Here is a 55,374-nt window from a genome sequence, read left to right on the forward strand (position 1 = left end):
GGTGGCGAGACCCAGGATCGAACTGGGGACACACGGATTTTCAATCCGTTGCTCTACCTACTGAGCTATCACGCCGATGGCCTGTATTAAGCCGTATCTCAGAACAATAGTCAACAATTATCCTGAGTTTCTGATTTAAATGAGTATTTTTTATACTTAAAAAAAATCCCTGATGGGATCAGGGATTGAAAACACAAATAATGGTGGCGAGACCCAGGATCGAACTGGGGACACACGGATTTTCAATCCGTTGCTCTACCTACTGAGCTATCACGCCGAAGTGGGCGTATTAAACAATGTTTATAAGAAGACGTCAAGCAACTTCCGTGTTTTTTGTAACAAGTGATTATTTTTAAATCACAACCACAAAATAATAGAAGCTTTTAGTGATGTAATTTACCAATGTGAGCCAAACAGCGATGAATCGCGCCACAGCCTGGTTCAAAAGTTTTAACACCTTTTGACTCTTCTATGCGGCAAGCTTCTTCAACTAAGCGCTCAGCTACCCCACGACCACGATTCGCAGGGTGCACAACAATATATTCAAGAACCTTGCTTTCGCCTTGTCCTGAAGACCAAATTGCACCTATAATTTTGGTGTTAAATTCGGCAGTGTATAGCGTGGTATACTGTTGTAAATCTTGTTCAAGTTGTTCAATCGCATCGTGCCCGTCACCAAACTCCGGACTTGTATCATACAGTCGCTCAAGCTGATCGCGGATCTCTGAATTATCTAGAGAACTATAAGCATGTACGGTAATAGGCATTGATTAACCCTCCTGAGCAAACTATGATGCTGTCACGAATTCGTCACAGCGAAATTGTCGTTAACATCCAATCATTTTTGACGTTTTTTGAGGAACGTGTCCATGACGCAACGTATCAGTGAAGTGGTTAGAAATACCAATGAAACCAAAATTCGAGTTCGTTTAAATCTCGACGGTACTGGTCAAGGCACACTAAACACTGGAGTTCCATTTTTAGACCATATGATTGATCAAATCAAGCGACATGGCTTATTTGATATCGATATTCATTGTGACGGAGACCTCGAGATTGATGATCACCACACCGTAGAAGACTGTGGTATCACGCTTGGACAAGCTTTTGCACAAGCTTTGGGTGATAAAAAAGGTTTAAAACGCTATGGTCATTTTTATGCACCATTAGATGAAGCTTTATCTCGCGTTGTTGTCGATTTATCTGGTCGTCCGGGTTTATTCATGGATATTCCATTTACCCGTGCACGCATTGGTACATTTGATGTCGATTTATTTTCTGAGTTTTTCCAAGGTTTCGTAAACCATGCGCTTATGACCTTACACATCGATAACTTAAAAGGTAAAAATAGCCACCATCAAATCGAAAGTGTGTTCAAAGCACTTGCTCGTGCTTTACGTATGGCATGTGAAGTTGATCCACGTGCAGAAAACACGATTGCATCGACAAAAGGTAGCCTCTAATGACACGTATCGCGTTACTTGATTATGGCATGGGCAATCTACACTCAGCGGCTAAAGCACTTGAGCATGTGGGCGCTACAGTCGATGTGACCAATGATCCAAAGTTAATTGCACGAGCCGACAAAATTGTTTTTCCAGGTGTGGGTGCAATGCGTGACTGTATGCAAGGTATGCGTGAAGCAGGTATTGATGAAGTTGTACGTAAAGCTGCTTTTAATAAACCTGTTCTTGCGATTTGCGTAGGCATGCAAGCATTACTACAAAGTTCTGAAGAAAATGGCGGTGTAGACGCATTAGGTATTTTTGACGGCGTAGTAAAACATTTCCCTCAAATGGAAGGTTTAAAAGTACCGCACATGGGTTGGAACCAAGTTCACCAAATGGACCCAAACCATCCAATGTGGAACAACATCGAACAAGATGCTCGCTTCTACTTTGTACATAGTTACTATGTCGAACCAAAAGATGAAAGCGTTGTGGCTGCGACTTGTGAGTATGGTGTGAACTTCTGCACAGCCATTCACAAAGATAATTTATTCGCGACTCAATTCCACCCAGAGAAAAGTCATACTGCTGGTTTGCAGTTACTTAAAAACTTTGTGGAATGGAATATTTAATCTGATTTAAAACTGAAAAGATCAGGTCGAGATGGCCTGATCTTTTTTTTATTTACAATAATAACTAATCATTTATAGAATGATGTTTTATTCAACAAAATATTGAATATTTATACTTCTAAATAAAACCAAATGATCAGGAAAACAAAATGAATTCACCTTTTGAAAATCAGCCACTTCAACAAGATTCACCCTTTAAAGCTAGTGGTCGTTTTGGGCGACTCTCTTATGCTGCTTGGACATTCTTATTTTCATTCGTCATCGGTATCGCCGTTGTCATCATCGCTTTTACTTTTGGGTTTACATCTAGTCAGGAACTAACCGGTCTTTCTACGGCAGGCATGATTGTTATCGCCATTCTCTATATTGTTTGCCTCTATGTAAGCTTTGTATTTACCATCCGCCGTTTGCATGACCGCAATAATACAGGATGGCTATCATTACTGATGCTGATCCCTGCCGTAAACCTCATTTTTATGATCTATCTCTTTGCGGCAAAAGGTACAGAAGGCAATAATGATTACGGCCCACAGCGCCCTACCCCTGGTTGGGAACGCGTTTTAGGCGGGATTTATATTGTCCTAATTCCACTTGCTTTGGTTTTTGCTGTCGTTGCCACAGTCATGTCTCCGACCTATGAAGGCTATGTCGAGAAAAGTGAAAGTGTGGTCATTGGTACACCTTCTCAGTCTCAGTAATTTTTAAAGACATTCATAAAGCCTAGTTCTCTAGGCTTTATTCATATATAAAGTGAATAGCCCAATTCATTTGTACGCTGTTAAATATGTCCGAAGCCGTTGCCCTCCTTGATAAAGCCTCTATTCAGCAGCTTCCTCCTTTTAAAAATCTTAACCATCATAATATTGTGGTGATTGAAAATATTGAGCAATGCAAAAGTATTGAAGAAGAATTAAAAAACGCTGCAATTTTGGGATTTGATTCTGAATCTAAACCTACATTTAAAGTGGGTGAAATCTCAACTGGTCCACACTTGATTCAACTTGCTACAGCACAAAAAGCCTATTTATTTCATGTCAATTCATCGACTTTAAAATTCTTGCAGCCCATTTTATCTAACCAGAAGCAAATTAAAGTCGGTTTTGGCCTTAAAAATGATAAGCATATTTTTCATAAAAAAGGCATAGAGCTAGAAAGTTGTGTCGACCTTGCCAAAGGGTTTAGTCACTTTGGTTTTAAACAGCAAATGGGCTTACAAAAAGCGGTGGCACTGTTATTTGGACAATATCTCGCAAAGTCGAAAAAAGTCGGAACTTCAAACTGGGCACGAAAGCCACTTACACCACAACAAATAAATTATGCCGCCGCCGATGCTTATGCTGCATTACTCGTATTTGAAGAGCTCAGAAACCAAAAACTATTACCTGCTCACATTTCACAAACTATTCAAACCGCACTTCAAGCGTAAAGTAATAAAAGTCTTTTCTAAGGCTTAGCGATTGATCAATACTTTGCTAAGATGTGCACAATTTCATAAACATGATGAAGCAAGGAGCGGAAGCATGCTAATCATTCCAGCAATTGACCTGAAAGATGGTAAATGTGTGCGTTTAAAACAAGGGCGTATGGAAGACGATACTGTTTTCTCTGACGATCCGGTTGCAACTGCCCAGCATTGGGTAAATGAAGGTGCGCGCCGTTTGCATTTGGTTGATTTGAATGGCGCTTTCGCAGGTACTCCAATTCATAAACCTGTTGTTGAAGCGATTGCTAAAGCTCAGCCAGAATTACCAATTCAAATTGGTGGTGGTATTCGCTCATTAGAAACCATTGAACACTATTTAGAAGCTGGCGTGACGTTTGTCATTATCGGTACTAAAGCCGTTCAAGAGCCTGAATTTGTAGAAGAAGCTTGTAAACGTTTCGCAGGCCACATCATTGTTGGTATTGATGCCATGAATGGTATGGTTGCAACTGACGGCTGGGCAAACGTTACTGATGTGAAAGCAACTGATTTAGCGAAACGCTTTGCTGATGCAGGCGTGTCTAGCATTGTTTATACAGACATTGCTCGTGACGGTATGATGCAAGGTGTAAACGTTGAGCAAACTGTAAACTTGGCTCAATACTCAGGTTTACCAGTAATCGCTTCTGGTGGTGTTACCAACCTTGATGACGTTCGTAACTTAAAAGGCCAACCGGGCATTTTAGGTGCGATTACAGGCCGCGCAATTTATGAAGGTACTTTAAATCTTCGTGAAGCTCAGCTTTTGTTGGATGAAAACCGTCTTTAATTCTTAAGATGTAAAAAAGAGCCGCTTTAGGCTCTTTTTTATTGCTGACATGAAAATATATTCCAAATCAATACACCACATTACGAGTAAATTTAAGCACTTGGTTACCACTATTGATATAGGTATAAGTAACAGAACTTTCAAAAATAAAAGATGAACCAGCAGGAATTATTTTTTTGCTGTCTGTAAATTGTATGGTCAACTCACCTTCTAGTACGTAAATAATTTCTTGCCATCCGTCTGCATCTGCTTCCGCAACGTAAGACTCTCCCACTGCCAAAGACCACATCCAAAGCTCAACTTGGGAACGAGATGGAACTGAAGCGAGCAAGGTTGCTTTACTTTCTTCATCTTCACCCTGCCAAGCGAGTGCATTTACTACAGCATGTTCTTTATGCTCAGGTGCACTCACAATCGTTTTAAAATCCACACCCAACACTGCTGCAATCGAATCGAGTTTGGCCAAACTAATATTGACCTGCCCTGTTTCCAAAGCAGCAATGGTTCGTCTACTCACACCTGCCTGATCTGCCAAATCTTGTTGACTCAAATCTCGCTCATCTCTTAATGAACGAATATTTGTGCCTACGTGCTGTAAAACGGTACTCGACTGGCTCATAGAATGGATTAGTAAGAAAATTTGAGCAATATATTGCACAAAATACAAGAATAGCGCAATATGTGCAGTATATTGCACAATTTAATTTAACTTGAGTATGTCACCAATTTCTCTGAGTTCAAGCAAAGCCCCACAGTTAGCCCTCATTTTGATTACGATCATTTGGGGAGGAACATTCCTTACTGTGCAGTATGCGCTGAATTTTGCATCACCTATGTTTTTTGTAGGCTGTCGTTTTGCTGTAGCAGCTCTTACTTTGCTTCTTATCTCATTAAAAAGTATGAAAGGTGTTACTTTAAAAGATTTAGGCGCTGGTAGCGCGATTGGTCTTGTGATTGCGGCAGGCTACGGCACCCAGACCATTGGCCTACAAACCATTCCGAGTAGTGAATCCGCTTTTTTAACGGCGCTATATGTTCCGCTTGTTCCTATTTTAATGTGGCTCATCTTTAGAAAAATTCCACACATTATGACTTGGGTGGGAGCCGCTCTTGCTTTTGCTGGCCTTGTTTTATTAACGGGCAATGGTTTTGAACAAATTTCCTTAAGTTTTGGGCAACTTTTAACAGTCCTAGGTGCCTTTGCGATTGCTTTAGAAATTATTTTTATTAGCTACTTTGCTGGAAAGGTAAATTTACGCCGCGTCACAATCATTCAACTTGGTGTCGCTTCTCTACTTTCTTTCGCCATCATGCCTATGGTAGGTGAACATACGATTCCAGCATTTTCATGGCCCCTAGTACTGATTGCTGTTGCATTAGGTTTAGCGAGTGCGCTCATTCAATTTGTTATGAACTGGGCTCAACGTGTGGTTGATCCTTCACGTGCTGCAATTATCTATGCAGGCGAACCTGTTTGGGCAGGAATTATTGGTCGAATTGCAGGTGAGCGTTTGCCATTGATTGCCCTTTTGGGAGGTGCTTTAGTGGTCTTAGGCGTTTTAGTCAGTGAGTTAAAAATTAAGTTACCTATTAAAAAAACTAAAAGAATTCGAGAATAAAAAAAGAGAGCGTTAAGCTCTCTTTTTTACTATCTATTATTTTTTCTTCAATAACGTACACGGTTGGTAGTACTCAACCGTCGGCATTGGGTCATAAAATGGATGGAGCAAAGTTTTCCATTCTTGATAAGCCTCAGACTTCCTGAACCCTTCTGTATGGTTTTCAATTTCATCCCAGAAAATCATTAAAATATAATGATGGGGATCGGTTGCATGCTTAATCAGTTGAACAGCATTAAAGCCTTTCATTGGATAAACAATATGTTTAGCCTGCTCGAATGCCTCAAGAAATGCTTCACTTTGCCCAGACTTTATACTCAAATGTACATGTTCAATAATCATAATTTATTGATACATCGGGCGGTTATCATTTAACGCAATCAATCCACGAATTGCACGATATACAATCCAGATCCACGCAGCACCAATTACACCCACACAGAATACGGTCGATGAAATAGCAACCCCTGCAAACAGGTCAGTATTTTCACCTGTAAAGAACAAGAAAATAAACGGCAGAAAGGCAATAATATTCCAAGCCAGATACCACCAGAATGTTCTGATTTGCCATGTAAAGTGGCTCGCGAAAATCGAGCCTTGTACATCAGAACGTTTTACGTAGTTAATAATTAAAGCAATAACCGCAAGTAAGCCGCCTGTAAAAATGGCAACAATATAAAGTACATATAAAATAAGTGTTAAAGTACGATTTGGATCTTGGTCGATAGAACTATTCATTTTTATACCTCTCAAGTTTATTAAAACGATTTACTTTTATGAGCCCCGCAATACGTTTAAGGGAGAAATTAACCACAAAATCAAAAGTAAATGAAAGAATATGGTACAAAAATAAATCTTACGAAAGGGTTGTTTTTGTGTTTTATGTCTCAGTTTTTGTTGTGCCCACCATGCAGCTGGCCAACCTCCTAAAAAGCTAACAATGTGCAATGTTTGTTCAGGTACACGGCGATTACCCAATTGTGCGGCTTCTTTATCTTGAGAATAAAGCCAATAACTTAAGGCATTCATCATTAAAACAAATAACAACGTATAAGCTGGCAAAATATGAATAAAACTCATAATTCCCATTAAAACGAAATAAAACACGATCCCCATTTGCATTGCAGACCAAGGGTTAGCTTGAAAGGAAGATTCTGCTTTTGCAGGCTTGGACGCTTTTCGAGTTTGAGATGCTTTTAAATAGGTGACCTGCTGAGCACGAAAACGGCCTCGTTCATCGAGAATCACCCGATATTCCAGTGCACAGCCAATAATTGGCCGAGGTCCGGGGCGTGCAAAATCTTTGATATGCAAAAAGACTCGCTCTTTTTCAGCATCATCCGGCTGAATAAAGCCATAACCTTTTTCGTCGAACCATTCGACTAAACGCCCCTGATCTCGCATCTTTATTCCCTTTTATGCTTTTACATGACTTAAACGGTCTTGCATCATTGCTCGCATTTCTTGCGGGTCTTTTTGCAAAATGTCATCGCCGGTACGTCCTTCTTCTTTATTTTTTTGAGCAACTTGCAAACGCATTGACCAAAAACGGCACGCTGCCATTGCCAAGAATACATCTAAACATGCAAGCTCATCTGATGTAAGCGTACGAACTTTTTGGTATGCCGCTAAGTAAGCTGCGACTTTGTCTGAGTTTAAATGCGCTGCTGGATATTCGGTACAAAAATCATTGATAGTAATCGCAATATCAAACAGTAATTCATCTTGATTTAACTCATAAAAATCTAGAATACCTTGTAATTGCTCACCTTCAAACAAAGTATTGTCGCGGAATAAATCAGAGTGAATAAAACCTGTTGGTCGGTTTGAATACTGCGCTGTTTTCGCATTAAAAGCTTGATAGACCTGCTCAAGTAACGTTTGATCATCTTGAGTCATGCTTGGTTTCAGCTGCTCTGCAACGCCTGTCCAGTATTGATGATCACGTCGATATTCACGCTCAAGTGGAAAGTCTTGTAAAGCCACATGCAGTTTCGCCTGTGCATCGGCAATCGCTGCAACTTGCGCTACTGTGGTTTGCATGGGATGGTGACCCATTAAACGTGGTGCAATTTGTGCAGGCTTGTCTGCAATCACATGAACCGCTTGTCCGCTGTGTTTTAGTGGCACTGCAACGGGTACATCATGAGCCCCTAATTGCTCAAGTACAGGAATAAGTTCGCCCGCCCCTTGTGCATCTAACTCTTCAAACACGGTGAGTACATATTGTTTGCGGTTTACATCAACCAGAAAATAATTGGTGTTTTGAATACCTCCCTGAATTGGGTTCAGCTCCAACACCTCTAATCCATAAGGTGCAGCAAAGGTGCGAACTTCATCTAAACTCAACGGGGTATAAACCGACATGGAAAACCTGCAAAAAACATCTGTGAAGTTTGATAGAATACCTCTTCCCTCCATGAAGGTGTAGCGCCTGTGTAGGAACTTTCACCAACGGCGATTATTTTTGGAAAAAGCTATGCTTGCTAAACGTATTATTCCTTGCCTAGACGTTGATAACGGACGCGTAGTTAAAGGCGTTCAATTCCTCGATATTCGTGATGCTGGCGACCCTGTTGAAGTGGCACGTCGCTATAACGAACAAGGTGCAGACGAAATTACTTTCTTAGACATTACCGCTACACATCATGGACGCGATACCACTTACCGTACTGTTGAACGTATGGCCGAGACTGTATTTGTGCCATTAACTGTCGGTGGTGGTGTACGTAAGGTTGAAGATATTCGTGCGTTATTAAATGCAGGTGCAGATAAAGTGAGTATTAACTCAGCTGCCGTATTTAACCCTGAATTTGTTCAAGAAGCTTCTCAGCACTTTGGCGCACAATGTATTGTGGTTGCGATTGATGCCAAAAAAACTGGCGACAACAAATGGGAAATCTTTACTCACGGTGGCCGTAAACCAACTGGTATTGATGCCATTGAATGGGCTGTAAAAATGGCTGACTACGGTGCGGGTGAATTGCTGATTACCAGTATGGACGCTGACGGTACTAAAGCAGGTTACGATATTGCTTTAATGCGCGCTATTAATGACCGCGTTACCATTCCAACCATTGCCTCAGGCGGTGTAGGTAACTTACAACACCTTGCAGATGGTATTTTACAAGGTGGTGCCGATGCAGTATTGGCAGCAAGTATTTTCCACTTTGGTCAATATACGATTCCGGAAGCTAAACAATATTTGGCTGAACAAGGCATCGAAATGCGCTTGTAAGCTTAATCATAATTAAAGGGGCGATATGCCCCTTTATTTTTTATGCCGCACCATCTATTTCTTTCACTTCACTAGGAAGTTCTAGTTTTTCTTTTTTCTCGACCCATTTTGCTGGAAAGATTTTTTCTACAGCTTGAGTTAACGGTTTAGCAAATAAAGTAGGCAACCGAATACCCAAAGGATTTTGTTCTTTTAAATCTACCGAAGACACCACTCGTGTTCCCATTACATAGTCAAACCAAGGTTTGGTCACACACCAATTGGCGTCTTGATTAGAGTTCATGTGATGGTCGTAATGCCATGGAATTTTACGCTTTGCCCAGTCAGGCTCTAAATGTGCACGGCGATGAATATAATAATAATTCCCTGCACTGTACCAAGCTGCGAGTGCCATACCTTTTGAAAACGGGTAAAAAATTGCACTTGAAACGGTTGCTACGACTGCCAGTGAAATTAACTCATTTTTAGTTCGCCAGTTTCTCACGCCTTCCACATAGCAACCATCATGAAATTGTTGTTTACGGACTTCACGATGGTGTGCCCAATGCGACTCCATGCTTTTTGGTACTGGGCTATAACGTGGTTTTCCAGCACGGTGTACACCATGCAAAATATATTTGTGTGCTACCCATTCAAATGCATTGGCAACTGCAATTCCGGCAATAAACCCTTTTAACATCACCTAACTCCTTTTTCTTTTTATTGAGCATATAAAATTCGTTATGCTAGGTATTGACCAGAATTTATGGTTTCATTGACAAATCACGACAAGAAAGAGGTGGTTAGGGATGCCACAACTAAAGAATTATACAGGCTCAGTATATGGAGGACTGGGACATCTATTAAAAGCTTATTGCGAAGCCAATCATTTAGCTATTCCTGAACAATTAGAGCAAATTCAAAATCTGGAACGCTTTGACTACGTCGTTTGGCGTGATCTATTAGAAGTGATTTATAAACTAGACCCAAAGCCGGGATTAGGTCTGGAAATTGCCAAATATGTGCAACCCAAACACTTAGGGATTATTGCCTACCTTGCTCTCTCTTGCGACAACTTAGGTGAAGCCTTAATTCGCTATCATGATTTTCACCGTCTGATTTATGACGGGAGCCCATTAGTGGTTGAGCTACAAGGGAGATATGGTTCTATTCGCTGGGAAGCGACTGAGCTATACCCTACCCAGCTTACCGATGAAATCGCGATTGCGTTGGTGATTCAGTTCTTACGTCTTTTTATGTCTCATGAAGACGTGCATTTACATGAAGTACGTTTCTTAAATGCTGCTCCTAAAAATATTAGAGTCTACGAACAATACTTTCAATGTCCCGTTCGTTTTAGCCAACCACGTACAGAGTTACTCATTCCAATTACGGAAATTCATAAGCCCCTCAGCAGTGCCGACCATACCTTACAGCAGCTATTAGTTCAGCAAGCACAAGCGCTGTTAGAGCAATTACCAAATTCAACCCAACTTGATCAGCGTTTACAGCATTCAATTTTGACTGGGCTACAAAGGAATCAATATCAAATTGAACATATTGCCGCTCAATTAGGCCTATCAGTTCGACAACTCCAACGACACTTACAACAACAAGACACCACCTTTCAGGAACGCGTTCAGCAAGTGCGCTTTATGCTCGCAACCGAGTATTTAAAAGATCCGCATTTAAGCTTACAAGAGATCGCACTTTTACTTTCTTATTCAGAACAAAGTGCCTTTCAAAGAGCATTTAAACATTGGACCAATCAAACACCCCAGCAATGGAGGGATCAATTTTTAGACAAAGAATAACCAACCAAAACTTACAAATCTTTTCTTGATTAAAACAACACTGAAAACAAAAATTTCATATAGTCACATGCTTAATTTTTTGTGACATATTTCACACTAATTAAAAAATACATCAATAGATGAGTAATCACAATGAATAAATATTTTGCTGAATTCCTAGGTACGTTTTGGCTAGTCTTTGGTGGTTGTGGTAGCGCAGTTTTAGCCGCAGCTTTCCCTGAACTTGGTATTGGCTTTGCAGGTGTAGCTCTTGCCTTTGGTTTAACCGTACTCACAGGTGCCTATGCTCTAGGGCATATCTCAGGTGGACATTTTAATCCCGCGGTAAGTGTTGGCCTTTGGGTCGGTGGCCGCTTCGATGTTAAAGATTTAATTCCCTATATCGTTGCTCAAGTGGTCGGTGCGACTGCTGCTGCATTTGTTCTCTATATTATTGCTCAAGGCCAAGCAGGCTTTAGCGGTGTTGGTGGTTTTGCTTCAAATGGTTTCGGAGATTTATCACCAAACAAGTTTGGCTTAGGTTCTGCTTTCATTATTGAAGTCGTTCTTACTGCTTTCTTCTTAATCATTATTTTAGGTGCAACTGATCGCCGCGCACCTGCTGGCTTCGCTCCTATTGCAATTGGTTTGGGCTTAACACTCATTCACTTAATCAGTATTCCGGTGACGAACACTTCGGTAAACCCTGCACGTAGTACAGGTGTTGCGTTCTTTGCTGAAACGGCTGCTTTAAGCCAGTTGTGGTTGTTCTGGGTGGCACCGATTTTAGGGGCTGTGATTGGTGCGATTATTTATAAGGTAGTTGCTGGGGATAAGGATTAACTCTTCTTAGACACAATCTACTATCGCGGAAGGTGACATGGATGTCACCTGTTGAACAGGGGTACATGGATGTGCCCTCTGATCAACAAAGCCTTTTGTTTACTTTTGGGCTTTCAAAAGTAAAAAATGTCTATACACATTTAATAAAGTTTAACGTGGTATTAAAGACTGTATGGCAGCATGACCATACTAAATATCACGCATAGCATGCATAAATTACAAAAACGGATTATTAATTTCTTGTTCAGCTGGACGTTCAATTTTCTCAGGCAATTCTTCTTTTTCCAAAGCCGCAACAACATCATTTAAAAAGCTCTGCAATACCTTTGCCTGTTCTAACCCGACTTTGTCTTTGGTAATTTGCAAGTTGCCATAAATACTGACGCAATCGATATCATTTTCTAATGTTAAATCTTCAATTGAGGAAGACTCTGTACCCTTTTCAAATGGCTTAAACATAGGTGTTGTCTCGTTGTTATATCTTCACAGTGTAATACGATCAATTTAAAAAAAATCGATCAAAATTAAAAGAGCCGATAAAATTAAAAAAGCGCCCATCAAGATATTAAAATATTTCAAACGGTTGCCCTGATTGAGCACCACTGAAAATTTATCACCACAGAACCCCCAAAAGAACAAACACGCGTAGCAAGTGAAAAAATAAATAACGATAAAGATCGGCAACGACTGCGGGTTTTCAATGCTAGTAAACATGGTAATGCCTGACACACAAGCCAACCACGCTTTGGGATTCAGCCATTGTAATAAGAACCCATCTTTAAAATTAGGAATAATCATTTGCTCTACAGGAACACTTGAAATAGAAATATTTGCAGCAGAAAGAATAATTTTAATCCCGATATAACAAACAAATAGCGTTCCACAAACTGCAAGAATTTTTAGCACAACAGGAAATTGAGTTAATAAACTCTGAAGACCAAATGCCATAAAAATTAAAAGCAGAGTAAAACCAATTGTGGCGCCTGAAATATAGGGAAGTGATCTTTTTAAACCGTGATTTAAACTGGTCGATAAAATGACAGTATTGACGGGACCAGGTGTAATAGACATTGCAAATGAAAAAAGAAACATCGAGGCAAACATTGTTATTGTCCTTATTAAAATAAGATACATAGACAGATCTGTCTATGGATTCTATTTTAATCAATTACGGTGTTGCAATAACAATCAAAAAAAGCTGCTTATTTCATGATTTGCAAGAAATAGTTCACTAAGGCTTCTACCAGTTGTTTCACAATCGCCTTTCTCGTTTCTTCATCAATTGTTGGAACTTTTGCTTCCATTGGCTCCGAAGAACCAGTTTTTTGCTTTTTAAATTGGTCTTGTAGCGCTTGAATTTGGTCAGCGTTTAAGTCTTGCTCACACTGACTTTCGCCATCCCAGTGTAAATAGTCTAGCTTTTGATTTGGCTTAACTTGGCTCGCTGTTAAAGGTAGACGATAGACATTGCGTTTTTGTTGCTCGGTTAACTGCGGGAACAGGTTAACGCCTAAACGCTCCTCAAGGTAGCAAACACTCACAACCTTCACTTGTAGAGAGTTATTGTTAGGTGCGTAGTAAGCGCCGATCGCGCCAGTTTTTGGCATATACACCGCTTTATAAACTGCGGTTGGAACAATGACACCCTGCCCAATCGTCTTAAGACGTTTGCCTTCAAAAACAGGACCTGTCACCACGTAAACATCTTGTTTTTGTTTAGTGGCAATAGCACGGGTCGCTTCTTCGAGCTTACGCCAGACTTCTTGGTTATTTTTAGGGGCTTGCGGCACCATGTTGCTGAGCGAGAAACTATCAGATTGGGATTCTTTATTTGGCATATCACCGTTAGGCGCCATATGTCCGCGGTCATAACCTGAACCGCGATAGTCACTTAACAGTGCCCGATGTTTCTGATCAACACGGGTTTCTTCATGGAAGTTATCTTCACGCTTAATTTTGGTACTCAAACGTTCTGCATTTAAATGCTCCGCAGACCATAACGGCGTTTTAGAAATGCCTGAATACAAAACGTTAAAGCCATTAAAGCACAGCGGATAACTGTCTTTTTTTAGGCTGTCTTTATTTAAAGCAGGCGGAACTTCACGATAGAACTGATTAAGGCAAGTCGAGTTAGTCGTTAAAGGTGAAAACCACTGCGAAATCTTTTCACTACCAAAAGCAATCGCAAAACTTCCCGCAGCAATACAAGCAAGAATAATCTTGCCAAAATGCTCACTTAGAGAGAAAGAATTTGTACCTTTACTACGTTTTTTACTTGCCATGTTTCTATCAATACCACTGTCCACACGCAGCTTAACAATCCTGCTTTTTTAAGTATATCTCTTATCTTTCAAATGGTTAAAACATGGTCATCTTTTTTGTAACTCTATTACCCATTACGTAACAATCTGTTGGAATTATGAGAGCCTTTGGCTATTGAATTGCGCCAATTGCGTATCTTTCGTTGAAAAAGACTGATCGCTTATGACATGGTTAGCTCCACAAATTTGGATAAAAATATAATCGGAGTCCACTTAATGATCCATTCAAAGATTATTGGTATTGGCGTAATCACGGGATTATGTAGTATGGCCGCTTTGGCTGAGCCAGCAGTCCAGCCAGGAGATACTTTAGAAAGTTTGTCTAAAGTAAAAGTAACCACAACCGTAAATGGCCAACCAGGCTCTATTAGCGATTTAGTCAATAGCGGACAAGTACAGCAAGTTTCTGCTGCACCAACAAATGCAGCGCCTACAGGTGCTCCTATTCCTGCGGACGTTCCACCAGCGCCTCCAGCAGGCGGTGAAATGGCACCTCCAGCAGCACCAACTGATGCAGTGCCACCTGCACCGAACCAAGCGCCTCCAGCGCCACAAGATCCGAACACTCCACCGCCTCCGGCAGATTCAAGTCAGTCGGCAGACCCGATGGCAAAAGACGGTGCTTTACCAGCAGATGCACCTATGCAACAAGCTCAATAATCAGAGCCATAAAAAAAACCAAGACTTATGTCTTGGTTTTTTTATTACATCAATTTTTATATTTCGATTTGACTACCTAACTCAACCACACGGTTGGTTGGAATCTGGTAGAAGTCACTCACCGGACTGGTATTACGCTGCATAGAGATAAACAGTTTTTCTCTCCATGGAGACATACCATCGCCCACCGAATGAACAATACGGTCGCGGGAAATAAAGAAGCTAATGTGCATCAAGTCATATTCAAGACCGAGCTGTTCATAGGCTTGCATCAATGCTTTTGGTACATTCATTTCATCTTTAAAACCGTAGAAGATTTTAATACGGAAGAAATGTTCAGCTAAAGTTTCTGTCGTAATACGCTCTTCTGGCGCAACGAACGGTACATCTTCAATCACCACAGTGACCAAGATATTACGCTGATGCAGTACCTTGTTGTGCTTGATGTTATGCAGCATGGCATGTGGCACAACGTTCGGTGTACCTGTCATAAAGACAGCATCACCCGGCACCCAGTGCACGCTATTACCAATACTTTTTACAAACAAATCTAGAGCCAAAGTGTCATGTTCAAGCTTAGCAAAAGTCAGCTCACGACCACGTTTCCATGTCATTAAAATGGTCACGGCAATCGCACCAATCAGTAATGGTACCCAACCGCCAGACAAGATTTTAAGTGAAGTGGCACCGACCAATACCGACTCTAAAACAAAGAACGGAATAATCAGGAGCAGCACTTTTGGCAAGCTCCACTTCCAAGCCGAGTAAATAAATACCGCAACCAAAATCGTGTCACAGAGCATGGTCAAGGTCACAGCTAAGCCATACGCACTTGCCAAGTTTGAACTGCTTTTGAAGATCAAGATTAGGATAATAATTGCGATTAAAAGTAACCAGTTTAAGAAAGGAATATAAATCTGGCCTTCTTCAGACTCAGAAGTATGTTTAATACTTAAACGTGGTAAATAACCCAATTGAATCGCTTGGCGTGCAAGAGAAAACACCCCAGAAATTACAGCTTGAGAAGCAATTACCGTTGCCATGGTCGCCATAATAATCATTGGGTAAAGTGCCCATTGCGGAACCAATAAATAGAACGGGTTTTCAATTGCCGCTGGATCTCTGAGTAATAATGCGCCCTGTCCTGCGTAGTTTAAAACCAAGCATGGCAACACCACAAAGAACCAAGCTAAACGAATCGGCACTGGTCCGAAATGTCCCATATCGGCATAAAGTGCTTCACCACCTGTTACTGTTAACACTACAGCACCCATCACAAAGAATGTCATGATTGGATGGTGATAGATAAACTGAATAGCCCAGTGCGGACTGAACATGCCTAACACAACAGGGGTCTGAATGACGCTGTGAAGGCCTAATAATCCTAAAGATAAGAACCATACCATCGTGATCGGGCCAAAAAACTTACCGACAAAGGCCGTACCGTGTTTTTGCACCAAAAACAAAGAGATGATAATGGTAATCGCAATCGGCATGATGAATGGGTCAAACACATCGGTGGCAATAGACAGGCCTTCAACGGCTGACAATACCGAAATGGCTGGGGTAATAATACCATCACCAAAAAACAGCGATGCACCGATAAAACCAATGGCAATCATGTAGATTTTTTTGTTGTCGGCAATTTTGGCTTTACGTAAGTTCAATGCGAGTAAGGCCATGATCCCGCCTTCGCCGTTGTTGTCTGCACGCATGACAATCGCGACATACTTGATGCTGATGATCAGCATTAAGCACCAAAAAATAATAGATAAAATTCCTAATACGTTTTCAGGCTGAATTCCCAACCCATGCGCTGCATGGAAGGATTCTTTCAAGGCATAGAGCGGACTTGTTCCGATGTCTCCAAAGACCACTCCAAGAGCTGCCAAAGCCGTGGCAGGCAAGGTCGCTTTTTTGGCCGTATTTTGCATTGTGTAATTAAACCAATATGATTTTTAGCGCAATCTTATCACCTCTATTATTTTTTTTCTGTAATGCTCGTCTTAAATCTTGGCAGGACTCGTTTTTTTAGTTACTATCGCACGCCTTGGTGAGGTGTCCGAGTGGCTTAAGGAGCACGCCTGGAAAGTGTGTATACGTTTGCGCGTATCGAGGGTTCGAATCCCTCTCTCACCGCCAGAATTCAAAAAAGACCTAAATCGTTTAGATTTGGGTCTTTTTTATTGGCTAAATATTTTATTATCCCAATTAAGCCCCACTACCTAACTCAGTAACGAGCCAATTAGATTTCGGATCCTTTTGTGCAACAGTTACAAATACAATATAGGTTCCCGCTGGGTTACCAGCAAGATCTGCATGTACGGTTTTTATCTTTATGGCGAGTGAAATCATTTTATAAAATTGTTGATAATAATCAGGTCTATTCTTTGGTGAGTCGTAACGAATTTCTAGGACTTTTAGAACTTTTGAATCTTTATAGTACTGAGCTGTTTCAGCACTTCGAATATTTAAATTCTCGCCAGACCAAACATATTTATATGCTGTGGCTGCGTCTCCATTTGAAAGTGAATCAAAAAAGGAAATAGCAACTCGACTCGCTTGTTCTTTTTCAGCGTTAGCCTTTTTCTCGTATGATTTAAAGGCTGCAAATAAACATAGTCCAGCAAGAAGCAGTCCGATAGTTATAAAGATTCTAGACTTTAGCATTTGGCTTTCTTTGGAGAATACGTTTTCACCTCACATGCTACCCGTTTCCATACCGCCCCATCCTTTAAATCCGCTTTTTGAAATGCATATAGGCCCATAAAACGGTACATAGCTCGACTACTCAAATTATCTTTAACTCTTGCAAAGACAATTCTTTTCTGTGGACCATTTTTCCACTCTTCTAATTTTTTAAGTGTAATAGCTTCATCTGTCGACTTTTCAGTAATCGTTAAGCCATCAGGCGATATAGTATTAATCCAATCTTTATTTTCATAAAGTCTAGGAAACCAGATTAAGGTATCTTTTTCATATGGATGAATAGCCCCTCCTCTCTGATAATTTTTATAGTTATAACCAAAGCAATTACAGACATCTTTTGTAGTTTTTAAGACCACATTATCAGCGAGGCTAATGCTTCCTAAATCAATATAAGTTTGAGGGTTATATTCTGTTTCTATATTCCATTCTTTAAAAGTAGAAGCCTTTATTTGCTTATTCTTTGCAACCTTTATTTCTTCTATGATTTTATCGATTTGTTGATGAATACTCTCTAAATTTTGAGGCTCACCTTCCTGATTTTTATAAACATTCACCCGAAAAATTTTATGGCCAGTAATACTAATAATGTCTTCTTCTCTCATAGCGTCACTTTCTGTTTGAGAGATACTATAAAGAGGCTCTTCTATTTGATTGAGTGAATACTCCATTTTACTATTTCTTAAAAAGTGATGCCCTTCATCAACTTCAATATGAATATCAAGTTGAGGAAAATATAAATCAGTTAAAGCAATTTTCTTATTTGATAATCTAACAAACTGTTGAGTGACAAATTTTAGAGTAAAGTCATTAAGTAAGTGAATAATTCGACTAACTACATATGCTTCATAACGTTTATTTTTAGTACGCCCTAATTGTCGAATGACATAATCCGTTAAATCTGAACTGAACATGACTGAATTTTAATAATTTATAAGTGATGCTGTAATTTTACTCCTCTAAATTTTCCTTGTCGCTTAATTGGAAAATTAATATTTATTTAAATCATAAAGATATCTCACACTGAAACTATCTATTTGTAAGGAAAGGCCCAAACCTCACATTCAGGCCTTCCTACCTTAAAATTTACTCAGACAACGCTAATAACTTCTGAACATACTGAACCGCATTATTCGCTATGTCTTGTTGAGTCGGAACATCGTCGTCTTCTGAAGGGTTTGTGTCTAAACCATAAAATGCATGAAGCGGTTGATAATCCGCGCCAACATATAAAGCTGTTAGCTTAAATGGAGTAAAAATCTGCTCTAAAGAAAGCTTGTATTCACCATACTCTGAATAGACCTTTTCTTTCACACCAGCAGACACAGCCAACATAAATTTTTTATTTTTAAGCTTGTCACCTGTTGAGCCGTAAGCCCAACCATAAGTCACAACTTCATCAATCCATTGTTTCAAAAGCGGTGGACAGTTAAACCAATACACTGGAAATTGAAATACTAAATTTTCGTGTTCTTCTACCAGTGCTTGTTCTTTAGCAACATCAATTACGCCATCTGGATAGGCTTGATAAATTTGATGAACCGTAAATTGGTCTGGGTGTTTTTCTAATTCTTCTACCCATCTTTTATTTACAACAGACTGGTCTATGTGAGGATGCGTAACAATGACTAATGTCTTTTTCATTATGAAAACACTCTTATCGGAAAGTAGATAAATCGATTATAGAAGTGTGCTTTCCTAAATATAAGTACGGTAATTTGTGTTATATACTATCCTAAAAGATAGTGTAGGTTTTAAAAATGACTGAATGCGTTCCATCACATACGCCATTAGAAGAGACAGGTTTCGGCTACACTCTTTCATTGATTAATGGCAAATATAAAATGATTATTATGTATTGGCTGTATGAAAAAAGTGTCATGCGTTTTAACGAGATGCAACGCTGCATTGGTAATATTTCGTTTAGAACACTCAGTAATACTCTTAAAGAATTGGAAAGAGATGGGCTGATTACTCGCAAGGAATACCCTCAAATTCCGCCAAAAGTTGAGTATCGACTTTCAGAAAGAGGACAGTCTTTAATTCCGTTGTTAGATATGATGTGCCAATGGGGCGAACGTAATAAGTCGTCTTAGTTTTATAGAGTTGAAGCGATACTCAATATGAGAAATGAATTAAGAGAAATTTTTATTAAGGGATGCGACGATAAAATTGAAAAGAAGGGAGACAATGTCGGTCTATCTTTTTATGCGTTTTTTAAAAATAAGAATGATAACCCTGAGTTACTGATGGAAGCAGCGCATTGGTGGATTATGGAGCATAAGTTAGATCACTTTGAGAAAGCTGTTAAGATTAAAGAATTGGTTTTGAGTGAAAGCTAAAACTTAGCATCAAAGACTATCATTAAGAGGGTAGTCTTTAATTACTTTATCAGATACGAGATATAAATATAATATTAGCTTAAAATATAAAACTCAAATAAATTATTATGAATATTTTCTTTAATTAAATAAAAATATATAATTTTAATATTTTAAATTGTTAAATAATTGGAAAATCATCTTGAGTACTATAATCAAACGAAAAACAACGATGCTTTTACATCAAATTGAAGAGGCGTTAGGAAGTTTTGTATTGACTAAAGGAGATGTCGACTCCTTAAACCTTGATCAATTGGAGAATATTTATAAACGTGAAGTTGATAAAGGACGAATTTTTAATAAAAATTCAATTAAAGATGTAGTTGAAGCAACATATCTAGATGAATTATTTGGTTTCGCCCTAGATATAGCTCATGATAGTAGTTTAATTGATTCAATTAATTATTTATACTCATTATTTCATCATCTAGATATTTATGAGATTCGCAATGCTATTTCACATCCTAATAGACCGTTTTGGGATTGTTACTGGTATCGAGTTGCAACTATCGCTAGTGATCCTGTAAATGAAATTTTAGGCTTGCAAGAAATTAAAAATGCTTTAGAGTTAATTGAAAAAGGTATTATTAATGATCCCCCAGAAGATTGGATTAGTAAAATCATTTGGCAAATACCCAATAATTTACCAGATCATTTTGATCACGGCGTTACAGGCTTAATAGGTCGCTCAAAAGAATTAGCTGACCTAAAAAAATACATAACAAATCCTAGAATTAATACCATTGCTTTAGTTGCACCAGGAGGAGCTGGAAAAACTGCCTTAGCTTTGGATTTTTTAAATACAATTATTTCGACACCGAATTTTTCAAAAATCTTAGATGCTGTAATTTTTATAACTTTGAAAACAGAAAAATTAACAGCAAATGGAGTGGTTAGTTTAGATTCAATACAAACTTTAGACGAATTAAAAGAAAATATAAAAGATTCTCTTAATTCTATTTACGATAAACAATATGAAACTTTTGAAGGCATAGTAGAAGACCTGAAAAATGAAAAAATTTTACTTTGTATCGATAACCTAGAAACGCTACTTAGAGAAAAACATGAATCTTTTGAAGATTTTAATAATGAACTACCCCCTACTTGGCAAGTTTTAATTACGAGTCGTATCGTTATACCTAACGCTACTATCTTAAGCTTAGATGCTTTAAAAGAGAAATCTGCCATTCATTTAGCTCGTACTTACTCTTCGAAAAGAGGTATGCAACCCTTAACAGAAGATTCATATTTAGAGCTTACTAAAGGGTGTTTTTACAATCCATTAGCTATACGGTTAACTATTGATTTGTTACTTACTGGGCGAGATATACCTAGCTCTCTGAATGTCGCAAATAAAGAGATAGCTGAATTTTCATATAATAATTTAATCAATGTATTAAGTGAAAACTCTATAGCAATATTAGAGGCAATTTTTGTTGAAGATATTTCAACAAGGTTATCTTTATGTGAGTTATTAAATAAGTCTATTGATGAAATTTCCTCAGCAATTGGTGAATTATCAAGAACTAGTTTAATAAGTAGAACATCATCTGATCAAGGTGAATCATATAAACTAAGTGACTCTGTAAGAGATTTATTATTAATTTCACCAAAAAATATTAATATTCGAAGTACTGTACAAGATCTAATTTTAAAACGTCGAAACCTTTCTAATGAAATTGATATTAGACAAAATGAAAAAGAAATACCAACTTGGCATTCAGATTATATACCACATGATACAAATCACAATTTAAAAATATTAGTAACAAAAGTAAATTCAGGAGTAAAAAAAGGTTACAACAATACTGAAATAGCAATAAATCTATTCCGAAATTTAAAAGATGCCAAACATATTTATGAGAGTAATGATCTCTACCATAGATCTTATGGCAGAGTTTTAGAAATATTAAAGGATTATAATTTAGCTGAAGAAGCCTATAAAAAGGCTATTAATTGCAACCCTGAAAACCCTGCTTCTTATTATTTATTAGGTAGATTGTATCATTCTACAAACCAGTTTGATAAAGCAAAGGATACTTATAAAATATTAATTGATAAGGGCTTCACAAATACAGATCCATCAATTATTTCATTTGGAAAAAGTATTTATACAGGTTACTTTTTGGCTTTATTATATTCAGGGAAATATGATGAAGTATTTGATCTTACTGAAGAATGGAAAGAAGCTGGACCATATCGCTCTACTTTAGGAACATTCAGAGCAGGAGCATGGAAAAGAAAAGCCGAATCATCAGTTGAAGAAAGCCCAGATCAAACAATTGATGCTTTATTTAGAGCATCTCAGATATTATCTGATGTATTTAGAACAGATGGATATTCTCGAGTTGCAAATAAGCAAGCCATTAAAATTTTTGAAGAAATAGAATATTGCTTATCAAGACCCGTTTACTATCAAACTGACTCTGATAAGTGTGATCGGCTTTTAAAATTTGTATTTAATAATATATTTGAAATAGATCAATTAGATAAAAATACTAATTTATCTTTATTATTAAGTAAGTTAATTGATTTGAATATTCCAAATAATATTTTCAAAAATAATATCACCATAAAATCCGATGAGGAAAATAGTGATGATGAATTTTTTAGAAATTATACTATGGTAAAAATTACTAATAGACCTAAAGATAAAGTTAGTTTTTTATTTGCTCAAGATAAAACAGGACAAGACTTCTTTTTACATTACGATAATCTAAAAAATGGAACTTGGAAAGACTGGGTACAATTATACTTAAATCAAGACTTATATATTCAATACGAAGATAGAAGTCTTGATGGAAAAGCTATCAAAGCCAGTGAGATTTATTTATCTACTTAAAATTAAGGGCACCTATAATGGTGCCCTTAATTTTTTAAATCTAATAACTTAACTGTGTTCATTCACTTAAGTTATTAGATTTAGGTTTAGATTTTTAATTTAGATTTAGATTTTTAATTTAGATTTAGGTTTTTAATTTAGGTTTAGGTTTAGGTTTTTAATTTAGGTTTAGGTTTTTAATTTAGGTTTAGGTTTAGGTTTAGGTTTAGGTTTAGGTTTAGGTTTAGGTTTAGGTTTAGGTTTAGGTTTAGGTTTAGGTTTAGGTTTATATCTATACATTTTTTTTGTTAATTTTACAATACTTCCCAAAAAAAAAATCTCAAACATTTGAAAAATATAAAATAATAAATTTATAAAGGCAACACTCAATTGCATCAAACCTTCCCTTCAAACTCAACTTAAAATAACTGAGCAATTCATTTTCTTACGCCAAACAAAACTATCTCGATTTAAGCCATCCGCCTATTTCTTTTAATACATCAACTAGCTTTTCTAATTTTCGGCCTTCCTCAGTTAAAGAATATTCAACCTTAACAGGAACTTGTGCATAGACTTCTCTTGAAATAAATCCTTCTTCTTCTAAAAAACGTAGCTCTAAAGTTAGCATTCTCTGAGAAATATTAGGGATAGCTCTGCGTAACTCATTAAAACGCATGGTTCTTTCTAATAAAAAAGAAATAATGAGCATGCGCCAACGGCCGCCTAACACCGTCATGGCTTCTTCGACTGTACAGCCTGAAATGTTATCTTTCATGGATGATTACTAAGTATAATAAATATACCTACATAACAAAAAAATGCCTAATTTACAACCTATACCTAATTATAAATAATGCTTCTATCTAACCCATCACGGATATTTACTGTGGAATATAAAGAAATTTCAAAGAAAACCATCGGGCATTTATATTCAGCTCATTCATCTATTAGATCTTCAGATTTAGACCCAAAACTGATTGCTTTAGCCGAGTTGCATGTATCTCAAATCAATGGCTGCGCGTATTGTTGTGCTTTTCATTCCAAGGAATTAAGAGACTTTGGCATAGCTCAAGAAGTTATCGACCAAATACCGGGTTATAAACATTCAAAAGCTTTCACTGAAAAACAAAAAGTCGTTTTAGAGTTTGCGTCCGCAATTACCTCTTTAAATGACCCTAAACAAATTGAGGTGACTCGAAAAAGTTTGGCTCAGCATTTTAGTGAAAAAGAGATTGTAGATTTAACGGCGAGTATTTCTTTAATGGGAGCATTAAACAGACTTCGAATTACTTTAGGCGATTAAGCCCCATAAAAATATATGCTTGAGCACTCAAATTTTTAAGTTTAAAAAAGCCCAACTCCCGTCGGGCCTTCCCTCCATCAAACCCGCCTTAAAAAATATTCAAGCAATGTATCTCTGTCCTTTGTCTGATCTGAACCTAAAAGTCCAAAAATCGCGCCATCAATCATAAATACAAAAATATCAGACTCTTCATATGTGGCTCTTTTTTTAGATTCCCTCAGTACCCAAAAAATTTCATTTTTAAGCCAGCGCCTATATCTGAGTGCAGTTTGATAGGCATTTGGATAAAGCTTTTTAATTTCAAAAATCGCTTTAAACAAAAGGTAATAGGCACCTTTTAGGTCAGCATGTAAAAGGTAAATTTGCCTGAGCTGATGAACCAAATCTGGATATTGGCGAGCCTCGCTTACCGCCCGCACTTTTTCTTTTAACTGTTCCTTTTGAACCAACAAACACATTTCAATCAGTCTTTCTTTGGAGTGAAAGTAGTTGTAAAAGGTGGCTTTAGTCATTTTGGCCTCGCGAACAATTCGGTCCACCCCGACCTTGTTGAAGCCATGTTGTTTAAATAACTCTGCTGCTGTGTATAGCGCTCGCGTCGCTCGAAAGGAAGCTTCTAAATTTTTCATGTATACCGTTTAAAATAATTTCTTGTTGTAAATAAAAGAGATAGAAATGCCGTCACTCTTAAATTGAGCGCTAAAAACAGGCATGCAAAAGCCGCACAAAAATGGTGTGCTCGCCTATCTCGGGTTTTATTGTTGCTATGATTTTTTAGTCGTAATGACCTATGGCTTAAAACCTAGAGTCGATTAAACCGTTTTAAAGACCAGTTGGGTATGGACGTAAAGACTTTGGCAAAGGTTGCCAATGAGATAGATAAAATAGTACGCATATGACGGATTCCTGTACAAATAAGAATTCTGCCAATCTCTGCTAAAAGATGGTGGCAGAACGAAGGGGGGTTAGCAGACTGGGTACAGAACCAGCACACCCGAAGGTGTCCCCCCTCCGCCCTACCATAACGTAACGTCAGGGAGACGAGTGGAATACAAGCAGATTCCATCCTCAGAAGGATTAAATCTGATGCACTGTACCGCGGTCTGCTAAAACCGGCTGGCAATGTGGCCAGCAGGCAAAGGATAATCCGCGAGTTTTTGAGTGTCAATGTAAGGTTGAATAGAAATTGGTTAAATAATTATTGTTGTTTATTCAATTAGATATTTAAGCTAAAAAGACCTTCAACTTAAATTTAACGATGTCATGATAATAAAAATATAGGATAGTGAATTATGATTGAGTTCATGATTTGAATAGGTAATTAATAATGATAATAAAGGGACCTCCCACCAGTTCAGAAGAATACCAACTTATCTTTCAATGGCTTGATGAACGGTCCAATTATTCTATTGGGGCGATGGCCTTTCTTGCTCAAACACAAGCTACCAATGCAGAGTGGCAACTCTTGCGGTTGTATAACTCACAAAACGCCGAGCAACTGCTAGGAGTCGCGGTCATCGTTGCTGGTGGCACCTGTTTCTGGGTTCCGTCAGAGGCATCATCTGGTTCATTGCTCTATACCTCAATTTTACAGCTTCAACCGCGTCGGATTGTAACGACCGCAATCGGGCGAGACTTATTACATGTCGAGATAAAACAAAAAGGACGCATTTTACGAGAATATGATCAATGGATCATGATTTGCTCACGCCAATTTTCTGAAGCTCAAGGCCGCTTGGCTGAACTCTCGGACATTGCCCGTCTTAACGAATATCAACATCAATACAATAAAGAGCGATCCGTAAATGAAACACCTGATTGGGCATTTCTAATTCAACAACAAAAAATTATTGTGCTTGACGTAGACGAACAAATCGTTTCAATTGTGCGTTTAGGCATAGAAACCGATCGACTCGTTTCTATTGGCGGCACATATACCTTCCCTGCTTATCGTCGAAAAGGTTTTGCCGAGCGCGTCTTACAATTTGCAGTTAATCGGATTGTTGAAACTGGACGGATTGCCCACTTAATTGTTGACGTTGATAACATCCCAGCGGTTAGTCTTTATCGGCAAATGGGCTTCGAATGTGTAGAGTCTTCTTACATTGCTTACCCAGAGTATTTATAAAAAATCATTCATTTTCAAAACTGCTTAAATGTACTGATTGATCACGCTATAAATAAAAGCTAAAGTAAATAAAGTTTGAATTTTATAACTTTAAATAAATTGATAACGCATGCAGGCAAAGACATGGAAACCATACATGATTTTTATCGCCGCTTTTCTTTAACCAGAGATAGCGATTACTCGGTTCCATCAACTTCGTTTGGACATTTCAACGTGTTCCAACGCGATGCCTGCTCATTTCTCACCCCTTATAGCCGCCGCGATTATTATAAAATTTCACTAGTTTTAGGCACAGGTGAACTTCACTACGCCAACCGCTGGATTCGAGTTGACCGCCCTGCTTTACTGTTTTCAAACCCAATGGTTCCCTATGCATGGGAAATTAACTCGCCCGAACAGGCAGGCTGGTTTTGTCTATTTACCGAAGAGTTTGTAAACCAAGAATCAAGACAAAGTTTTTTAAAAGACTCACCGCTGTTTAAAGTCGACGGCGACCCGCTGTATTTTTTAAATGACCAACAAGTTGAAGAAATTTCATTTATTTTCAAAAAGATGATGACTGAAATAAATTCAGACTATATTCATAAATACAACGTTTTAAGAAATTATTTGCACCTAATTGTGCATGAAGCCATGAAAATGCAACCGACCCAACAGTTTGAAAAACATAGCAATGCTGCTGTTCGGATTTGCCATTTATTCTTTGAATTATTAGAACGCCAGTTCCCGATCGACTCGCCCCATTTTCAGCTTAAACTCAAAACTGCAAATGACTTTGCCTATGGCTTGTCGGTGCATGTGAACCATTTAAACCGAGCCGTAAAAGAAGCCACAGGTAAAACCACCTCTGAACATATTAGCTCGCGCATTACGCAAGAAGCGAAAGCACTGCTACAACACACCAGTTGGAATATTTCCGAAATTGCTTATAGCTTAGGCTTTGAATATTCAGCATATTTCACTAACTTCTTTAAGAAAAATACCGGATTTTCACCTAAAAAATTCCGCGAAGACTGTGTGGCCTAAAAACAGATTGTTTGAATTTTATAATTATTGGTTTGAATGTTATACGTCAGTTTGAGCCAAAGCATTTTATAGTTTTTCTACTCAAGTGATTTTGCAAAAAGAGTGTGAAAAATGAAATATAGAACTTTAGGACAAACAGGCGAAAAAGTATCAGCACTTGGTTTAGGTTGCATGGGAATGAGCTTTGCCTATGGTGCCTCAGATGACACACAAAGCATTGCCACTCTAGAAAAGGCATTAGACCTCGGCATTAACTTTTGGGACACTGCCGACATGTACGGCAACGGCGCAAATGAAGTTTTGCTCTCAAAAGTTTTAGAAAAACACCGCGACAAAGTGTTTTTGGCGACCAAATTTGGCTTTCGTTATAAAGAAGACAACCTTAACCCGAAAAACTCTTTAGAGTCTTATATCGACGGCTCACCTGAGTGGATTAAAGTTGCGGTCGAAAACAGTTTAAGACGCTTAAATACAGACGTGATTGATTTGTATTATGCGCACCGCATTGACCCGAATGTTCCAGTCGAAGACACCATTGGCGCAATGGCTGACTTGGTCAAACAAGGTAAAGTTCGTTATTTAGGACTCAGTGAAGCATCGGCTGAAACCATTCGTAAAGCACATGCGATTCACCCGATTGCAGCGGTTCAACATGAATATTCACTACTTACCCGTGAGTTTGAGCAAACCCATTTGCAAACGATTCGTGAGTTAGGTATTAGCCTTGTGCCGTATTCACCGCTGTCACGTGGTTTAATCACCAATACGCTTGATGTGGGTAGCCTAGACGAAAACGATTTCCGTCGTCAGTTGCCACGCTATCAGGGCGATAACTGGAAAAATAACCAAAGCTTAGCGCAGGCATTTAGCGAATTTGCTCAAAGCAAAAACGCGACAGCGGCTCAACTGGCTTTGGCTTGGATTTTGGCGCAAGGTGACGACATTATTCCAATTCCGGGTACACGTAAAATCGAGCGACTTGTGGAAAATGCAGGTGCTGTAGACCTTCATTTAACAGCGGCAGATTTGGCAGAAATCGACGCGATTATTGCGAGATACCCAAACATGGGCGCACGCTATAACGCTCAGCAACTTGCTGCGGTGAATCACTAAAATATAGGCCATAAAAAAGTCCGACTCCGTGTCGGACTTTTTTAATTTAGTCTTTGCTATATGTGCCTTGCTGGCGTCCACCTTCCCAGATCGCATCTAAGGATTTATCCGAAATCGTTAGGCTTTCAGGGAAAATGCTTAAACCCTTTTTAAATTTAGAGTCTGGTTTTAAACCAATACAGCCCCCGTTTTTCCACCATGTGCCTTCGGCATATTGGTCTAAAGCACCCACAGCGAGCATCCATTGAAACTTGCCGTCTGGCTGGAGTAAAAGTTCTGAACCAACTTCCATCACGCCATTTAAATAATAGTGCCCACTCCACGTCTCATCGGATTTTTGGAATTTCACTTCTTTACAGGTGCTGGTTGGTTCTGCATAAATGTGAGCAGAAAAAATAACCGTCGAAAGAAGTAGTAAAGGCGCAAATATATTTTTCATTATTGTGTTCCTATCGTTTTTATTTTCCAGACTCAACTTTTAAATACGTTCCATCGGCATAAACGTTATGTCCAAAGCCACACCCCGAGTTGCCTTCATTTTGTTTAACTTGAATATAATTTCCTAATTTTGCGTTAGATTTAAAATCGAGCTGAATACGACAGTCTTCATTTTTATAAACCGTTTGCTTCTTATTAGTCAGCATTTTGGTGTCGAACTCACCCATGTTTGGGCCATAAATTAAGCTTCTAAGTCCCATATATAAACCGGCATAGCTGATTGCATATTGACCCTGTTTACGACTTACCGTGATGTGATCCCACTCACCAAAACCAGAGTAACGGACATATTCACCTGATAAATCATTTGAGGCTTTAGGTGTAGGTAATTGCTTAAGATTAAATTGGCTAGATTTTGATTTTTCATCAAGCATAAACCATGATCTTGCCCAAAGTGGTTGACCTAATTTGGCATAGGCTAAGCCCACGTTATTGTTGGCAACTTCAATATCACGGTCAGTAAATTTAACTGTGGTTTCATCTTCATTGGCTTTACAAAATGCAGTCCAAGAGGCTTGATTCTGGAAATTTTCGAGCGCTTTTTTATATTGTTTTTGGTCGTAGAATTTCTTACCTAAACTCGCGTATTGCTTCACTTTATTACAGCTTTGTTGTAGCTCTTGTTCATAAGAAAACTCTGCATGCGTGACCGCCAAAGCTGAAAGTGTAAGAACCGCGCAGCCTGTAATAATTGATTTAATCATTTTTAAAATTCTTTAATAATTAACTAATTATATAATATGAGCTGGCGCTCTAAATCACAATTATTTGAAACAAAAGTCTATAGAATGCCTTTAGTCTTAAATAAAAATTTATTAAATCAATTCAAAATAAATCATTGAAAATATTAAGCGTTAATTGGTTATTTTTGTTGAATATTCATCCAAAAAATATTGTAGACTGCATGCGTAAAACTTAGGAAGAATTATAAGAGTGAATAATCTAATTATTGGAAGCCTATTTGCGCTTTGTGCAGCTGCACTCAATGCCTCTATTGGTGTAATTAGTAAATTACTCATGCACAGTGGTTTAAACCCACAAGACATTGCCTTTTTAAAAACCATTATCGCCTTTTTCTTTTTAAGTGTGTTTTTATTTAAAGTGCCAGTCAGTCAAAAGATTGCTTTTATTAGCAGCACGCCAAGTAAAATCAGCGTTTTTACTCAAATTGCCATATGTGCTTTTTTAGGAATTTTCTCACTATTCTTTTTCGAAACCATTGCCTACAACCACGGTGCAGCAGCTAATGTTGTGGTGGTACTCATGGCTTCGGCTGCCATCTCTGCCCTATTTTTTGGTCGGTTCATTTTAAAAGAAAGCATCTACATTCACTCTCTTATTGGAACATTATTGGCTGTCGCGGGGATTAGTATCATTTCATGGAAAGGTGAAAATAGCCTTTTAATGCTGATCAATGCTTCTATTGCCGGCACGGGTTATGGCCTATTTTCGGTTTTAGTGAAAAAGTTCAAATTAAACGGTGGACTATTTCTGACTAAATACTTACTGCTGTTTGGTAGCGTTTATCTTGCGGTTCCGTTTTTAATTAATTTTCACAGTATTAATTTTAATAGTGACATTATTTTAGGTTTGATTGGTTTAGCTGTTCTGCCGACCATACTCGGCTTTTTCTGCACCACCAAAGCATTGTCTTATATGAGTGCGGCCAAGGTACAAGTGACCGAACTTTCTGAACCGATTTTTGCAGCACTTATGGCTTGGGTTTTCATTCACGAACAGCCGACTTTATCGTTTTTATATGGCGCGATTTTTATTATTTCAGGCATCTTTTTAATGAACAGAACACCGAAATCAAACTAGCCGATTTCATCTATTTCGTTGGCGTGGTGACAAGCCACTTGCACCACACTGGCAAAGTTAATCGCCATTTGTGAAGGGGCATGTTTTTTATAGGCAAGCCCTAAACCCACCGTAGGAACAGGCGCTTTCAAAGAGCGATAAGCCACACCCTGTATTTGCAATTGTTTGGTCGACTCGGGAACCAAAGACGCCCCCAAATTTGCAGACACTAATGATAAAATCGACACAATTTGCGGAGCATTTTGTCCAATTTTCGGTTCAAAGCCACGCTCATGGCAGGCCTGTTTAATCGCATCAAAAAGCCCTGCACTAATGGATGGCGGCGAGACAATAAAATCAAGTTCTCGCAGCGCGGTTAAATCAATTTCTGATGATGCATCGTCGAGTTGAAAAGACTCGGAAGGCAAAGCAGCAATGAGGGGTTCTGCTAATAATTCTTGAATAATTAAACTATCTGGAATGTTGCGAGGTGAGCGAATAATCGCGACATCTAAGCGATCTTCGAGCAATAAATCGATGAGAAGTAAGGTGTTGGCTTCTTCAAGTTTTAAATTCACTTTCGGATATTGCTGCTGAAAATAGCGAACACATTTAGGAATTAAAGGATTCAACATTGAAGTGCCTGTAAAGCCTAACCGTAATTGACCCACTTCGCCATTTGCCACTTGTTTAACAAGGTTTGCTGCATCTTCTACACGCTGCTGTACTGGCTGAATTGCATTTAAAAAGGCAAGCCCCGCTTCGGTCAGCTCCACCCCATGGGGCGAACGAATAAATAAATCTGCACCCAGCTCTTCTTCTAAGTCTCGTATTTGCATGCTTAAAGGCGGCTGGCTCATGTTTAAGCGTTGCGCAGCTTTGGTAAAGTTTTTTTCTTCTGCTACCGCTAAAAAGTAGCGTATATGTCTTAGTTCCATCGCTATATATAAAACATATCATGACCCATTGTTAAATATATTAGAAAAATACCATTCAAATTGCTAATTTTAATTTATCGAATTTTCTCGATGCAGCACGCCTTCAAGCACTGCACTTTCTTTCTGTCATGGTCATGATATGAGTTCTTCATCTACACCCAGTACCTTAAGCACTGAGGCAACTTCTGTTCTTTCCCGTGAGTGGATTCACAAAGGGACTAAGGCCTATAAACACGCAGGATTTGCTTTATTCCTCGTAGGTTTTGCCAGTTTCTCACTGATTTATTGTGTACAGCCGCTGTTGCCTGCATTTAGCCAAAGTTTCCAAATTAGCCCCGCGAGTAGCTCTTTAGCCCTGTCATTAACAACTGCCTTTTTAGCGATTTCAATTGTGCTATCGAGTGCTTTTTCACAAGCCCTTGGCCGTCGCGGTGTAATTTTTACATCAATGCTGTGTGCCGCAATTTTAAATATTATCTCAATGTTTACCCCTAACTGGCACAGTTTGCTGATAGCACGCGCTTTAGAAGGTTTACTGCTCGGCGGTGTGCCAGCAGTGACAATGGCTTGGATTGCCGAAGAAATTGCACCTGAACACTTGGGTAAAACCATGGGTTTATATATTGCAGGTACGGCTTTTGGTGGCATGATGGGCCGTGTCGGCATGGGTATTTTGGTTGAATATTTTTCTTGGCGCACCGCCTTAGGTTTACTTGGGGCAATCTGTTTTATTTGCTCAATTGCTTTTTTAAAACTACTGCCTGCTTCGCATAATTTTGTGCAGAAAAAAGGGCTAAATTTAGGGTTTCACATGCAAATGTGGCGTGCTCATTTAAGCAATACAAAATTATTACGTCTGTTTGCCATTGGATTCTTGCTCACAAGTGTTTTTGTGACCTTGTTTAACTATGCCACTTTCCGTTTAAGTGGAGCACCTTATTCACTCAGTCAGACGCAAATTAGCCTTATTTTCTTGTCGTATAGCTTTGGAATGGTGTCTTCATCTCTGGCAGGTAGCTTAGCCGATCGCTTGGGTAAAAAAACCATGATGATGAGTGGCTTTGCCTTAATGATTGTAGGGAGCCTCATGACCCTGCTCACTTCTCTGTTCGGCATTATTATTGGTATTGCATTTATTACTACGGGTTTCTTTATTACCCACTCACTTACCAGTAGTTCTGTTGGTGCTGAAAGCAAACAAGCGAAAGCTCATGCTAGTTCGCTCTACTTACTTTTTTACTATATGGGTTCAAGTATTGTCGGCTCAGCAGGCGGTTGGTTCTGGCTGCACGGTGGTTGGAGTGCCATTGTAAGCTTAACTGTTGTACTGTCATTACTTGGAATATTTTTAGTAATTTATACAAAACACGCGAAAGCGCATTAATGTGTTGAAATCCTAACTTTTTCAGGCTAAACCCTATGAGCATCTAGAAATTGATAGAAAAAATTTAAATGCTCATTTTTTGGCTTGTAATTTTTTTAAGAAACTGTAAAATTCACTCCACATTGCCGGCATAGCTCAGTTGGTAGAGCAACTGACTTGTAATCAGTAGGTCCACAGTTCGAATCCGTGTGCCGGCACCATCATTAAACCTCATGAATATTTGATTTATGGGGTTTTTTGTTGTCTGTGGTTTTAGGCATAGTATATTCATACTGTTTTGAATGAAGGTATTTACCTAAAATTTTATTATAAACTCGAGCTTCAAAATATTTTTCTAAAACCAATTTATTGTTTTAACAGAAAAATATACGTTATTAATTTATAAAAAAATATATTTTTAAAATAAGAAATATGAAAAAGATAGCATTATAATGCACCACCAAATAAGGTCATATAAATAAGACCTATTTTATAAACTTTAATTCATTAAGATACCAATACGGAGAAGTATGAAACTTCGTTTTATTTTACCTGCTTTATTTCTAGCATTCCCTTTAACAACATATGCTCAAGAAACTACATCTCAACCTCAAATTCAAACTACTGCAAATCCACCTATTTGCTTAATTGAGGGTACTCCTTCAGCAGAGCACTATAAATCTATTAAACGTATTAAAGCCGCGAAAGGAACCTATGGTGGTTTTGAAGAAGTAAAACCTAAATTAGCTACCGTTGCCCGTAAATATGGTGCAGATGTGGTAATTAATTATCACCAAAGCCAAAGATTTGGCTTCTGGCCTTGGCGTATTGTTCGCCCAGTACTCACAGGTACTGCTGTGAAATGGAATACACCTTTTAACTGTGCTGCCTTAGGCGGTAAAGAAATTCGTTAATAAGAAATGAAAAAAGCCCAGCATCCTGTTGGGCTTTTTTCGTATTTCGTTACTAGGTACACTTCCTGTAATACCTCACGTCCTGATGCTTAAACTTATTATTGTTGTTTTACGTTTCGGAACTTCCTGTTCCTGATGAGTTCATCATAGGCAATTCATCACGTCATAAAAAGACGCCAATTTCCCGAATGTATGTACGAAAAAGCGTACATGGTTCTTTTAAATTTAAAACTTGATTTACTATCATTGAAATAAAAATATGAATTTATAAACAAGTTCTGTTCGTCAATTAAATAAGAAAACGATATAATGAGTTTATTACTTTATTTCTAGAATAAATTTAAAAACAACAATGAACGAGATGTTTACTTTGCCATCAAATCTTTTTCAACCTTTAGTGACCATACTTACATGCCTTATTTTCATTGTAAGTAAAATGCCTCAGCTAAAATTTAGAAAAACCATATTATTTTTCGCCATTGTCAGCTTTACTTTAATCTGTACTTTGGCAATATTTGGCTTCTTTAATTAAGCCTTATTTCTTGCTCTTCTCTATCATTTTTTCAAAGTGTTTAAGGTTTGGGTTCAGGGTATCCCATGCATAGGCTTGGCTCACAAACACCTCTGCTCTAGGCTGATAGAGACTCGGGTCATCAAGCGTACCTGCACGTATTGAAATCATTTCAGGTGCAATTTCAGGTAAGCCAAAAAGCTGAGAACCACACGTCGGGCAGAATGCTCTTTTAATAGCTCGACCAGAAGATCCCAAAGTCTCAAAATATTTCAGCTCACCACTTACTTTCAATTCAGACTGGTGAAAAAAAGCGATTGGTGCATATGCTGAACCTGTTGCCTTTTGGCAATCTCGGCAATGGCAATTAAAGCTATAACGTGGCTCTGCTTCACTTTGGTAGCTCACAGCTCCACATAAACACGATCCTTGATATTTGGCTGACATAGCTCATCCTATTTTTTTATTGCTGTGATTTGAATATAACGTACATATCCATTTTGGTAGAGTTGTTGGCATAACTTTGCAGTCATTTGAATTTTAAAATTTGCCAATCCTCGGCTTTGCTTTTGTCCTTGTTGATTTTGAATATATTTCGAAAAACCGAGTAACACTTGCTCAGATAAATCTTCAATTTGAATATCGACAAAACCTTGTTGTTCCAAGGTAGCTCTGAGCATTTTTTCATTTGGCACAGTATCCCAAGCGACATTTGCTGCTTTGAGTAAATAACGATGCTTTTGTTCTTGTAGAGTGGTCATGTTTTGACATGAATCGGCACGCATTAGGTAGTGAAAACCTAATCGTCCTTTTGAATTTAAAACTGGAGCGATGGAATCTAGAAATGAATTTAAATTGCTGTGATAAGCGGCATCAATACACATCACCACATCGAAGTATTGTTTAAATTCAAATTGTTTTAAATTTAAAAATGAACCGCAAAAAATCTGGCTTATTTCGGGAATAAGCTTTTGAATTTTATGAACACATTGGGTTTGCAATTCAACTGCACTGAGGCTTTTAGGCTGATAATGCTGTAACCAGTGCAACAAACTTGCACCCTGTCCGCAGCCTAAATCTAAGAGATGATCTTTTGAATTTAAATTGACAGCTTGTGCCAAATGGTCAGCCAATTGGCAACAAGCTTCACGGTAGTTTTGAGTATTTTTCCAAAAACCCAAATTTGTCCAAGCAAGCTCTTGATCATCCCCTAAGCTTGATGCATCAATTGCATATTTATGAGGAATGAATCGAGAGAGAGCTGCTCGAACTTTTGTTTTCACAATTTTAGTAGCCGAGTTCTGGGGCAACTTCCACCTTAGGTTTTAAGCCTACAAATGGTAAAGGTGCACCTAAAATTTCAGCAATATGCATGGCAGAAGTCACTGCTGACTCTAAAATTGGCAAGCCATCACACGACCATGAACCACAGTAGAATACTTTACGGCTTGGGTCTAAATGACGTTGTTGCAATTCTTTGTTTAAAGCAACCGTTTGTGAGTCTACAACTGCACGCGTTAAAGTCACTTTTGAAATAACTTTTTTAGGGTCAATATCAACCACTGGACGCCAAGTTTGGAATACAGGATTTTTACCCACGAGTGTTGGCTCAACCGCATTCATCCAAACTGTAAACTGCTGACGCGTAAACTTACGGTCCATCATGTAGCTCAGAACTGACCAGTCCTTACGGCGTGGTGGCATGACGGTCGCATCGGTATGAATGACAAGATCGCCTTGCTCAAAGCGGAATTGCTTAAGCAGGTTCATATCTTCTGCAAACTGTTCAGGATTTAAAAACTCATCGATTTTAGAGGTTGGCGTTGCAACAATCACTCGATCAAATAAGTTCTGTTCACCTTGGCTGTTTTCAACCAGTACTTTTTCGCCTTGTTGCTCAACTTTCTTAATTGCCGATCCGCTATGGATATCGATACCTTTAATCAAGCTATCTACAAATGCCGGTGTGCCACCTTTCATGCGCAACAACATGTCGCCATCAGTTAAGTGACGTAAAAACTCAAGTAAGTTTTTTGCAGGCCAATCGCCAATTGTTTTTGGATTACATGTACAGATTGTGTAGAGCACCGGCATGACCACCCCATGCCAGAATACTTCCTCAATATCGTTCTGATTAATAAATTCAGCGAGGGTAATATCTTGATTTTTAGATTTGAAAAACTGGTGAATCGCAGTTTTTAATTGCAACATCCCTTTCACAAGACGCCAGCCATATTGCTGGATGCCTTTACGGTTATTAATAATCGGGAAATTACCAATACGGCTACGAGAAGTCGTTAACCATGTTTCCGTACGATCTTCGAATAACCAGCTACAAGACATATAAGTACGAACTGGGAAAGTTTTAATGCCTAAATGAGCAGCAAGGCTAAGTGTATTTTTCCATAAGTGAGGATTCATCACACGTAGCGGTGCATCAATAATTCCACCATCGAACTCAATGCTATGGCTATCCATTCCCCGGCCAGGAAGTGCTTCAAATATCGTGATCGTATGCCCTGCATCTTTCAGAATTCTTGCTGCCGCAAGCCCTGCCATTCCACTGCCAATAATTGCGATATTCAAAATGATGTCCCATTTTTCGAGAATTTTTTTGATTATCACTCATACCCTAAAAAAACACCGTATTAAAAACTACCAGATTTTTATTTTTTGCATCAATTTATATAGAAAAAATTTAACAGATCCGCCCAAAAGTTTTTCATAAAATTTTACAAAAGAGGATGAGTGTATAAAAATCTATATTTTTTAAAAATTTAAAAAAAATCTTTTAAATAAAATAAGATAATTTAACTATTTTTATATCATTTGTTTTACAAGAATCTTTTTTTAATATATTATTAACTCATAATAATGAGAAGCAAATCACATAAAACAATGCCGCAACAACAATGAAAACCATCATAAAAACAGAATCTTTACAGCGAAAAAGCCCGCTATTCACACTTGATAGCGGGCTTTTTATTACTTTGTTTTTAGAGGTTATTCAAATGCAATTCGGCAATTTATGCTTCTTGCATGATTGAACCGAATTTTCCACGATTAAAATCATTAATCGCTTCCATAATCTCAGCTTTGGTATTCATTACGAATGGACCATAACCTTCGATTGGTTCATTGAGTGGTTGTCCAGTCAACACTAAGAATTTAGTGTCTTCTTCTGCATTTAAACTAAACTCAACGCCCTCACGAGACAAAATCGCAACGGTTTTACCTTCAAGACGATTTGCATCATTAACAACAACCGCGCCATCTAATATCACAACAAGCGTGGTGTGACCTTCAGGTACATAGAGGGTATGTTTTTGGCCTTTAACCAATTTACCGTCCCATACATTTAATGGACTAAATGTAGTTGCAGCACCTTTTGCATCTGCATATTCACCTGCAATCACACGTAAATGACTACCGTGCTCGTCTAGTGCAATGTCTGGAATATCTTTCGCTTCAATCGCTTGGTATTTTCCAGGCGTCATTTTTGAATGAGCAGGTAAATTTACCCACAATTGCACCATTTCAAACAGACCACCATGCTCTGCAAATTCAGGAGAATGGAATTCTTCATGCAACACGCCTGCGCCCGCAGTCATCCACTGTACATCACCAGTTTTAATGGTTCCGCCGCCGCCGCTTGAATCTTTATGAGTCACCTCACCTTGGTAGGCGATGGTCACTGTTTCAAAGCCACGGTGAGGATGCGAACCTACGCCTTGCTGTTCAGTCGTTGGCGAGAATGTATAAGGCGCTGCATAATCGAGTAGCAAAAATGGGCTTAGGGTTTGGCCTAAACGGTCATAAGAGAATAGGTTATATACAGGGAAACCATCACCCACCCAATGCATGTGGTTATTTTGATATGCACCAAGAAATTTCTTCATCTGATCTCTCCTATATATGTAGGATTTTCTTGAACTGGTATTGATTTTACGCCTCAATAATTGCAGTTTATAGATCAGGATTAGCAACACATTATTTCATCTATGAGACAATCATAGAATTTAATGTGCTCTTTTTAAGATCGTCCTATTTTTAAAATTCTTAATCCTATTTTTTAGACTTAATCACGACATAAAACTCAACTAGCATAATTTTAGGCAATAACGACCTACTCAATAATTTTTGATTATTTATTTTGATAACACGAGGACATAAAAAATGGCTCAAGATTACGTGCGTTTAGACAAGGATAATGCTGCGGTTCTTTTAGTTGACCACCAAGCAGGTTTGCTTTCTTTAGTTCGAGATATCGATCCAGATAAATTTAAAAACAACGTACTTGCTGTTGCGAATGCAGCAAAATACTTCAACCTTCCAACGATTTTGACAACCAGTTTTGAAACTGGTCCAAACGGTCCTTTAGTTCCTGAGTTAAAAGAAATTCACCCAGATGCGCCTTTCATCCCTCGTCCAGGCCAAATCAACGCTTGGGACAATGAAGACTTCGTAAAAGCGGTTAAAGCAACTGGTAAAAAACAACTGATTATTGCAGGTGTGGTAACTGAGGTTTGTGTGGCATTCCCAGCTTTATCTGCACTGGCAGAAGGCTTTGAAGTATTTGTGATTACTGATGCTTCTGGTACTTTCAACGAATTAACACGTGATGCTGCTTGGGACCGTATGTCAAAAGCAGGTGCTCAGCTGATGACTTGGTTTGGCATGGCGTGTGAATTACACCGTGACTGGCGTAACGACATCGAAGGTTTGGGTACATTGTTCTCAAATCACATTCCTGACTACCGTAACCTGATTTCAAGCTACAATCACAACACTAGCCAAAAATAAGTTCTATTGCCAAGATTAGAGTGCTTAAGCGCTCTAATCTTAAATTTAAATGGATTGATCGGACATTGATAAGTTCTTTTGATGATTTTTATTATTTCTATTTAGTCGTAAAACACGGCGGCTTTAGTGCAGCCAGTGATGCTGAAAATATTAGTAAATCTAAGCTCAGCCGACGCATTATTGACCTTGAAAATAAATTTAATGTCAGCCTGATTCAAAGAACAACACGTCATTTTAAGGTGACCGATTTAGGCCAAGAGTTTTATGAGGAATGCTGTAAGGTTATTACTCAAGTTGAATGTGCAGAAAACGTGTTATTAAAGCAAAAAAGTGAACCTCAAGGATTGGTCAAAATTAGTTGCCCACCTCTGATGATGCATTTTCAAATTAGAAAAATTTTAAATCAGTTTTTAAAAACCTACCCTAAAGTTGAAATATCGCTTGAGCTGACCAGCCGTCGAGTCGATATCTTGCATGATGACATCGACCTTGCGATTCGTACCAATTTTGAACCCAATGAAGATTCGAATTTAATTGTTCGTGATGTGATTAAAACCGATCATTGTCTGGTGGCTTCGCCTGAATTACTGCAAGGTCGCATCATTGAACATTATTCTGAATTACAGGACTTTCCGAGTATTAGCTTAGGTACTCAAAAGCAAAATCCTATTTGGCATTTATGCAATATTCGTAACGGCGAATCGGTTGATGTGCCTTATCAACCACGAATCAAAAGTAATGATTTGGCTGGTGTGTATTATGCCGTGATGGATGGTTTAGGCATTGCCGACCTTCCTTTTTTAACCGTCGAATCTGAAATTCGTAAAGGTACGCTTATCCATATTCTTCCTGACTGGAAGTCGAATATTGGTACGCTGCAATTGGTTTATGTTTCGAGAAAAGGCCAACGTCTTGTGGTTGAAAAACTTATTGAAACGCTGATTGATGAACTGAGGCGTTTGCCTGAAAGTCGTGATGGCTATCTATCGACTTAAAATAAAAAACCGGTCATGAATGGGCATGACCGGTTTTTTGTGAAACATCACATACAGCATAACTGTATGTTTTCGTTCAGAACAAAACGAACTCGCTTTATTCCTTACTCAGATAAGTCTACGCAGAGGTATTTCATTTCAACATATTCTTCAATACCGAATTTTGATCCTTCACGACCTAGACCTGACTGTTTTACGCCACCAAACGGAGCAACTTCATTTGAAATCGCGCCCGTGTTAATGCCGACCATACCGTACTCAAGTGCTTCACCCACTCGCCATTGACGAGCTGTGCTTTGAGTAAATAAATAAGCAGCTAAACCAAACTCGGTATCGTTCGCCATTGCCACTGCTTCATCTTCAGTTTTAAAGCGGAATAGTGGTGCAAGCGGGCCAAAAGTTTCTTCTTTAGACACTTTCATGTCTTGCGTTACGCCAGTTAAAACTGTTGGCTCAAAGAATGTACCGCCAAGTGCCGAACGCTGACCACCAATACGAACTGTTGCGCCTTTCTCAGTTGCATTTGCAATATGAGACTGAACTTTTGCAATCGCATCTTCATCAATTAAAGGTCCTTGAGTTGAACCTTCTTGACGTCCGTCACCAACTTTCAATTTAGACACGGCTTCAACCAAACGGTCTGCCAAAGCATCGTAAATACCATCTTGAACATAAATACGGTTAGCGCATACACAGGTTTGACCGCTGTTACGATATTTACTTGCCATGATGCCCTGAACTGCTTGTTCAAGATTAGCATCGTCAAACACCACAACTGGTGCATTACCACCGAGTTCAAGTGAAAGCTTTTTAATGGTTGGCGCACATTGTTGCATCAAGATACGACCAACTTGGGTTGAACCTGTGAAGCTTAACTTACGAACAATATCGCTTTCACATAGGGTTTTACCCACTTCAACCGCATCACCACTAATGTTAATTAAAACATCAGCTGGTAAGCCTGCCTGTAAAGCCAACACTTCAAGTGCATATGCTGTTAACGGCGTTTGTTCTGCTGGTTTAACCAACATTGAACAACCCGCAGCAATCGCTGGACCGGCTTTACGCGTAATCATGGCAGCTGGGAAGTTCCACGGCGTAATTGCAGCTGTAACACCAATCGCTTGTTTAATCACGAGCAAGCGTTGGTTTGGCAAAGTTGGCGTCAGCACTTCACCATCAACACGGCGGGCTTGCTCAGCAAACCAGCGGATGAATGATGCTGCATAACCAATTTCACCACGTGCTTCTGCCAATGGTTTACCTTGCTCAGCCGTTAAAATCTGAGCTAGGTTTTCTTTGTGCTCAAGCATGAGGTTGTACCATGCCAATAACACATCAGCACGAGCCAAGGCAGTTTGCTTTTTCCAAGCAGCCTGCGCTTTTGCTGAACGATTAATTGCGGCTTCAACCCCTGCACGGTCATAGGTTTTAACCCATGCTAAAGTTTCACCTGTAGCAGCATCATTAACTTCGATATAGTCATTTGATGCAGGTGCTTCTAATGAAATATCAGGATGTTTTAATAAATACTGCAAATTATTTTGAATCATGCAGATTGCTCCATTGCTTTTGCACTACCTGCTTTTAGAGTTGCAAAACCTTGTTTCAAGATATCAAGGCCTTGACGGAATTGTTCAGCAGGAATGGTTAATGGATATAAGAAACGAATTACATTACCGTATTTACCACAAGTAAGAAGTAACAACCCGTTTTCCATTGCATAGTTTTGTACAACTTTTGCTTGTTCAGCTGTTTCAAGCTCTACTGCAACCATTGAACCTAATGCACGAATATCAGTTACGACATCGCCTGTTGCTTGTTGAATATCTTTAAGGGTAACGACTAACTCTGCACCTAATTCATTTGCGCGGTCGCATAAGTTTTCTTCTTCAATCGCATCAATCACAGCATGCGCAGCAGCAACCGCAATTGGGCTACCTGCGTAAGTACCGCCTAGTCCACCCGGGTTTGGTGCATCCATCACTTCTGCACGGCCCACAACACCTGAAATAGGGAAACCACCACCTAAGCTTTTCGCCATCGTGATGAGGTCTGCTTTAGTCTCGTAATAGTTCATTGCAAACAATTTACCAGTACGGGCAAAACCTGATTGTACTTCGTCAGCAACCAATAAAATGCCATGCTTGTCGCAAATTGAACGTAAACGTTTTAAGAACTCAGCTGGCACAACATTGAAACCGCCCTCACCTTGTACTGGCTCAAGCACAATTGCCGCAACATCATGTGGTGCAATATCTTCACTGAAAATATCTTCAACACTTTCAATTGCCGCGTCTACTGAAATACCTTTAGCAGGCACTGGGTAACGTGCATGGAAAACACCCGCTGGCATTACGCCGAAATCACGTTTGTAAGGAGCCGTTTTACCTGTCATTGCCATCGTCATAAATGAACGACCGTGGAAACCGTTACCGAAAGTGATAATGCCGTGACGACCTGTATAAGAACGAGCAATCTTCACCGCATTTTCAACTGCTTCTGCACCAGTTGTGAAAAAAGCTGACTTTGCAGAACCAGCAATTGGCGCGCGTTCATTAATACGCTCAGCTAAAGCGACATAGCTTTCATATGGTGTTACTTGATAGGCAGTGTGAGTAAATTTAGTAAGTTGCTCAGTCACCGCTGCAATGACTTTAGGGTGGCGATGGCCTGTATTTAAAACCGCAATACCACCAGCAAAGTCGATAAATTGGTTGCCTTCCTTGTCCCAAAGCGTGGCATTTTCAGCTTTTTCCGCATACCACTGGCACATCACGCCTACACCACGTGGAGTTGCTTGCTGTTTACGTGCGTTAAGTGCAGAATGTTGATTATCCATTTGATTCCCTCATATTTTCATCATCAGTTGCAGCTTTGGTTTCTTGCATCCTGTGCTTAATTTTCAGGGTGCTTTACAACGACTGCCTATGCATGTAATTTCGCTCGTCTGATGCCAACTGACGAGAGCCACTTTTTAACTGTAGGAGAGAGCCAATTGCGTAGTTTACTTGGAGATCATTTGCTACAACGACTCCAACAGGACACTGAAGGGAAACTACATCAACGCCTTTTCCGTTGCCTGCGTGGTGCCATTATTGATGGAGTCATCCAGCCCAAGACTCGTCTACCTGCCTCACGCGACTTAGCCAATGAAATTCATGTTTCAAGAAATACAGTGCTTAGTGCCTATGAACAGCTACAAGCTGAAGGCTACTTAGAAGCCCGTACGGGACACGGCACATGGGTTGCCGAAAAATTACCAGAGAGTTTTTTAAATACACAAAACAAGAAAAAAGTAGTTTCAAGCCCGAAAGTTCAAAATTCTTATGCGCTATCACAGCGTGGTTCCAACTTATTGGGCTATGCCGCAGCGTCGCCACACCAATGGGGAGCTTTTGTGCCGGGAGCACCGGATGTAACCGAGTTCCCACATCATATTTTTAGTCGTATTCAAGCACGTTTAAGCCGTGAACCTGACATTAACCGCCTGATTTATAGCAATGCTGGTGGCTGTATTGAGCTTCGAAGTGCATTGGCAGATTACTTACGTGTTGCGCGTTCAGTCCAGTGCGATGCTGACCAGATTATTATTACCGAAGGCATTCACCAAGCGATCGACCTAGTCTCGCGTGCGCTCAGTGATATGGGAGATAAAATCTGGATTGAAGATCCTGCTTATTGGGGAATGCGTAATACGTTACGTATCAATGGTCTCGATATTCAGCCGATGCCTGTCGATGCTGAAGGCATTATTCCTGAGGAAAATCCAGCCAAGCCGCCTAAACTCATTTTTGTCACGCCTTCACACCAATATCCGCTTGGTTCTCATTTAAGCCTAAACCGCCGACGTAAATTGATTGAGATTGCACGTCAGCATAATAGCTGGATTGTCGAGGATGACTATGACAGTGAGTTCCGTTTCTCGGGTCAGCCTTATCCATCTTTACAAGGTTTAGAAAATGATGCGCCTGTGCTGTACATGGGCACGTTTAGTAAAACTATTTATCCATCCTTAAGAATTGGCTATTTAGTCGTACCTAAGCCGTTATTTTCACCATTACGCATTGTGGCAGCCGAGCTTTATCGTGGTGGGCACTTGCTTGAGCAAAAAGCCCTAGCTGAATTTATTCGTGAAGGCCATTATGAAGCGCATATTCGCCGTATGCGCCTACTTTATGGCAAGCGCCGCGACTACTTGGTGAGCTTAATTCAACGTTATCTTGGCCCCGAATTTATTCATGAATATGACGAAGCAGCAGGATTACATCTGGTTTTAAAACTGCCAAACTCTTGCGATGATGTCGCGATTGCAGCCACAGCGCTTGAACGTGGTGTCAAAGTTCGCCCACTTTCACAATACTACATGCAGTCGCATGCACATGCAGAGCGTGGTTTACTGATGGGCTTTGCTTGTGTAAATGAAAAAGATATGGTGATGGCTTTTGGCGTCTTGCTCCAATGCTTACGTGAAGCAGGCGTACCTACGCTAAATTAACTTCCCTCTGTTATTAAAACAAATAAAAAAGAGCCTGTTTGTAAGGCTCTTTTTTATTTAAAAATTTAAACTAACTTTTCTTCATGACTATGAGTTAAATGGGTCGCTCTACGATCTTTACCCCAACCTAGCTTTTCAGACAACAAACCGAAGAACACAATAATGCCGAACAGCGCTGTGGTGTAAATCACTTCTTTAAAATAGGTGCCTTCAATCAACATGGTAAGAATTGCACCAATAATTGCAAAGATCACCACATAAGTTAGATAAGGAAACATCCACATTTTAAAGTCGATTTTCACGCCTTCAGCTTCTAACTTTTTACGCATACGAAGCTGAGAATAAGCAATAGTCAGATATACATAGAGTGTGGCTGCACCTGTTGTTAGCATGAAAAAGTCATAAACATTCATACTCTCGGTTGCAGTTAAAATCACGGCAATTACAGAGAAGAAACATGACACAATCACACCCACCCAAGGACTGCTTTTACTGTTTACAGAGCCAAAACTTTTCGGTGCATCACCACGTTTAGCTAAAGAGAACAACATACGTGAACACGTATAAAGTGCTGAGTTAAAACAGCTACATACCGAGGTTAGAACCACAAAGTTTACGATATGGCGCGCGCCAGGAATGCCTAGTGCAGACAGAGTTACGCTATAGGTTCCCCAAGTTGAATCTTTTAAAAGTTCATTGTTGTGGGGAATCAAACATACCGCAACGAACATTGAACCAACGTAGAATAAAATAATTCGCCAAACCACCGAGTTTGATGCTTTACGAATTTCTTTCGATGGGTTTGCCGACTCTGCTGCCGCTACCGTAACAATTTCAGCACCAATATAGGCAAACATGACCCCAAGCAAGGCTGTGATAACGGATGAGCCGCCATTTGGCATAAAGCCTTGAGAGGTTAAATTACTAATACCAGAAGCAGCCGGATTACCCCAAGGCCACAAATGCATGATCGCTAAACTACCAATCACAAGAAAAATAACAATCGCGATGACTTTGATGAGGGCGAACCAAAACTCAAATTCACCATAGTTTTTCACGTTTTGTAAATTAACGACAACCAGTGCACCAATCACTACGACCATATAGACCCAGATCGGTATAAACGGGAACCAATTGTTTAGAATTTTTCCTGCCACATAGGCTTCCCAACCCATGAGCATGGCCAAAGTACACCAGTACAACCAACCAATTGAAAACCCTGCCCAACGGCCAATCGCACGGTCAGCATAAGTTGAAAAAGAGCCACTATCAGGGTTTAAAACGGCCATCTCGCCTAACATACGCATGATGAACCAAACGAGTAGACCACCTAAAGCGTAAGTTAAGAAAACTACAGGTCCAGTATTGTAAATAATACTGCCTGAGCCCACGAATAGAGAACCACCAATAACCCCTGCAATCGAGATCATCGTTAAGTGGCGTGATTTGAGTCCATGTTTTAAACTTTGGGAGTGATTGGCTTCAGAACCATTTTGATGAGCTGCCATATCATTTTCCTTAATATATGGAGGATATCGGCTAGTCTCGGAAATCCTCCGAAGCCAAAAAATATCCCCTAAAAATTTAGCCGTTCTGCTCAATTCCTAAAACAGAAAATTCACTGAGCTTATCCGGCGCTTCCGTATGCATACTTCCAATAGCTTTAATTTGTCGTTTCGGCACTCAAGAAACGAGAGCCATTTATGTAATAAAAGAGAGAGCCAATTGCAAAATTTATACGCAAAATTGGCCCTTTTTGTAGGGGATGCTGGTAAATGGCTTTTAGTTTTTATTTTAATCAGATTGGAATTCTTTAGTTTTGTTCAGAAATTAATAACGCCTTTGTGCCTGTTTCTAATGCTCTAAATATATGTTTTTGGTCAGCTGGATAACAAATATAGTCTCCAACACCAAGCTCAACAGCTTCATCAATTAAGCCTACCAAAGCTTTACCTTCAACCACAATAATATGCTCCACAGAACCAACTGGATGTGGCTCTGAAAGACGGTCTTCGCCTGGCTCAACAATCAATAAATACACATCTCGGCGCGCATGTGGCGGACAAGTCGCCAACAAAATCGCTTTGTAATTGGCAATCTCAGAACTCACTGTTGGCCCATCACCACAACGAATGACTTGTACTTGATTACTCGGCTCTTCCATCAACCGTGCAAATGGAATATTGAGCGCAACACAAAGTGCCCATAAGGTTTCAATGCTAGGGTTACCTTGTCCTGCCTCTAATTGTGACAATGTAGATTTAGCAACACCTGCACGACGAGCAACCTCTGCCAATGAAAGCCCTGCTCTTTGACGTTCACGCGTTAAACCTTTGGCAATAATTTCAATTGGCTGAGACATTCACCACATCCGTTCTATAAAAAAAACGATCGTTCGTTTTGACAAAACGATCAGACTTATTCATTATAATGGAAAATCGTTCGTTATATCATACTATGCCCACATACTCTCTGATTAAAAAACTTAGTAAAGACACTACCCGCTCGATTTTCTTTGTATGTCTAGCGACGAGTGTCGTTGGTATGTCTTTAGGTTCACTCGCTGCAAGTTATGGCTTAGCGCTCTGGATCCCGCTTTGCCTATCCGTGTTTGTGCTCGCAGGAACTGCTGAATTTATTTTTATTGGTTTCTTGGCTGTAGGTGGTAGCCCAATTGCAGCTGCGATTGCAGGACTACTCGTCAATTTAAGACATCTACCTTTTGGTATTGCGGTCAATGAACTAATCCGTGGCAAATATTCTCGATATTTCGGTGCTCATATCATGAACGATGAAAGCGTTTTGTTTGGCATGGCACAGCCCGATTTTGAAACAAAAAAAGCTGCTTACTGGTTATGTGGTATATGCATTATGCTCAGTTGGCCACTGGGTGTCACTGCGGGTTATTTCATTGGAAGTGCTATTCCAGACCCTAAAACATTTGGCTTAGATGCCATTTTCCCCGCGATTTTAATTGCACTTACTTTTAATGCTTTAAAGAATAAAACCACTCGAAAAGCTGCATTTGCCGGATCAACTTTAGCGCTGATCACCACACCTTTTTTGGCCTCAGGACTTCCAATTCTGATTTCACTTTTTGGCTTGATATTTGGTAGAAAGAAATGAGTCAACAATTACTAATTATTTTAGGTATAGGCTTGCTAGCACTTGGAACGTATGGGATTCGTTTCGCTGGTTTTCATTTGGGTGCCAAGTTCTCTTTTTCTGAAAAGTACCAAGTTTTACTCTCAAACGGTGCGACTGTTTTGCTCTGTGCGATTGCAGTGACCACTACATTTTTTGAAGGTCAACATTTTGCGGGTTTCGCGCGTATATTTGGTGTTGGCTTAGCACTGTTCTTGGTTTGGAAAAAAGTACCGCTGTTATTAGTGATTTGCTTGGCAGCTGCCGGCACGGCACTTATACGTTTGCTTGGAATTGAGTAATAAAAAAGGCGAGATAAACTCGCCTTTTTTGAAACTTTGATTAGAACGGTAAATCGTCGTCTAAATCAGCTGGTGCAGAAGCTGGTTGTTGTGGTGCTTTAGGCGCAAAACCACCAGCTTGAGGGTTGCTTCCACCATTACCGAAACCACCTTGGTTACCATAACCACCGCTGTTTTGGCCATAGCCGCCACCTTGGTTGTTATTATTTTGATAACCATTACCACCTTGTTGAGGTGCGTTAAAACGTGGTTGGTTAAAATCATTACCGCCAGCGAAACCTTGTTCACCTTGTTGACGAGCATCTAACATTTGCATCTGGTCGCCACGGATTTCTGTAGTGTAACGCTCTTGGCCATTTTGGTCTGTCCACTGACGTGTACGTAATGAACCTTCAATATAAACCTTAGAACCTTTACGCAAGAACTGCTGAGCAATTTCCCCTAAACGGTTATGCAAAACAATACGGTGCCATTCTGTTTGTTCTTTACGTTCACCGGAATTTTTATCAGTCCAAGCTTCACTTGTCGCGATTGAAAATTGGGTCAACGAGCCCCCATTTGGAAAAGTTTTTGTTTCAGGATCACGACCCAAAGTACCAACCAAAATAACCTTATTTACACCACGCATTAGCTGTCTTCATCCTATACATTTCTATGTTTTACTTTATAAGAGTTATGCTTAAATGGCTACCTCTTTACCGAACAACTGCGTTAAATCACGTCGCGCAGCATCATCTAGAGACTGTTTATCGACTTTAATATAAGCAACTTGCTGGTCAGGCATCACCACAACTTCTTCGATACCACGAATTGCCAATAGCTGTGTGGTCCACTCATTCACCTGTTGCACTTGCGGCAATGGCAACACAATCGATGACAAATACCGCGGCTGAGCTAAACCAAAACTAATTAGCAACCATATTATAGCAATCCCTGCTAAGACACTCCATCCAATCGCAGTATTATGTAACATCAATAATTGACCACCTAGTGTGCCACCAAAAAAAGCGCCTAAAAACTGACTACTGGCATTTACGCCCATAGCCGTTGCTTTTGACTGGATTGGAGCAGATTTTGACAGCCAAGAAGGCAATAAAGCCTCCATCACATTAAATGCAATAAAGAAAATTCCTAAGCCAGCGAGTAATACATATTTTGATTGATAACCAAATATAAGAAGAAGCAAACCTGCAATAATGCCTGTAATTGCTGTTAAGAAAATCCCGCGCATTTTGCGATATTTTTCAGCAATGATGATGCTTGGAAATGCAAAGAACAGGCTAATGACTAACAGCGGTAAATACACCAAACCATGTCTTGCTAAAGGAATATGTGCAAACTCGATGAGCTGTGAAGGCACATAAATAAACATGGCGGTCAGCAATAAATGCAATGCAAAAACCGAAACATGTAAACGGTTTAAATCACCCATTTGAATGACTTGCTTAAGCTGTGCCATGTAGCCTTGCTGATAATTACGATGATGACGAGTGACTTTAGGTACAAGCAATAACATCGCAATCGCAATCAAGCCCATAATGGTCGTGACAAAGAATAAGCCAGAAATACCGACAAGGCTTGTGAGCCAAGGCCCAAGACTAAACGCCACTACGAAAGACAGACCAATACTCATGCCCATCGCGGCCATGGCTTTAGTACGCTGCTCTTCACGTGTCACATCGGCTAAAAGCGCCATCACGACCGCTGAAACTGCACCCGCCCCAGCGATAGCACGGCCAATAATTACGCCATAAATGGTGTCAGATAAACCCGCAATTGCACCACCAATCGCAAACAGTAATAGACCAAAGACCACAAGTGGTTTACGGCTAAAACGATCTGCCAGTAAGCTAAATGGAATTTGTAAAATAGCCTGACTTAAACCATAGACACCCACAGCCAAACCAATGAGTGCTGGAGTCGCATATTGATATGACTGCCCAACTACAGAAAAGACAGGAATAATCATGAACAAGCCCAACATGCGTAGCGCGAAAATACTACTTAAGGCAAAAGTTGAGCGACGTTCCAAAGCATTCATCATATCAATACACGTTATCAAACTAGGTAAATTATAAGCCGATTCGTTTCTAAAAATACGGAACACCTTATTTAAAATAACGATTTGGGCTAAAAAAAATAAAGAGGCATTTAGCCTCTTTATTCTATCGAACTTTACTGAAAATTAGCTTAAGGCGATTGTTGCTCGCGCTTTGAATATTGAATTGAAGCAATAACCGCCCAAACAATAAACGCTACACCAATTAAACCAGTAACAACTTCCGGTACATGTACGCCTGTACCACTTGCAATCATAATGAATGCTAAAGCACCAATTGCATAATGCGCGCCATGTTCTAAGAACACATAGGCATCTAGTGTGCCTTTTTCTACAAGGTAAACTGTCATTGAACGGACAAAAATAGCACCGATTGCAAGACCCAGCATAATCACAACAACGTCGCTAGTAATTGCAAAAGCACCGATCACACCGTCAAAACTGAATGATGCATCTAATACTTCAAGATATAAGAAACCACCTATACCCGCTTTAACTACGCCAGAAGCCGCGCCCGATCCATCTTTCATAATAGCATTGCCATCTTCGTCAATTTCAGGCTCACCACCTAACATATGACTTAATACTTCAACGCCAATATAAACCACAATGCCCCAAATACCAGCCATAGTCACCACAAGGCGCTGCGACTCATCAACATTTGCTGCCATAATTAACATCGCAATTAGAGCAATAAAGACAGACATTGCCGGTACGCTTGCTAAACTAGAAAGTTTAGCTTCAAGCCATCTGAACCAATGGGTTTCTTTTTCTTCATCAAAGAAGAAGTTTAAGAACACCAGTAATAGGAATGTTCCACCAAAAGCCGAAATTTCAGCGTGATGTGCCATTAAACGTTCAGAATAGGTTTTCGGATCATTGAGTGCCAATTTAGCTACTTCAATCATTCCCATATCCGCAGTCACCGCAACAATCGCCACCGGGAAAATTAAACGCATACCAAAAACGGCGATTAAAATACCTACCGTTAAAAAGAGCATTTTCCAGAACGGATCCCAATTACGTAGAACCGATGCATTTACGACAGCATTGTCAAAAGATAAAGAGACCTCCATTACAGCTAAAATGGCTGTAATTGTTAAAGCTTTAAGCATGGTAGACACGCCCGCTTCAGGTCCATGGGTAAAACCCCAATACGCGGATAGTGCTAAACACACCACCGTAAAAAATATCGAAAATCGGAAATGCTTCATGGATCAGACCTATACCAAGAATAAATTTAATCTTTCTTAAAAACCGCCGCTATTATATCGATAATTAACCACAAAACGATGTTGTTTTGTGCCGTTATTCCCTTTACTTTATCTCTCTGTTTAATAAAGAAATTTATAATATTTAATTAACTCATTAATCGTATTAAATATTTTCTTTCGATATATCTATCATTATTATTTTTGTATTTTAAAATTGATTTAAAATCTGGTTCAGCTGTCTTAATTTAAATGGAATGTTTTTATGCTTTTTTCTCAAGAACTTTGGCAACGCAATTTAAATTTATATAGAAAAATTCTCGACCTGCCTTTTAATCAGGAACTTGCTAACGGTACTTTAGATAAAGAAGCTTTTTGTCATTATGTTATTCAAGATGCTCAATATTTAGTGGCCTATGGTCGTGTGCTTGCGGTTGCAGCAGCAAAGGCCTTTGAGGCTGACGATATTATGCAATTTTCAGATGCAGCTAAAATTGCGATTGTGGTGGAGCGTAGTTTGCATGATGACTTCATGAAAAACTTTGGAGTAACCAAAGAAGAATTTAAAAATACACCATTAACTTTGGCAGGCCACCACTACACTTCATTTTTAACAGCAACTGCCTGGTCTGAGAGCTACCCTGTTGTACTTGCTGCGCTTTTACCTTGCTTCTGGATTTATGCCGAAGTTGGCAAAGATATTGTAAATAAATCAATTCCAAATAACCCTTACCAAGCATGGATTGATACCTATGCAGGCGAAGAGTTCCATACCGCTGTTCGCAATGTGATTGCGACGGTAGATAAAGTTGCAGCACGTTGTGATGCCGACACTTTAGAAAAAATGCATGCCGCTTACACCATGGGTGCAAAACTTGAATGGTTATTTTGGGACAGTGCCTACCACCAAAGACAATGGTTAGGTTTAGATCACATTTAAAACTTCAAAAGAATCGGTCAGTGCACTTAATAGCCTGATCGATTTTCAATAAAATGCGAGACAGATATGTATATCGGCGAATTAGCGGCTTTGACTGGTGCCACTCCTAAAGCCATTCGGCATTATGAGAAATTAGGCTTACTGCCAGTCGCAAAAAGAAAAGGCAATTATCGTATTTATGAAGAGATTGATGTTCAATCGGTTAAGATGATTCGCCTTGCACAAGCTGTTGGATTTAGCCTTTCCGAGCTTTATGACCTGTCAGCTTTAAAATATAAAAATAATCGTTTTCCTGTAGAAATTGCGCAGCAGCTTATTCAAAAAAAGAACCAACAAATTATTGAGCAAAAAGAAGCTTTAAGCCGTTTGCAAAAAGATTTAAAACAACTAGAAGATGAGATTATTCAAACTTATATTATCAATGAGATTTTTGCTTAAAACAGTTTATTAAAATCTGAAAATAGCTTTCAAAATGAGTGCTTGACTCTGCCCTTAGGGACAAGGTTTATGGTAATAGCTTCTTTTATTACGGATAAATAAAATGAGCACTCACCTTTCTACATTTAAAAATTCAACAGCATTAATTACAGGCGCATCTTCAGGAATAGGCAAAGCCTATGCTCAAGAACTTGCGTCTTTAGGAATTCATCTCATTTTAACGGCACGCTCCGAACAGAAGCTGAATGATTTAGCCGATGAACTTAGCAAAAAATATAACGTGAATGTTGAGGTGATCGTCTTAGATTTAGCTCAACCCAATTCAGCTCAAAACTTATTTGATGAAGTGCAAGCTAGAAAATTATCGGTAGAGATTTTAATTAATAACGCAGGATTTGGTAAATGGACTAAATTTCTAGATCAATCTGTATCTACCTATCAAGAAATGATCACGCTTAACATCAGCAGTGTAACGTCTTTATGTTATTTATTTTTGCCCCACATGCTTGCGAACAAAAAAGGCATCATGATTAATATTTCATCTACAGGTGCGTTCCAACCTCTGCCTTATATTGCTGTGTATGGGGCAACTAAATCTTATGTATTGCAATTTACTGAGGCTCTTGCAGGAGAATACGGCTCTTCAGGAGTTAAATTTCTGGCGGTTTGTCCGGGCAATACCCAAACCAATTTTACTCAGGTCGCAAATGCCGATACGAGTGGTATGAAAAGCTCTACAGTTGAGGACGTTGTGTCTGCAACGGTTAAAGCATTAGATAAGAATAAAGCAACAGTTGTGGTGGGATGTAGCAACTATTTGACGTCTCAATTGCCCCGAATTCTTTCTCGCCAAAAGATCATTAATTTAGTTGAAGGTATGCTCAAAACCCGTGTTGTTGAGCATTCATAAAAATAGTTCAATTTAAAAGATTAAGGGATTTCTCTTAATCTTTTAATGTTGAAATAGCTGCCAGCCATAAATCAAACCTGCCGCAGCCACAACCCAACATAGCGTTGCCAGTCCTAGACAAGACCACATCGGCATCCGTGTTGCCAGCACATAAACAGCAACTAAATAAATGGCATAGGGAATAAGTGACCATAGACCAAACAGAGCCGTTTTTTGTAATGCTTCGGCTCCTTTCTGCTGAAAAACAATCACATGAGCAATTAAAGCAAAGGTAGGAAAAAGTGGGACTAAACCTGCAATGTAAAAGGCCTTACTTTTCGATAAAATCGAAATAATGAGGACAACCCCAGCCCCCAACATACACTTTAAAAATAACGCCCACATGCGCTGATCCTATCTGGTCATTTCCATTTCAAAACGCTGTATTTTGCGCTTTTTAAAGAAAATTAACAGCGACCAAAGCAATTAAAGCAGGAACTGCTTGAATATAAATAATCTTTTTGCTGGCAGTCAGACCGCCATAAATACCTGCAATCAGTACACAACCTAAAAAGAAATTAGCAATTGATGTTGCAAATGGTGCATCAACTAATAAGGACCAGAATAAACCCGCCGCTAAAAAGCCATTATAAAGACCTTGGTTCTGTGCCATGACTTTGGTGAGTTTTGCTTTTTCGGCATTATTTCCAAAGGCTTTCATGCCATAAGGCTTGTCCCACAAAAACATTTCTAACACTAAAATATAGACATGTAATATTGCGATAAGTGCAATTAAAATTTGTCCGATCATACAATTTTCCTTTTTATTTTAAAGATATGAAAAAAGATCAGTCTCTCGACTGATCTTTTAATGTGTTACGGTTTTAACAACACTTTGCCTTGACGAGCACCTTGCGTTGCTCTTTGAGCAGCAGTTTTAATCTCATCAAAACTAAATACACCTTCTACAGGAAGGATTAATTTTTTCTGAGTCGCTAGTGTTAGCAGCTCAACGATCAGTTCCTTTTTACGAGCTGCTGGCATTTCTTTATTGACCACACTCGCCCAGAAACCTTTTACTGTCGCTTGTTTGAAAATCAAATCGCCCGATGAAATCTGCATGGTTTCGCCAGTCATACTGCCAAACGAAACGAGTAGGCTATTTTCACTGAGTAAATTCAGCATTTCGCCACTTGCGGTTCCTCCAATCGAATCCACACCAGCAATAAGAGGTTGGTCGCCGTGAATCTGTTTAACTTGTTCTTTCCAGTTAGGCTGATCAGTCGCAACAACATGCTGAATACCTAATGCTTGCATCTCTGCAATTGCATCAGTACGACGGACCAGATTAATGACAGGTAAACCACGTGCCTGAGCAATCATGGCAACTGTTTTACCTACTGCACCATTCGCTGTGTTTTGGATTAACCATTGACCCGGTTGAACATTTACAAAGTCCAGTAGCATGAGAGCACTAATTGGCATACCAATCAGTTGTGCTGCTGTTTCATCATCAATTTCATTATTGAGTGGAATAACCCCATGAGCAGGTGCAATAAAGTATTCAGCCCAACTGCCATGCACAGCTGCCACTGCAATACGCTGCCCTACCTGTACATGAGAAACGCCTTCACCCAATGCATCTACAACACCAACCGCTTCACTACCACCAATCGCAGGTAAGGTTGGCTTGTAGCCATAGCTTCCACGTACTGTCCATACATCATGATTATGAATTGGAGACATGATGGTTTTAATACGCACTTCGCCTGCTTTTGGTTCTGGCTTTGGCATATCCGCCTGCTCTA

General features: G+C 39.3%; 64 protein-coding genes and 4 tRNA genes (1 of these 68 only partly in view). 31 read left to right on the top strand and 37 right to left on the bottom strand.

The annotated features are described in order from the left end of the window. Window positions 1–2: 2 nt before the first annotated feature. From RMB06_RS05900 to RMB06_RS05910, 3 genes are all read right to left on the bottom strand, one after another. A tRNA-Phe gene (locus RMB06_RS05900) sits at window positions 3–75 on the bottom strand. Between the two features lie 126 nt (window positions 76–201). Continuing rightward, window positions 202–277 (bottom strand) — tRNA-Phe (locus tag RMB06_RS05905). Between the two features lie 106 nt (window positions 278–383). Then, window positions 384–767, bottom strand: coding sequence for a GNAT family N-acetyltransferase (locus RMB06_RS05910; RefSeq protein ID WP_002116928.1), 384 nt, complete (start codon window positions 765–767; stop codon window positions 384–386). 102 nt (window positions 768–869) lie between these two features. Here RMB06_RS05910 and hisB point away from each other — a divergent pair, with 102 nt between their 5' ends. The 5 genes from hisB to hisA all read left to right on the top strand — a co-directional run bounded on the left by hisB (window position 870) and on the right by hisA (window position 4,332). Continuing rightward, a complete protein-coding gene (gene hisB, locus RMB06_RS05915; RefSeq protein WP_002116767.1) occupies window positions 870–1,463 on the top strand; it encodes an imidazoleglycerol-phosphate dehydratase HisB in 594 nt (197 codons plus the stop codon). Then, entirely contained in the window at window positions 1,463–2,080 is a 618-nt protein-coding gene (hisH, locus tag RMB06_RS05920; RefSeq protein WP_063097751.1) for an imidazole glycerol phosphate synthase subunit HisH, read from the top strand. Before hisB ends, hisH begins: the two co-directional genes overlap by 1 nt. 149 nt (window positions 2,081–2,229) lie before the next feature. Then, window positions 2,230–2,778 carry a DUF805 domain-containing protein gene (locus RMB06_RS05925; RefSeq protein WP_311078769.1) on the top strand — a complete coding sequence of 183 codons (549 nt, stop codon included), beginning with the start codon at window positions 2,230–2,232 and terminating at the stop codon, window positions 2,776–2,778. An 86-nt stretch (window positions 2,779–2,864) separates the two neighbouring features. Then, window positions 2,865–3,506 carry a 3'-5' exonuclease gene (locus RMB06_RS05930; RefSeq protein WP_271649083.1) on the top strand — a complete coding sequence of 214 codons (642 nt, stop codon included), beginning with the start codon at window positions 2,865–2,867 and terminating at the stop codon, window positions 3,504–3,506. Window positions 3,507–3,600: 94 nt separating this feature from the next. After that, window positions 3,601–4,332: a 1-(5-phosphoribosyl)-5-[(5-phosphoribosylamino)methylideneamino]imidazole-4-carboxamide isomerase gene (gene hisA, locus RMB06_RS05935; RefSeq protein WP_000905538.1), complete on the top strand. Its 732-nt coding sequence runs from the start codon at window positions 3,601–3,603 to the stop codon at window positions 4,330–4,332. Window positions 4,333–4,399: 67 nt separating this feature from the next. On the opposite strand, the gene RMB06_RS05940 is transcribed toward hisA, so the two are convergent. Next, window positions 4,400–4,951: an XRE family transcriptional regulator gene (locus tag RMB06_RS05940; protein ID WP_311078939.1), complete on the bottom strand. Its 552-nt coding sequence runs from the start codon at window positions 4,949–4,951 to the stop codon at window positions 4,400–4,402. Window positions 4,952–5,048: 97 nt separating this feature from the next. Between RMB06_RS05940 and RMB06_RS05945 the strand changes: the two genes are divergently transcribed. Next, window positions 5,049–5,951, top strand: a complete 903-nt coding sequence (locus RMB06_RS05945) for a DMT family transporter (RefSeq protein ID WP_311078770.1) — start codon at window positions 5,049–5,051, stop codon at window positions 5,949–5,951. Between the two features lie 36 nt (window positions 5,952–5,987). Here the strand turns inward: RMB06_RS05945 and RMB06_RS05950 are convergent, their stop codons facing one another. Genes RMB06_RS05950 through RMB06_RS05965 form a run of 4 tightly spaced genes read right to left on the bottom strand, consistent with a single transcriptional unit; the run spans window position 5,988 to window position 8,318 of the window. Further along, window positions 5,988–6,293, bottom strand: coding sequence for an antibiotic biosynthesis monooxygenase (locus RMB06_RS05950; protein ID WP_005066999.1), 306 nt, complete (start codon window positions 6,291–6,293; stop codon window positions 5,988–5,990). Window positions 6,294–6,296: 3 nt separating this feature from the next. Beyond that, window positions 6,297–6,689: a membrane protein gene (locus RMB06_RS05955; protein ID WP_005300857.1), complete on the bottom strand. Its 393-nt coding sequence runs from the start codon at window positions 6,687–6,689 to the stop codon at window positions 6,297–6,299. A 36-nt stretch (window positions 6,690–6,725) separates the two neighbouring features. After that, window positions 6,726–7,355: a DUF1294 domain-containing protein gene (locus tag RMB06_RS05960; protein WP_005078530.1), complete on the bottom strand. Its 630-nt coding sequence runs from the start codon at window positions 7,353–7,355 to the stop codon at window positions 6,726–6,728. A gap of 12 nt (window positions 7,356–7,367) precedes the next feature. Then, a complete protein-coding gene (locus tag RMB06_RS05965) occupies window positions 7,368–8,318 on the bottom strand; it encodes a homoserine kinase (protein ID WP_311078771.1) in 951 nt (316 codons plus the stop codon). 112 nt (window positions 8,319–8,430) lie between these two features. On the opposite strand from RMB06_RS05965, the gene hisF reads away from it, so the two are divergent. Beyond that, window positions 8,431–9,189, top strand: a complete 759-nt coding sequence (hisF, locus tag RMB06_RS05970; protein WP_000880078.1) for an imidazole glycerol phosphate synthase subunit HisF — start codon at window positions 8,431–8,433, stop codon at window positions 9,187–9,189. 40 nt (window positions 9,190–9,229) lie between these two features. Here hisF and RMB06_RS05975 read toward each other — a convergent pair whose 3' ends face one another. Beyond that, window positions 9,230–9,868: a hypothetical protein gene (locus RMB06_RS05975; protein WP_311078772.1), complete on the bottom strand. Its 639-nt coding sequence runs from the start codon at window positions 9,866–9,868 to the stop codon at window positions 9,230–9,232. A gap of 109 nt (window positions 9,869–9,977) precedes the next feature. Between RMB06_RS05975 and RMB06_RS05980 the strand changes: the two genes are divergently transcribed. The 3 genes from RMB06_RS05980 to RMB06_RS05990 all read left to right on the top strand — a co-directional run bounded on the left by RMB06_RS05980 (window position 9,978) and on the right by RMB06_RS05990 (window position 12,010). Next, the gene (locus RMB06_RS05980; protein ID WP_311078773.1) at window positions 9,978–10,982 is read left to right on the top strand and encodes an AraC family transcriptional regulator ligand-binding domain-containing protein; all 1,005 of its coding nucleotides are present in this window, start codon (window positions 9,978–9,980) and stop codon (window positions 10,980–10,982) included. A 132-nt stretch (window positions 10,983–11,114) separates the two neighbouring features. Continuing rightward, window positions 11,115–11,804, top strand: a complete 690-nt coding sequence (aqpZ, locus tag RMB06_RS05985) for an aquaporin Z (protein WP_016803075.1) — start codon at window positions 11,115–11,117, stop codon at window positions 11,802–11,804. 41 nt (window positions 11,805–11,845) lie between these two features. Then, window positions 11,846–12,010, top strand: coding sequence for a hypothetical protein (locus RMB06_RS05990; RefSeq protein WP_005804496.1), 165 nt, complete (start codon window positions 11,846–11,848; stop codon window positions 12,008–12,010). Window positions 12,011–12,020: 10 nt separating this feature from the next. Here the strand turns inward: RMB06_RS05990 and RMB06_RS05995 are convergent, their stop codons facing one another. The 3 genes from RMB06_RS05995 to RMB06_RS06005 all read right to left on the bottom strand — a co-directional run bounded on the left by RMB06_RS05995 (window position 12,021) and on the right by RMB06_RS06005 (window position 14,086). Beyond that, the gene (locus tag RMB06_RS05995) at window positions 12,021–12,263 is read right to left on the bottom strand and encodes a hypothetical protein (protein WP_311078774.1); all 243 of its coding nucleotides are present in this window, start codon (window positions 12,261–12,263) and stop codon (window positions 12,021–12,023) included. Window positions 12,264–12,308: 45 nt separating this feature from the next. After that, window positions 12,309–12,908 carry a LysE family translocator gene (locus RMB06_RS06000; protein WP_002116994.1) on the bottom strand — a complete coding sequence of 200 codons (600 nt, stop codon included), beginning with the start codon at window positions 12,906–12,908 and terminating at the stop codon, window positions 12,309–12,311. Window positions 12,909–13,006: 98 nt separating this feature from the next. Continuing rightward, on the bottom strand, window positions 13,007–14,086 hold the full coding sequence (locus RMB06_RS06005; RefSeq protein WP_213062793.1) for a DNA/RNA non-specific endonuclease: 1,080 nt from the start codon (window positions 14,084–14,086) through the stop codon (window positions 13,007–13,009). A gap of 255 nt (window positions 14,087–14,341) precedes the next feature. Between RMB06_RS06005 and RMB06_RS06010 the strand changes: the two genes are divergently transcribed. Then, complete coding sequence (locus RMB06_RS06010) at window positions 14,342–14,785, top strand: hypothetical protein (protein ID WP_087400215.1); 444 nt, start codon at window positions 14,342–14,344, stop codon at window positions 14,783–14,785. A 56-nt stretch (window positions 14,786–14,841) separates the two neighbouring features. Here the strand turns inward: RMB06_RS06010 and RMB06_RS06015 are convergent, their stop codons facing one another. After that, entirely contained in the window at window positions 14,842–16,719 is a 1,878-nt protein-coding gene (locus RMB06_RS06015; protein WP_044099756.1) for a potassium transporter Kup, read from the bottom strand. A 118-nt stretch (window positions 16,720–16,837) separates the two neighbouring features. On the opposite strand from RMB06_RS06015, the gene RMB06_RS06020 reads away from it, so the two are divergent. Next, window positions 16,838–16,927: transfer RNA gene (locus RMB06_RS06020), tRNA-Ser, on the top strand. Between the two features lie 69 nt (window positions 16,928–16,996). On the opposite strand, the gene RMB06_RS06025 is transcribed toward RMB06_RS06020, so the two are convergent. From RMB06_RS06025 to RMB06_RS06035, 3 genes are all read right to left on the bottom strand, one after another. Beyond that, complete coding sequence (locus tag RMB06_RS06025; protein ID WP_057068892.1) at window positions 16,997–17,455, bottom strand: hypothetical protein; 459 nt, start codon at window positions 17,453–17,455, stop codon at window positions 16,997–16,999. Then, entirely contained in the window at window positions 17,449–18,405 is a 957-nt protein-coding gene (locus RMB06_RS06030; RefSeq protein WP_311078775.1) for an AbaSI family restriction endonuclease, read from the bottom strand. The genes RMB06_RS06025 and RMB06_RS06030 overlap by 7 nt, the downstream gene beginning before the upstream one ends. A gap of 172 nt (window positions 18,406–18,577) precedes the next feature. Then, window positions 18,578–19,135, bottom strand: a complete 558-nt coding sequence (locus RMB06_RS06035; RefSeq protein WP_262739667.1) for an NAD(P)H-dependent oxidoreductase — start codon at window positions 19,133–19,135, stop codon at window positions 18,578–18,580. Window positions 19,136–19,251: 116 nt separating this feature from the next. Here RMB06_RS06035 and RMB06_RS06040 point away from each other — a divergent pair, with 116 nt between their 5' ends. The 3 genes from RMB06_RS06040 to RMB06_RS06050 all read left to right on the top strand — a co-directional run bounded on the left by RMB06_RS06040 (window position 19,252) and on the right by RMB06_RS06050 (window position 22,714). Further along, window positions 19,252–19,587 carry a helix-turn-helix domain-containing protein gene (locus RMB06_RS06040; RefSeq protein ID WP_311078778.1) on the top strand — a complete coding sequence of 112 codons (336 nt, stop codon included), beginning with the start codon at window positions 19,252–19,254 and terminating at the stop codon, window positions 19,585–19,587. Between the two features lie 27 nt (window positions 19,588–19,614). Further along, window positions 19,615–19,833: a DUF6500 family protein gene (locus RMB06_RS06045; protein WP_005078562.1), complete on the top strand. Its 219-nt coding sequence runs from the start codon at window positions 19,615–19,617 to the stop codon at window positions 19,831–19,833. A gap of 181 nt (window positions 19,834–20,014) precedes the next feature. Further along, entirely contained in the window at window positions 20,015–22,714 is a 2,700-nt protein-coding gene (locus tag RMB06_RS06050) for a tetratricopeptide repeat protein (RefSeq protein WP_227520086.1), read from the top strand. A gap of 168 nt (window positions 22,715–22,882) precedes the next feature. On the opposite strand, the gene RMB06_RS06055 is transcribed toward RMB06_RS06050, so the two are convergent. Both RMB06_RS06055 and RMB06_RS06060 read right to left on the bottom strand, forming a co-directional pair. Next, a complete protein-coding gene (locus tag RMB06_RS06055) occupies window positions 22,883–23,089 on the bottom strand; it encodes a hypothetical protein (RefSeq protein ID WP_311078782.1) in 207 nt (68 codons plus the stop codon). A gap of 64 nt (window positions 23,090–23,153) precedes the next feature. Then, window positions 23,154–23,468, bottom strand: coding sequence for a helix-turn-helix domain-containing protein (locus RMB06_RS06060; RefSeq protein WP_272411567.1), 315 nt, complete (start codon window positions 23,466–23,468; stop codon window positions 23,154–23,156). Between the two features lie 111 nt (window positions 23,469–23,579). Between RMB06_RS06060 and RMB06_RS06065 the strand changes: the two genes are divergently transcribed. After that, the gene (locus tag RMB06_RS06065; RefSeq protein WP_311078785.1) at window positions 23,580–23,996 is read left to right on the top strand and encodes a carboxymuconolactone decarboxylase family protein; all 417 of its coding nucleotides are present in this window, start codon (window positions 23,580–23,582) and stop codon (window positions 23,994–23,996) included. A 77-nt stretch (window positions 23,997–24,073) separates the two neighbouring features. On the opposite strand, the gene RMB06_RS06070 is transcribed toward RMB06_RS06065, so the two are convergent. Then, complete coding sequence (locus tag RMB06_RS06070) at window positions 24,074–24,625, bottom strand: helix-turn-helix domain-containing protein (RefSeq protein ID WP_311078787.1); 552 nt, start codon at window positions 24,623–24,625, stop codon at window positions 24,074–24,076. Between the two features lie 698 nt (window positions 24,626–25,323). On the opposite strand from RMB06_RS06070, the gene RMB06_RS06075 reads away from it, so the two are divergent. The 3 genes from RMB06_RS06075 to RMB06_RS06085 all read left to right on the top strand — a co-directional run bounded on the left by RMB06_RS06075 (window position 25,324) and on the right by RMB06_RS06085 (window position 28,263). Then, window positions 25,324–26,124 (top strand): GNAT family N-acetyltransferase, encoded by an 801-nt coding sequence (locus RMB06_RS06075; RefSeq protein ID WP_311078789.1) that lies wholly within the window; start codon window positions 25,324–25,326, stop codon window positions 26,122–26,124. A gap of 123 nt (window positions 26,125–26,247) precedes the next feature. Next, window positions 26,248–27,150: an AraC family transcriptional regulator gene (locus RMB06_RS06080; RefSeq protein ID WP_017402764.1), complete on the top strand. Its 903-nt coding sequence runs from the start codon at window positions 26,248–26,250 to the stop codon at window positions 27,148–27,150. A 111-nt stretch (window positions 27,151–27,261) separates the two neighbouring features. Further along, complete coding sequence (locus RMB06_RS06085) at window positions 27,262–28,263, top strand: aldo/keto reductase (protein WP_063097727.1); 1,002 nt, start codon at window positions 27,262–27,264, stop codon at window positions 28,261–28,263. A 46-nt stretch (window positions 28,264–28,309) separates the two neighbouring features. On the opposite strand, the gene RMB06_RS06090 is transcribed toward RMB06_RS06085, so the two are convergent. Both RMB06_RS06090 and RMB06_RS06095 read right to left on the bottom strand, forming a co-directional pair. Further along, a complete protein-coding gene (locus RMB06_RS06090) occupies window positions 28,310–28,702 on the bottom strand; it encodes a hypothetical protein (protein WP_057068914.1) in 393 nt (130 codons plus the stop codon). Window positions 28,703–28,721: 19 nt separating this feature from the next. Next, window positions 28,722–29,465, bottom strand: a complete 744-nt coding sequence (locus tag RMB06_RS06095; protein WP_311078792.1) for a hypothetical protein — start codon at window positions 29,463–29,465, stop codon at window positions 28,722–28,724. 229 nt (window positions 29,466–29,694) lie between these two features. Between RMB06_RS06095 and RMB06_RS06100 the strand changes: the two genes are divergently transcribed. After that, entirely contained in the window at window positions 29,695–30,582 is an 888-nt protein-coding gene (locus RMB06_RS06100; RefSeq protein WP_311078793.1) for a DMT family transporter, read from the top strand. Here the strand turns inward: RMB06_RS06100 and RMB06_RS06105 are convergent. Continuing rightward, complete coding sequence (locus tag RMB06_RS06105) at window positions 30,579–31,499, bottom strand: LysR family transcriptional regulator (RefSeq protein WP_311078795.1); 921 nt, start codon at window positions 31,497–31,499, stop codon at window positions 30,579–30,581. The genes RMB06_RS06100 and RMB06_RS06105 overlap by 4 nt on opposite strands. 139 nt (window positions 31,500–31,638) lie before the next feature. Between RMB06_RS06105 and RMB06_RS06110 the strand changes: the two genes are divergently transcribed. Together RMB06_RS06110 and RMB06_RS06115 are read left to right on the top strand one after the other, a co-directional pair. After that, on the top strand, window positions 31,639–32,883 hold the full coding sequence (locus tag RMB06_RS06110; RefSeq protein WP_311078797.1) for an MFS transporter: 1,245 nt from the start codon (window positions 31,639–31,641) through the stop codon (window positions 32,881–32,883). 124 nt (window positions 32,884–33,007) lie between these two features. Further along, window positions 33,008–33,083, top strand: a tRNA-Thr gene (locus RMB06_RS06115). 3 nt (window positions 33,084–33,086) lie between these two features. On the opposite strand, the gene RMB06_RS06120 is transcribed toward RMB06_RS06115, so the two are convergent. Beyond that, a complete protein-coding gene (locus tag RMB06_RS06120) occupies window positions 33,087–33,227 on the bottom strand; it encodes a hypothetical protein (protein WP_270907331.1) in 141 nt (46 codons plus the stop codon). 165 nt (window positions 33,228–33,392) lie between these two features. On the opposite strand from RMB06_RS06120, the gene RMB06_RS06125 reads away from it, so the two are divergent. Next, the gene (locus RMB06_RS06125; protein ID WP_311078798.1) at window positions 33,393–33,776 is read left to right on the top strand and encodes a hypothetical protein; all 384 of its coding nucleotides are present in this window, start codon (window positions 33,393–33,395) and stop codon (window positions 33,774–33,776) included. A 535-nt stretch (window positions 33,777–34,311) separates the two neighbouring features. On the opposite strand, the gene RMB06_RS06130 is transcribed toward RMB06_RS06125, so the two are convergent. The 4 genes from RMB06_RS06130 to RMB06_RS06145 all read right to left on the bottom strand — a co-directional run bounded on the left by RMB06_RS06130 (window position 34,312) and on the right by RMB06_RS06145 (window position 38,186). Then, entirely contained in the window at window positions 34,312–34,734 is a 423-nt protein-coding gene (locus RMB06_RS06130; protein ID WP_005066916.1) for a GFA family protein, read from the bottom strand. 8 nt (window positions 34,735–34,742) lie between these two features. Continuing rightward, complete coding sequence (locus tag RMB06_RS06135) at window positions 34,743–35,570, bottom strand: cyclopropane-fatty-acyl-phospholipid synthase family protein (protein ID WP_270907333.1); 828 nt, start codon at window positions 35,568–35,570, stop codon at window positions 34,743–34,745. Between the two features lie 4 nt (window positions 35,571–35,574). Then, on the bottom strand, window positions 35,575–36,873 hold the full coding sequence (locus RMB06_RS06140; protein WP_005066911.1) for an FAD-dependent oxidoreductase: 1,299 nt from the start codon (window positions 36,871–36,873) through the stop codon (window positions 35,575–35,577). A 440-nt stretch (window positions 36,874–37,313) separates the two neighbouring features. Beyond that, entirely contained in the window at window positions 37,314–38,186 is an 873-nt protein-coding gene (locus tag RMB06_RS06145) for a pirin family protein (RefSeq protein ID WP_130173077.1), read from the bottom strand. Between the two features lie 277 nt (window positions 38,187–38,463). Here RMB06_RS06145 and ycaC point away from each other — a divergent pair, with 277 nt between their 5' ends. After that, on the top strand, window positions 38,464–39,090 hold the full coding sequence (ycaC, locus tag RMB06_RS06150) for an isochorismate family cysteine hydrolase YcaC (RefSeq protein WP_000046156.1): 627 nt from the start codon (window positions 38,464–38,466) through the stop codon (window positions 39,088–39,090). Between the two features lie 20 nt (window positions 39,091–39,110). Beyond that, a complete protein-coding gene (locus RMB06_RS06155; protein WP_274862005.1) occupies window positions 39,111–40,085 on the top strand; it encodes a LysR substrate-binding domain-containing protein in 975 nt (324 codons plus the stop codon). Window positions 40,086–40,189: 104 nt separating this feature from the next. Here RMB06_RS06155 and RMB06_RS06160 read toward each other — a convergent pair whose 3' ends face one another. Next, on the bottom strand, window positions 40,190–41,638 hold the full coding sequence (locus RMB06_RS06160) for an NAD-dependent succinate-semialdehyde dehydrogenase (RefSeq protein ID WP_311078800.1): 1,449 nt from the start codon (window positions 41,636–41,638) through the stop codon (window positions 40,190–40,192). After that, window positions 41,635–42,927, bottom strand: coding sequence for a 4-aminobutyrate--2-oxoglutarate transaminase (gabT, locus tag RMB06_RS06165; RefSeq protein WP_311078801.1), 1,293 nt, complete (start codon window positions 42,925–42,927; stop codon window positions 41,635–41,637). Before gabT ends, RMB06_RS06160 begins: the two co-directional genes overlap by 4 nt. Window positions 42,928–43,083: 156 nt before the next feature. On the opposite strand from gabT, the gene RMB06_RS06170 reads away from it, so the two are divergent. After that, on the top strand, window positions 43,084–44,583 hold the full coding sequence (locus tag RMB06_RS06170; protein WP_311078802.1) for a PLP-dependent aminotransferase family protein: 1,500 nt from the start codon (window positions 43,084–43,086) through the stop codon (window positions 44,581–44,583). A gap of 65 nt (window positions 44,584–44,648) precedes the next feature. Here RMB06_RS06170 and RMB06_RS06175 read toward each other — a convergent pair whose 3' ends face one another. After that, entirely contained in the window at window positions 44,649–46,091 is a 1,443-nt protein-coding gene (locus RMB06_RS06175; protein WP_069141301.1) for an amino acid permease, read from the bottom strand. A 305-nt stretch (window positions 46,092–46,396) separates the two neighbouring features. After that, window positions 46,397–46,945, bottom strand: coding sequence for a helix-turn-helix domain-containing protein (locus RMB06_RS06180; RefSeq protein WP_002117406.1), 549 nt, complete (start codon window positions 46,943–46,945; stop codon window positions 46,397–46,399). 68 nt (window positions 46,946–47,013) lie between these two features. On the opposite strand from RMB06_RS06180, the gene RMB06_RS06185 reads away from it, so the two are divergent. Both RMB06_RS06185 and RMB06_RS06190 read left to right on the top strand, forming a co-directional pair. Then, window positions 47,014–47,709 (top strand): AzlC family ABC transporter permease, encoded by a 696-nt coding sequence (locus tag RMB06_RS06185; RefSeq protein ID WP_068929807.1) that lies wholly within the window; start codon window positions 47,014–47,016, stop codon window positions 47,707–47,709. Further along, window positions 47,706–48,029 carry an AzlD domain-containing protein gene (locus tag RMB06_RS06190; protein WP_002117414.1) on the top strand — a complete coding sequence of 108 codons (324 nt, stop codon included), beginning with the start codon at window positions 47,706–47,708 and terminating at the stop codon, window positions 48,027–48,029. The genes RMB06_RS06185 and RMB06_RS06190 overlap by 4 nt, the downstream gene beginning before the upstream one ends. Before the next feature lie 40 nt (window positions 48,030–48,069). Here RMB06_RS06190 and ssb read toward each other — a convergent pair whose 3' ends face one another. The 3 genes from ssb to RMB06_RS06205 form a co-directional block, all read right to left on the bottom strand. Next, entirely contained in the window at window positions 48,070–48,657 is a 588-nt protein-coding gene (gene ssb / locus RMB06_RS06195) for a single-stranded DNA-binding protein (RefSeq protein ID WP_284086106.1), read from the bottom strand. 51 nt (window positions 48,658–48,708) lie between these two features. Then, the gene (locus RMB06_RS06200) at window positions 48,709–50,073 is read right to left on the bottom strand and encodes an MFS transporter (protein WP_311078804.1); all 1,365 of its coding nucleotides are present in this window, start codon (window positions 50,071–50,073) and stop codon (window positions 48,709–48,711) included. Between the two features lie 146 nt (window positions 50,074–50,219). Beyond that, window positions 50,220–51,302, bottom strand: coding sequence for a DUF475 domain-containing protein (locus tag RMB06_RS06205; protein WP_005066886.1), 1,083 nt, complete (start codon window positions 51,300–51,302; stop codon window positions 50,220–50,222). 262 nt (window positions 51,303–51,564) lie between these two features. Here RMB06_RS06205 and tenA point away from each other — a divergent pair, with 262 nt between their 5' ends. The 3 genes from tenA (at window position 51,565) to RMB06_RS06220 (ending at window position 53,587) form a co-directional block, all read left to right on the top strand. Further along, window positions 51,565–52,239: a thiaminase II gene (gene tenA / locus RMB06_RS06210; protein ID WP_311078807.1), complete on the top strand. Its 675-nt coding sequence runs from the start codon at window positions 51,565–51,567 to the stop codon at window positions 52,237–52,239. A gap of 66 nt (window positions 52,240–52,305) precedes the next feature. Then, window positions 52,306–52,677 (top strand): MerR family transcriptional regulator, encoded by a 372-nt coding sequence (locus RMB06_RS06215; protein WP_044099798.1) that lies wholly within the window; start codon window positions 52,306–52,308, stop codon window positions 52,675–52,677. A gap of 103 nt (window positions 52,678–52,780) precedes the next feature. After that, window positions 52,781–53,587, top strand: a complete 807-nt coding sequence (locus tag RMB06_RS06220; RefSeq protein WP_311078809.1) for an SDR family oxidoreductase — start codon at window positions 52,781–52,783, stop codon at window positions 53,585–53,587. Between the two features lie 42 nt (window positions 53,588–53,629). Here RMB06_RS06220 and RMB06_RS06225 read toward each other — a convergent pair whose 3' ends face one another. From RMB06_RS06225 to RMB06_RS06235, 3 genes are all read right to left on the bottom strand, one after another. Beyond that, window positions 53,630–53,971: a GlpM family protein gene (locus RMB06_RS06225; protein ID WP_311078811.1), complete on the bottom strand. Its 342-nt coding sequence runs from the start codon at window positions 53,969–53,971 to the stop codon at window positions 53,630–53,632. A gap of 52 nt (window positions 53,972–54,023) precedes the next feature. Then, the gene (locus RMB06_RS06230) at window positions 54,024–54,377 is read right to left on the bottom strand and encodes a DUF1304 domain-containing protein (protein ID WP_005066877.1); all 354 of its coding nucleotides are present in this window, start codon (window positions 54,375–54,377) and stop codon (window positions 54,024–54,026) included. Between the two features lie 65 nt (window positions 54,378–54,442). Then, a protein-coding gene (locus tag RMB06_RS06235; protein ID WP_311078813.1) for a zinc-binding dehydrogenase crosses the window boundary here: on the bottom strand, window positions 54,443–55,374 show its 3' portion. The gene runs 46 nt beyond the window's last position; the window shows 932 of its 978 coding nt (coding positions 47–978); its start codon lies beyond the right edge, outside the window; it ends in the stop codon at window positions 54,443–54,445.

Origin of the sequence: Acinetobacter sp. V104_13 (assembly GCF_031798995.1) — a bacterium.
GTDB lineage: Bacteria > Pseudomonadota > Gammaproteobacteria > Pseudomonadales > Moraxellaceae > Acinetobacter > Acinetobacter pittii.

Excerpts from the sequence above, each read along its gene's own strand:
- RMB06_RS06200 (WP_311078804.1), bottom strand. The coding sequence starts at position 50,073 with ATGATGAATGCTTTGGAACGTCGCTCAACTTTTGCCTTAAGTAGTATT.
- tenA (WP_311078807.1), top strand. The coding sequence starts at position 51,565 with ATGCTTTTTTCTCAAGAACTTTGGCAACGCAATTTAAATTTATATAGA.
- hisF (WP_000880078.1), top strand. The coding sequence starts at position 8,431 with ATGCTTGCTAAACGTATTATTCCTTGCCTAGACGTTGATAACGGACGC.
- RMB06_RS06125 (WP_311078798.1), top strand. The coding sequence starts at position 33,393 with ATGAAACTTCGTTTTATTTTACCTGCTTTATTTCTAGCATTCCCTTTA.
- RMB06_RS06030 (WP_311078775.1), bottom strand. The coding sequence starts at position 18,405 with ATGTTCAGTTCAGATTTAACGGATTATGTCATTCGACAATTAGGGCGT.
- RMB06_RS06105 (WP_311078795.1), bottom strand. The coding sequence starts at position 31,499 with ATGGAACTAAGACATATACGCTACTTTTTAGCGGTAGCAGAAGAAAAA.
- aqpZ (WP_016803075.1), top strand. The coding sequence starts at position 11,115 with ATGAATAAATATTTTGCTGAATTCCTAGGTACGTTTTGGCTAGTCTTT.
- gabT (WP_311078801.1), bottom strand. The coding sequence starts at position 42,927 with ATGGATAATCAACATTCTGCACTTAACGCACGTAAACAGCAAGCAACT.
- RMB06_RS06090 (WP_057068914.1), bottom strand. The coding sequence starts at position 28,702 with ATGAAAAATATATTTGCGCCTTTACTACTTCTTTCGACGGTTATTTTT.
- RMB06_RS05930 (WP_271649083.1), top strand. The coding sequence starts at position 2,865 with ATGTCCGAAGCCGTTGCCCTCCTTGATAAAGCCTCTATTCAGCAGCTT.
- RMB06_RS06230 (WP_005066877.1), bottom strand. The coding sequence starts at position 54,377 with ATGATCGGACAAATTTTAATTGCACTTATCGCAATATTACATGTCTAT.
- RMB06_RS05940 (WP_311078939.1), bottom strand. The coding sequence starts at position 4,951 with ATGAGCCAGTCGAGTACCGTTTTACAGCACGTAGGCACAAATATTCGT.
- RMB06_RS06085 (WP_063097727.1), top strand. The coding sequence starts at position 27,262 with ATGAAATATAGAACTTTAGGACAAACAGGCGAAAAAGTATCAGCACTT.
- hisB (WP_002116767.1), top strand. The coding sequence starts at position 870 with ATGACGCAACGTATCAGTGAAGTGGTTAGAAATACCAATGAAACCAAA.
- RMB06_RS05910 (WP_002116928.1), bottom strand. The coding sequence starts at position 767 with ATGCCTATTACCGTACATGCTTATAGTTCTCTAGATAATTCAGAGATC.
- RMB06_RS05925 (WP_311078769.1), top strand. The coding sequence starts at position 2,230 with ATGAATTCACCTTTTGAAAATCAGCCACTTCAACAAGATTCACCCTTT.
- RMB06_RS06005 (WP_213062793.1), bottom strand. The coding sequence starts at position 14,086 with ATGGCAAGTAAAAAACGTAGTAAAGGTACAAATTCTTTCTCTCTAAGT.
- RMB06_RS06175 (WP_069141301.1), bottom strand. The coding sequence starts at position 46,091 with ATGGCAGCTCATCAAAATGGTTCTGAAGCCAATCACTCCCAAAGTTTA.
- RMB06_RS05980 (WP_311078773.1), top strand. The coding sequence starts at position 9,978 with ATGCCACAACTAAAGAATTATACAGGCTCAGTATATGGAGGACTGGGA.
- RMB06_RS06130 (WP_005066916.1), bottom strand. The coding sequence starts at position 34,734 with ATGTCAGCCAAATATCAAGGATCGTGTTTATGTGGAGCTGTGAGCTAC.
- RMB06_RS06040 (WP_311078778.1), top strand. The coding sequence starts at position 19,252 with ATGACTGAATGCGTTCCATCACATACGCCATTAGAAGAGACAGGTTTC.
- RMB06_RS06185 (WP_068929807.1), top strand. The coding sequence starts at position 47,014 with ATGGAAAATCGTTCGTTATATCATACTATGCCCACATACTCTCTGATT.
- hisA (WP_000905538.1), top strand. The coding sequence starts at position 3,601 with ATGCTAATCATTCCAGCAATTGACCTGAAAGATGGTAAATGTGTGCGT.
- ssb (WP_284086106.1), bottom strand. The coding sequence starts at position 48,657 with ATGCGTGGTGTAAATAAGGTTATTTTGGTTGGTACTTTGGGTCGTGAT.
- RMB06_RS06180 (WP_002117406.1), bottom strand. The coding sequence starts at position 46,945 with ATGTCTCAGCCAATTGAAATTATTGCCAAAGGTTTAACGCGTGAACGT.
- RMB06_RS06225 (WP_311078811.1), bottom strand. The coding sequence starts at position 53,971 with ATGTGGGCGTTATTTTTAAAGTGTATGTTGGGGGCTGGGGTTGTCCTC.
- RMB06_RS05995 (WP_311078774.1), bottom strand. The coding sequence starts at position 12,263 with ATGTTTAAGCCATTTGAAAAGGGTACAGAGTCTTCCTCAATTGAAGAT.
- RMB06_RS06025 (WP_057068892.1), bottom strand. The coding sequence starts at position 17,455 with ATGCTAAAGTCTAGAATCTTTATAACTATCGGACTGCTTCTTGCTGGA.
- RMB06_RS06095 (WP_311078792.1), bottom strand. The coding sequence starts at position 29,465 with ATGATTAAATCAATTATTACAGGCTGCGCGGTTCTTACACTTTCAGCT.
- hisH (WP_063097751.1), top strand. The coding sequence starts at position 1,463 with ATGACACGTATCGCGTTACTTGATTATGGCATGGGCAATCTACACTCA.
- RMB06_RS06055 (WP_311078782.1), bottom strand. The coding sequence starts at position 23,089 with ATGCAATTGAGTGTTGCCTTTATAAATTTATTATTTTATATTTTTCAA.
- RMB06_RS05955 (WP_005300857.1), bottom strand. The coding sequence starts at position 6,689 with ATGAATAGTTCTATCGACCAAGATCCAAATCGTACTTTAACACTTATT.
- RMB06_RS06060 (WP_272411567.1), bottom strand. The coding sequence starts at position 23,468 with ATGAAAGATAACATTTCAGGCTGTACAGTCGAAGAAGCCATGACGGTG.
- RMB06_RS06160 (WP_311078800.1), bottom strand. The coding sequence starts at position 41,638 with ATGATTCAAAATAATTTGCAGTATTTATTAAAACATCCTGATATTTCA.
- RMB06_RS05975 (WP_311078772.1), bottom strand. The coding sequence starts at position 9,868 with ATGTTAAAAGGGTTTATTGCCGGAATTGCAGTTGCCAATGCATTTGAA.
- RMB06_RS05965 (WP_311078771.1), bottom strand. The coding sequence starts at position 8,318 with ATGTCGGTTTATACCCCGTTGAGTTTAGATGAAGTTCGCACCTTTGCT.
- RMB06_RS06000 (WP_002116994.1), bottom strand. The coding sequence starts at position 12,908 with ATGTTTGCCTCGATGTTTCTTTTTTCATTTGCAATGTCTATTACACCT.
- RMB06_RS06080 (WP_017402764.1), top strand. The coding sequence starts at position 26,248 with ATGGAAACCATACATGATTTTTATCGCCGCTTTTCTTTAACCAGAGAT.
- RMB06_RS06215 (WP_044099798.1), top strand. The coding sequence starts at position 52,306 with ATGTATATCGGCGAATTAGCGGCTTTGACTGGTGCCACTCCTAAAGCC.
- RMB06_RS05990 (WP_005804496.1), top strand. The coding sequence starts at position 11,846 with ATGTCACCTGTTGAACAGGGGTACATGGATGTGCCCTCTGATCAACAA.
- RMB06_RS06220 (WP_311078809.1), top strand. The coding sequence starts at position 52,781 with ATGAGCACTCACCTTTCTACATTTAAAAATTCAACAGCATTAATTACA.
- RMB06_RS06110 (WP_311078797.1), top strand. The coding sequence starts at position 31,639 with ATGAGTTCTTCATCTACACCCAGTACCTTAAGCACTGAGGCAACTTCT.
- RMB06_RS06015 (WP_044099756.1), bottom strand. The coding sequence starts at position 16,719 with ATGCAAAATACGGCCAAAAAAGCGACCTTGCCTGCCACGGCTTTGGCA.
- RMB06_RS06205 (WP_005066886.1), bottom strand. The coding sequence starts at position 51,302 with ATGAAGCATTTCCGATTTTCGATATTTTTTACGGTGGTGTGTTTAGCA.
- RMB06_RS06070 (WP_311078787.1), bottom strand. The coding sequence starts at position 24,625 with ATGAAAAATTTAGAAGCTTCCTTTCGAGCGACGCGAGCGCTATACACA.
- ycaC (WP_000046156.1), top strand. The coding sequence starts at position 38,464 with ATGGCTCAAGATTACGTGCGTTTAGACAAGGATAATGCTGCGGTTCTT.
- RMB06_RS06045 (WP_005078562.1), top strand. The coding sequence starts at position 19,615 with ATGAGAAATGAATTAAGAGAAATTTTTATTAAGGGATGCGACGATAAA.
- RMB06_RS05945 (WP_311078770.1), top strand. The coding sequence starts at position 5,049 with ATGTCACCAATTTCTCTGAGTTCAAGCAAAGCCCCACAGTTAGCCCTC.
- RMB06_RS06145 (WP_130173077.1), bottom strand. The coding sequence starts at position 38,186 with ATGAAGAAATTTCTTGGTGCATATCAAAATAACCACATGCATTGGGTG.
- RMB06_RS06035 (WP_262739667.1), bottom strand. The coding sequence starts at position 19,135 with ATGAAAAAGACATTAGTCATTGTTACGCATCCTCACATAGACCAGTCT.
- RMB06_RS06010 (WP_087400215.1), top strand. The coding sequence starts at position 14,342 with ATGATCCATTCAAAGATTATTGGTATTGGCGTAATCACGGGATTATGT.
- RMB06_RS06190 (WP_002117414.1), top strand. The coding sequence starts at position 47,706 with ATGAGTCAACAATTACTAATTATTTTAGGTATAGGCTTGCTAGCACTT.
- RMB06_RS05960 (WP_005078530.1), bottom strand. The coding sequence starts at position 7,355 with ATGCGAGATCAGGGGCGTTTAGTCGAATGGTTCGACGAAAAAGGTTAT.
- RMB06_RS05950 (WP_005066999.1), bottom strand. The coding sequence starts at position 6,293 with ATGATTATTGAACATGTACATTTGAGTATAAAGTCTGGGCAAAGTGAA.
- RMB06_RS06075 (WP_311078789.1), top strand. The coding sequence starts at position 25,324 with ATGATAATAAAGGGACCTCCCACCAGTTCAGAAGAATACCAACTTATC.